This window comes from Lysobacter sp. A421, assembly GCF_054052145.1.
Genome location: NZ_JBSVRL010000001.1, coordinates 977,518 through 1,033,139, shown reverse-complemented (window position 1 = coordinate 1,033,139; position 55,622 = coordinate 977,518). Strand labels below are relative to the sequence as shown.

The window sequence follows — 55,622 nt, the reverse complement described above, 5'->3', positions numbered from 1 at the left end:
GCGTGATGGAGCGGCATATAAAGCTGGTGCGGCATGGTTTCTATCTGGCGCGCCGGTTGCCTGCCCTGCTGGCTCCCGTGGCGCGCCTTGTCGGTTGGATCGCCGATGTGGGCGATCGGTTCCGCGGGGTGTCGCCGGGGTCGACCCACGAGACCGAATGGGTAAAGGTCGTGGACGGACGCATGGACCAGATCTGGGCGACCTCCGGGCCCGGTACGGCGCTGACGGCCACGCGCGATGCCCGGATGCTGGGCTGGCGGTTTGACCAGTCGGCCGATCCCATCACGCGTTACCTTGTGGTCAGTGATGCCGTAAGCGGCGAGGCACGCGCCTGGTTCGCCTGTGACGTGGATCCCCAGTGGCCGCATATCCTGGATGTGCAGGACTTCTGGTCGGCGGAACCCGGCGGGACGCCGACGCGGGCATTGGTGGAGTCGCTGGTTCGCCAAGCGCGGCGTGACGGATATTCGGCGATCAGTATCCATATCTGTGGCCCGGACACTTCGATCAGTTCGTGGCGATCGGTGGGGTTTGTCGAGCGCGGGCGGCAACAGATCTTTGGTTGCTGGTTGAACCAGGGCTTGCGTGCAGGTGGGCCGCCCGATCTGCATTTCACCAATATCGACCTGGATGGTTAGGAGTATCGCCAGAGCATGGACATGTTGATTGCCAGCCGTCGTGTAGCACCTGCCCGGGCAAGCGTCGCCACTGCGTCGGCGGTGCGTGGTGAATTACTCGACGTGGACCGGTATCCGGGGCTCGCCGTCGATTGGATGCGTTTGGAGTCCCAGTGCGACGCTTCCCCCTTTACCTCCTGGGCGTGGGTATCGACGTGGCTCGCGATGCTGCCAGGCACCTGCCGCCCACTGGTGTTCCGGGCCTCCGACGAGACCGGGGTGTTTGCGCTGTGCTTGTTGGTGAAGGCGCCCGAGCGCGGCGTGGGTCGCTTGTTTGGCAGCCACTCGTTGTTGCTGCAGGAGACCGGCGATGCCCAGGTTGATCAGGTCACCATCGAGTACGCCGGCCTGCTGGTGCGCGCCGGCGCCGAAGCCCTCGGGTATGCGACGCTGTTCGAGTCCATCGAGCGCCTGGGTGGGAGCTGGCGTCGGTTGAGGATCAGTGCCACCGCCCAAGCCGACGCCATCCTGTCTGCGCTGCCGGCCGGCCTGGATGCGGCAAGTGTCGACGCACGCCCATCGTACTTCGTTGACCTGGCTGCGCTGCGGGCGTCGCAGCGCAGCTATCACGCCAGTCTCGGCGCCAGTACCCGCGGGTCGCTCAACCAGACCCGGCGGGGTTACCACGCACATGGCGAGTTGTGTGCACAGGTCGCGGGGGATGCGAATACCGCCCTGGCCTGGCTCGATGAACTCGCCGATCTGCACACCCGATACTGGAAGACCCGGGGCAAGCCGGGTTCGTTCTCAAGCGCGTTCTTCTGCCAGTTCCATCGCGCCCTGGTGGGCGCTGGCACGGGCACTGGTTTCACCCGGTTGACCCGCGTCAGCGCCGGACCGCTCATCGTTGGTTATGTCTACAACCTCGCTTGGCGTGATCGGATTTATTACTACAACAGCGGCCTGAACTACGGCGCGCTGCCCAAGCACGACCGTCCCGGGCTGGCTGCATTGCACGCAACGATCGAGCAGGCGCTGGCCGAGGGATGGGATCAGTTCGACTTCCTCGCCGGTGCCCAGGAGTACAAGCGCCGCCTGGCCAGCGACGCGCGCAGGCTTCACTGGGTTGACATCCGGCGCCATGGCGCGCGGATGTCCGGTGAGCGCCTGACCGCGAGGTTGATGAAGAAAAACACATTTGGCAGGTCGCTGGCGAATGCGCGGGCGACAGATGCCGGGCAGCCGGACGCATGAATGACGCATTGGGCAAGAGCCAACAAGTTGACCAGCAGGAGATGATCATGCCGGACGGGGACAGGCAGCCGCGCGTACGCCGCGTGCTCTACCACCATCGCACCCAGGGCAAGGCCGTGGAGGGCGTGCACATTCGCGGCATCACCGATGCCTTGCGCGCGCAGGGGGTTGAAGTCGACATCATCTCGCTGCCGGGCGCCGATCCGTACTCGTCACCCAAGGCCATGTCGCCGACACGCCAGGGCAAGCCCTGGATGGGCGCGGTGACCCACTTGCCGGAGCCGTTGTTCGAGCTGGTCGAGATTGCTTACAACCTGGTGGCCGGGTGGCGGATCCGTGCGTGGCTGCGCCGCAACCCCGATGTGGACTTCATCTACGAGCGCTACTCGTTGTTCATGTTCGAGTCGATACGGATCGCCCGCAAACGCGGGATCCCGATCATCCTGGAGGTCAACGATTCGGCGACGGCGGTGCGGGTCCGTCCACTGTTTTTCCAGAAACTCGCCACCGCCGTCGAACGCTGGGTGTTGCGCAATGCATCGGGATTGGTGTTCGTATCGGGCATTTTCCGTGACCGCGCCCAGGCGGCACACGGTGAGATTGCGCCGGCCATCGTGACCCCGAATGCGGCCAACATCGACAAGTTCACCTTCACCGCGACCCAGCGGGACGAGGCGCGCAAGCGACTGGGACTGGAGGGGCACACGGTCTGCGGTTACCTGGGGGCATTCGTGCCGTGGCATGCGATCGATGCCTTCGTGCACCGTATTGCCGGCCGCCTTGCCGAGGCGCCGAGCCTGAAGCTGCTGCTGGTGGGTGATGGTGCGACCTATCCCGCGCTCAAGGAATTTGTCGATTCGCACGCGCTTGGATCGCAGGTGGTACTGACTGGCCGGGTCCCGCATGACGAGGTGCCGGGTCTGCTCGCGGCGATGGACATGGCCATCCTGCCCAGCGCTGGTGACTACACCTCGCCGGTCAAGTTGTTCGAGTTCATGGCTTGCGGCGTGCCGCCGGTAGCCCCGGACTTCGCGCCTATCCGTGAGGTGCTGGTCGAAGACAAGACGGGTTGGATGTTCAATGCGGGTGATCTCGACGCGGCCGTTGAACGGGTGCTGGTGCAGAGCCGTGACGCCGCCGGGTTGACGCGTGTCGGTGCGAATGCGCGTGCCTACGTCGCGGCCAACCGGCAGTGGCATCACAATATCTCCCAACTGCTCGACTTCCATGCCGCCCTGGCCGGCAAGGCCGTGTCCGCGTGACCGGCGCTTCCAGGAAACCCGACCCCGCGGACGAATGGCCTCGGGACAGCGCCGGGGAGCTGGTGCTTGCCGGTGGCCAGCCGCTGTCACGGGTGGTGGCAGCGGTCGGCGGAACGCCGTGCTATCTGTATGACCGGACGCGTTTGAGCGAGCGAGCAAACGGGCTGCGGGCGTTGCTGCCCCCGCAGGTGCAGCTGCACTATGCGATGAAGGCCAACCCGATGCCGGCGCTGGTGTGCCATATGGCGGGTCTGGTCGATGGTATTGATGTGGCCTCCGCCGGCGAGCTGCGGGTGGCGCTGGATTCGGGCATGTCCGCGCAGCACATCAGTTTCGCCGGGCCAGGCAAGTCCGATCGCGAGTTGTTGCAGGCGCATGCGGCCGGCATCCTGGTCAATATCGAGTCATTCCGTGAGGTCGGGATACTGGCGCGTGCCAGTGAGGCCGATGGACGACCGGCACGCGTCGCGGTGCGGGTCAACCTGCCGTTCGAGCTCAAGGCCTCCGGCATGAAGATGAGCGGCGGTGCGCGCCAGTTCGGGGTTGATGCGGAGCTGGTGCCGGAGCTGCTGGCCGAGATTGCCACCGCCGGACTGGCGTTCGAAGGTTTTCACATGTTTGCCGGCTCGCAGAACCTGCGCCAGGCGGCCATCGTCGAGGCCCAACTGCGTAGCTATGAGCAGGCTCTGGAATGGCAGGACTTGCTACCGGCACCCGTGCGCAGCCTGAACCTGGGAGGCGGCTTCGGCATTCCCTATACCGCCGGCGAATCTCCACTGGATCTGGCGCCGGTGATCGATAACCTGGCAACACTGGGTGCGCGCGCGGAAGCCGACATGCCTGGCGCTCACCTGGTCATTGAGTTGGGCCGTTACCTGGTCGGCGAAGCCGGGCTGTACGTTACCCGCGTGGTTGACCGCAAGATCTCGCGTGGCCAGGTGTTCCTGGTGGTCGATGGTGGCATGCACCACCATCTTGCGGCGTCAGGCAACTTTGGCCAGGTGTTGCGAAGGAACTATCCCGTCTCGATCAACCCCGTTTCGATCAAGGGGCAGGCTGGCGAGCGTGAAATCGCCAGCGTGGTTGGCCCGCTATGTACGCCGCTGGACCTGCTTGCCGATCGCATGGACCTCGCCGTTGCGCAGGTGGGTGATCTGGTGGTGGTGTTCCAGTCCGGCGCATACGGACGCAGTGCCAGCCCACGTGCGTTCCTGGGGCATCCCGACGTAGTAGAGGCGCTGGTCTGAGGAGCGAGTGGCAGCGTGGGTGGCGCGCTACGACGATTGCGCTGACGGCCGGCACAACGGCGCCGCTGGCGCCGCCGCACGGCCGGTAGCCGCTGTGGGCTTTGTCGGCGCGGTCGCGGGTACCAGATGCTCCCGCCCGGGCGGCGGCGCCAGCGTCGCGATGCGCCGGGCCGGATTGCCGGCGACCACCGTGTACGGGTGGATGACACCCGAGACCACCGATTGCGCCGACACGATGCTGCCCTCGCCAATCTCTGTGCCTGGCATCACCAGCACGCCGGTGCCAATCCAGACGTTGTCGTGGACCCTGATCGGCTTGACGTCGTCGAAGCTGGGCCCATCGCCGGCCTTGCGTTGACCCGGGTCGGACGGATGGCCACCGGAGTCCCGGAAGGTGACGCCGCCGGCAACCTGCACGTGTGAGCCGAGCCGGATCTCGCGGCCGACCACGAACAGGACGTCGTGTGACAGGTCGGTGTGGTCACCGATCACCAGCCGCGGCAGCTCAACGAAACTGGCTGCGAAATGGATGCCCAGCTTCCCGCTGACGTGGACATGATCGCCCAACACCAGCTCCCCGCTGCCCTGCACCCAGGGCACGAATATTCCCGCGGTGACACCCTTGCCCACGCGCGTGCAATAGGCCTTCAACAATGGCTCTGCGACAAGTACGCGTCGCAGGAAAAACACGCCGCCGCGCAGCATCAGGAACAGCCACAGATACGGTCGCACCAGCACCCGTGGAGCGGGCAGGGTGATGCGATGTGCGCGTCGACGCAGCGTCCGAAGTGTTGCCGCTGCCGGGTGTGGAGACTTCCTGACCCAGTGGCGAAACGAGGCAAGCGATTTCATGTTGTTCCATCCTGCAGGCAGCTGTGGCGTGGCATCGAGGGAGCCCACCTACCGGTTGCGGTAGATGACCCTCAGGTACCAGACGTTCTGCTCCGCGTCGGCGGTCTCCACCGGGCTATTTCGCTCGTAGCGGTAATAGCTGAGGGCCGTGCTCCAGTGCCGCGACCACTGTTTGTCCAGGGTCAGTGAAAGATGGCGGGTGTCGTCGATACGGTCGATCTGACCATAGTCGACACGCTCGAAATTCACGTAGGACGACAGCGTCAGCGTGGGGCGGAAGCGATAGTCGACGCCGATCATGACGCCGCGGTTGTCTTCGTCATAGTTCAGCGCGTCGGGGTAGGTGATTCGCTCCGCGTAGGGCTCGATGAGGAACGTGGCACGGGTGCCATCGTAGGCATAACCCAACGCGATGCGTTGTTGCCGGTAGACCGCCGCGGTAATCGTGTCACCGTTGATCAGCACACGGTCCGGAATGGTTGTCCCACCGCCGATATCACCGATGGCGGCCGTGGCGGCGTCGGTAAACTGGTCGGCGGCAAACAAGGTGAAGCTGCTGCGCTCGCTCGGGTGCCAGGTGAGTTCACCGCGAGCCAGGGGGTTGGAGCGGTGGCCGGTGTGTTGATAGTCCAGGCGTGAGTAGCCCAGGTCCAGACCCAGCTCGACGCTCGGAAAGACACGCTCATAACGGACATACAGGTCGTTTCGCCTGTGGTCCAGGGCAGCAAGGTCGTCGTCGAAGTCGACATCCTGCGTCTGGGCGTTGAATGACAACGTACTGGCCGGACCAAGGTCCTTGGCAGCGCGCAGCGCCAGGCCCCAGCGCTGTGAGTTGAACTGGGGGGTGACTTCCGCGTCGGTATCGATGTAACGCGCTTCAAGCTGGCCCCGCATCGTCGGGCCGATGTTGAACATCAGGGTCGGACCCAGCGACAGGATGTTGACTTGCTGGCGGTTGTCGGGCGCGTCGGTGGCGAAGCGGTCGATCGGCTGCAGCTCAAGGCTGTCCTCAATGGTGAAGCTCAGGCGGTCCGGGATCATCAGCCAGTTCAAGCGGCCCGCCAGTATCCCTTCCACGCTGTCGGAATAAGCATGGTCCTGGAACATGCGGTAGTCGACACGACCGTCGAGGCTCGCCTGGATCGTCGACGTATCCTCCGTGGCCCGGAAGCCGATTCCGGTGCGCCAGATTTGCTGCTCGACCGGGTTCACTGCGTCCAGGCGCACGTTGTCGTCGTGCTCGATGCCAGCGTCGATGGCGTAGTCGACGCGTGCGGCATAAGCGTTGCCAGAGATTATCGCCACCAGGGCCGCGGCGATCACCCGGATCCGCATCCTGTGCTCCCCGGCCGAGCCGTCACGGCAGATCATTGAATACAATCCCGGCGAGCTTGGCCGGGTCGAAATTTGCGGCTGCCTCCTCGATGTTGCTGATGGTGACCTTGCCGTATCCCGCGACCAGTACCACCAGGTCGGCAAGCTCGGACAGGATCCGTGCATCCGGGGAGTTCAGGACCGAAGGGCCATCCAGGATGATGTAGCGATTGGGGCCGCTGCTACGCAACGAGTCGATCAGCGTGCGTGCGCGATGGGAGGTGAAATACTCGCCTGAAATCTCGTGTGTACCGCCGTTCGGGATCAGGTGCAAACGCGGGATCCCGGTCGGGTACTGGATCTGCGACAGCTCGGTGGCGCTGTCCTGGAGGTAGTCCATCAGCCCCCCGCTGGCGGCGCTCACGCCAAGAGCGGTGTGCTGGCTCGGATGCAGAGCGTCGCAATCAACAAGAAGAGCGGTCTTGGCCTCGTCGAACGCGAATGCCAGCGCCAGGTTGCGTGCCACGAAACTGCCGCCGCTGCAGCGGCCTACAGGCACCACCAGGGTGACGAAGCTCTGGTTGCCACCCAATGTCAGCAGGCGCGTTCGCAGATCGCGGAAGGCGTCCGCCTGGACCCGGATCGAATCCTGGCGATGGATCAGCCTGCGATCTTCCAGCGACCTGACGCTGAGGGGTTGTACCTCGGCGACTCGGGTGAGCGAGTGCAACTCGTCGTCGCCATCGCGGGCAGATACGAGCTCCTCGCGTCGTTTCACAGGCAGTTCCGGAGTATCGATGAAGTTCATTGCGATCTCATCCGTTGCTCATCTTGAAGGCATAGGTGGCGACATAGGCGAGCACCACGATCAGGATCATGGTCACGCTGCCAAATTGGCCGTAGAAATCATGGCGCCGCTCGCGAGGTGTCGGGTACGCCGGGATGGCGGTCAGCAGTGGGTAACGGCTGTACTTCTCGATCAGGTGCGCGGAGCGAATGCGCGGGTCGAAGCGTGCGAGCAGAAAGACCAGACCGATGGGCAGGGCGATGGCCAGCAGCAGGCCAGCGGCGGCGATATGCATGAGCCGCATGCCTGATGGCCGCAATGGCATGATCGCCGGATCCTGGACCTTCAGGGTCAAGCCGCGGTTGGCCTCGTCCAGGCCCATGGACACGCGGGCGTTCTCACGTCGACGCAACAGATCCTGGTAGATCTCGCGGTTGACTTCGTAATCACGGGTCAGCTCGGCCAAGGCACCCTCGGAGGCGGCAATGCGACGGCTGCGGTCCAGTTCTTCGGCGAGCATGGATTGGGCCGCGGTCAGGCGTGAGCTGGCCGCGGCACCTTCGCGACGTGCCTGTGCCAACTGGCTGCGCAGTTCCTGATAAAGCGGGTTGGCCTGGGCTTCCGCGGACTCGATGCCCGGTATCGGGGGATCCACGCGCATCTGCTCGTGCTCCAGGTTGCGCCGGATGTCGTCCATCTGGTGGGTGACGCGAACGACGTCGGGATGCTGCTCGGTGAAGCTCAGCATGAGTCGATCGCGCTCGGCTTGCAGTTCAATGAACTGGCTGCGCAGCAGGTTTGCACGGGTTTGTCCGGGGGTGACGGCGGACTCGCCCGACAGTTGCGAGACCAGCGACGCCTCCAGCGACTCCTGCTCCTGCAGGGCCATACGGGTCTGTTCCAGTTGGGTGCGCAGCGAGACAATTCGCGCGTTGACGTCAGTCGCGCTGCCAGGTTGCGCGTCGACGTTCCGCGACCGGTACTGCTGCAGGTTGTCTTCCGCGCCGGTGAGCTTGGCGTGGTAGTCCTGGACCTGGTTGTTGATGAATTCGTAAGCATCCCGGCTCTCGCGCGCTTTGGTGGCGAGTGCCTCGGTAATCAGCATCGAGCCGAACGCCTCGGTTACCTCGAACGCGCGCTGTGGGTCGGAATCCTGATAGGTGACCTCGACCAGGTCGGGACGCGGGCTTCCGATCAGGGTGCGCTTGCGGATCTCCTCCATCAGGCGCTCCTGCTCTACCGGACTGGGATTGGCCTGGTTCCAGTTGCCGACATCCAGGATCTGTTCCAGGATCTTGCGGCTGAAAAGGATCTGGCGTGCCATCCCGGCACGATCCGCAACGCCGGTCGACACCGCGCGTCCCTCCAGCAGCGGTTGGATGATGTCGCTGTCCTTGGCCAGGATGGTGACCGACGCCGAATAGTTCCTGGGGATCACGAAAAGCCCGACCACCAGGGTCAGCAGCGCGACCGCGGCGAAAATGGAAACCAGCAGTAGCAGACGCTTGCGCGCCTCCTTGAGCAGGATCGGAAGCAGTTCGCCGGGCGTGAGATCGCCTGGCTTGCGTACGGTTGGCGGGCGTCCGGGCCCGGAGAGTGCGCGGGTGGTCATCAGAACACCCGCTCCGGCACGGTGATGATGTCGCCGGGGGCCACCCGGTAGTTGGTCGTCAGGTCGCCACGGTTGAGGATGCGATCAAGGTTCACGTCATAGGCGATGCTGGTGTCGTCGCTGTTGCGCCGGTACAGCTCGGCACGGTCGGAGGCGGCGAATTCGGTGGTGCCACCGGCGGCAAGCACGGCGTCCAGCACGGTCATGCCTTGACGGTAGGGAATGGAGACCGGTTGGCGCACCGCGCCAGTCACGCGTACCCGTGAAAGGTATTCGTGGCTACGCAGGTCGGTCAGGATCACCGCCACTTGCGGTGTGCGCACGTAGGCGGCGAGTTTTTCCTCGATGTCCGCCGCCACGTCCGACGGGGTCCGCCCACCAGCGCGAACGTCGCCGACCAACGGCACCGAGATCTTGCCATCCGGGCGCACCGGCGCGGTAATGCCGAGCTCGGGATTGCGCCAGACCGTGACCTGGACGATGTCATCCACGCCGATCAGATAGTCATCCACGGCGGCCTGGGTGCGGTCGGGCGGTGGAGTGGGGTTGCCGCCTCCCGAGGCGCAGGCGGACAACACCGCGACCAGCAGCAGGACAAGGAAATGTCGAACGATCTGCATGTACGTTTCCAAAAGATCCGGTTATCAAGCAACAACGCCAATCAGGCGCCGGGCAGGTCACCGGTTTTCGCGCGGCAGTCGTGTTCAGGGGCCGCTGGACTGTGGCGGCGTCGCCGGTAGCCGCTATTTCCCGGGATTCGCGTTACTCCCGATACCTGCCACTAGCTCCAGGAAGTCCAGATGCGGATCCTCGTCTGCGGCGGCGCCGGGTATATCGGAAGCCACACCTGCGCCGTCCTCATCGGTCGCGGCCACGAGTTGGTGGTCGCCGACAGTTTCATCAACAGCTCGCCCCGGGTGCTGGGACGTTTGGGCACCATCGTCGGCAGTGCTCCGGCCTGCCACCGGGTCGACCTGCGCCAACGCGAGGCCGTCGCCGGGCTGTTTGCCACCCACCGTTTCGACGCAGTCGTCCACTTTGCCGCGCTCAAGGCCGTGGGGGAGTCCTGCGAGCGGCCGCTGGATTACTTCGACAACAACATCTGCGGCACGATCCACCTGTTGCAGGCGATGCGGGATGCCGGCGTCGGCCGCCTGGTGTTCAGCTCATCGGCGACGGTCTACGGCGACCCCGAGTCGGTGCCGGTCCGTGAGGACGCGCCGCTGCGGGTGACCAACCCGTATGGCCGCAGCAAGTTGGTGATGGAGCAGTTGATCGAGGACTTGTGCGAACGCGATTCGAGCTTCCGCGCGGTCAACCTGCGCTACTTCAATCCCGTCGGAGCCCATCCCTCGGGCCTGATGGGCGAGGATCCCGGCGGCGTGCCAAACAACCTGATGCCCTATATCTCGCAGGTCGCAGTCGGTCGACGCAAGCAACTGGCGGTATACGGTGGCGACTGGCCGACCATCGATGGCACCGGCGTACGCGACTACATCCATGTCATGGACCTGGCCCGTGCCCACGCCGATGCGCTGGAATTCATGGTCCGCGAGGACCGCAGCGCGACCATCAACCTCGGCACCGGCCACGGCATCAGTGTCCTGCAGCTGGTCAAGGCATTCGAGCGTGCATCGGGCAAGCGGGTTCCTTACCAGATCGTTGATCGGCGAATCGGAGACGTGGCCGAGGTGTATGCGGATCCGGGCCTGGCTCGGCAGTTGTTGGGTTGGCGCGCCGAACTCGGCGTCGACGCGATGTGCCAGGACGCCTGGCGCTGGCAATGGATGAACCCGGACGGCTATGCGGACAGTGATGCGGTAGCCCACACGGAACGGCTCGTGGTTGCACACCCCGCAATGGGGACGCCACGTCCGGTCGAGGTGGCATCGTTGCGCTGAGTTTCCGGGGTCGGATGTGGGTCGCCACGCCGGTTGCGGGCGGACACGTCGGTCAGTCGAGCAATGCGGACGCAACCGCGCCGGGCTGCTTCATCCACTGAAAATGGTCCGCGGCAACTCCGAGCGCCTGCTCGCCAAGTTTGTCGACCGTCGCGTCGGCCTGCGGCATCTTCGACAGCAGGAAACGCAGTGACGTGCACGGGGCCAGCCAGTCGTGCGTCAACACCACCGCGCGGATTCGTGGCGTGGAGATGGCCAGTGCCGTCTCCAGGTCAATGTCCAGGCCGCAAGCAGCATAACGTCCGCTGAGTGCGGACCGCGACCAGTCTGCGATTACGCCTCGGGCTTCCAGGCCGCCAAAACCGATGCGGCGACCGGGCAGGGCACCGCACCGGTCTGCCAGCCATGGCAGGAAGCGGTAGGCCAGCGGCAACCACCAACGCGTGGGCGGCGGGAATGCCCGCCAGTACGGTGCGCCGCTGGCAACCAGCCATAGTTGGCGCTTGACGTCCGGCGTCATCGCGATCCGGCAACTGGCGAGTTGACCACCGAGGCTGTGCCCGCCGATGATCGCCGGCAACCCGGTCGCCACGAGTTTCATCAACGCAGCCTCACTGGCGGGCAGGTCGCTATCGAGCAACTCCCGATAGCCCCAATCACACTTGTTTCCGGCGCGCCGGTTGCTGCTGCCGTGGCCACGCCACTCGTGCAGGAATACCGCGATGCCGCGCGTGGCCAGGGCTTCGGCCAACGGCAGGTAATGGCGCGTGGCCACGCCCAGTGCCGGCAGCCATAACAGGCTGGCGACCGGGTCGTCGGGGATGCGCGCCAGCAGGTTCCAGCGGTGGCCATCATCGGTCTGGACTGGCAGTTCCAGCGCCTGCATCAATGTCCACCGCCAGCATCGGCGCGATTGAATACGGTCGCGGTGAAGTGATCCAGCACCACGATATCGCTGTGCCCCGGCCGGTACCCGCCGCGCAGCGCGAGATGCACGTAGTCCGATGCATCGATGCACGCCTGGACCAGGGTCTTGCCCAGGGCGAGGTTGGCGGCGATCGCAGAGGCGAGCGTGCAGCCGGTGCCATGGGCTTCGAGCGTCAGGCGCGGGTGCCGGATCGGGGTGATGGTGTCGTTGGCGGCAAGCAGGTCGATGACATCGCCGCCGTCGTCCAGATGTCCGCCCTTGAGCAATACCGCGTTTGCTCCGGTGGACAACAACTCGTCGCAGGCCGCCCGCATGGCTTCCAGGGTGGTAATCGGGTGGCCGAGCAGCAGCTCCGCCTCGGGCAGGTTTGGAGTGATCAGGCTGGCGATCGGCATCAGCCGGTTATGCAGCGCGTCCAGGGCGGCGGGCTCCAACAGACGTGCGCCGGAGGTGGCGACCATCACCGGGTCCAGCACGATGTGCCGTGGGCGGTAGTGCTCCAGCGCATCGGTGACCGCGTGGATGACTTCTGCGTTGGCCAACATTCCCAGTTTGACCACGCCGATGCGGAAGTCATCAAAGCAGGCATCGATCTGGGCACGCAGGAAGCCGGTGTCGGGGACGTGTACCGCGGTCACTCCGCGGGTGTGTTGCGCCGTCAGCGCAGCGATCGCGCTCAGGCCGTGGACGCGGTGTGCGGCGAAGGTCTTCAGGTCCGCCTGGATGCCGGCGCCGCCGCCGGAGTCGGAGCCGGCGATCGTGAGTACGCAGGTCGGGCGAAGGTCTTGGTCGATGGTCATGGCGCCATTGTCGCGGATTCTGCCGCACGCGGCCGGGTGCGGGGATGGTGCGCCTGGTCGCTACAGCGCCGCGGGGGGATGGGTATGCCGGTAGATGGCATACGCCACGCCGGTGCAACCGGTCAGGATCACCGGCAAATACAGCGCGCCATAGTCGAATCGTGCGAACAACCATGCGCCCAGCAAGCCGCCGATGAAGAAAAAGCCGATGATCAGCACGCACAACGCCAGCCGCCGTCGACCCAGCGCGAGCCCGCGAATGGCATGGCCGAGCATGATTCCCAGGTCGGTAAACATCCCGCTCAGATGACTGGTCCGGATGAGCGCGCCGCTGTAGGTAGTCGTCATCGCGTTCTGCAGGCCGCAGGCCATGGCGGCCAGCAGGGGGCCAGCCAGGTGTTGCTGGCGGAACAGCGGGATCGCCGCAAGCAACATGACCGACTCGATCGTCAACACCACGCCGTAGCGCCGCCCCAACTGCAGGGTGCTGTCCTGGACGATCAGGCCACTCAACATCGCACCCACTACATAGGCGACGATCATGCCGGCCAGGTGGGTGGTGGCCAGGGTGTCGCCGGCGACCAGTGCCGCACCCAGCAACGAGGTGTTGCCGGTGAGGTGGGTGATGGCTTGCTGCTGGTAGCCCAGGAAGCCGATCACGTTGACGATGCCCGCCACGCAGGCCAGGGCCGCCGCGCCGACCCAGACCCACGTGGCAAATCGACTTGCCACCGGGCTACATCACCTCGGAGGCATAGTCGGCCAGCCGCGAACGCTCGCCCCGGCGCAAGGTGACGTGGGCGCTGTGCGGCCAGTGCTTGAAGCGATCCACCGCGTAGGTGAGGCCTGAGGTGGTTTCGGTCAGGTAAGGCGTGTCGATCTGTTCGACGTTGCCCAGGCAGATGATCTTGGTGCCCGGGCCGGCGCGGGTGATCAGGGTCTTCATCTGCTTGGGGGTCAGGTTCTGCGCCTCATCCAGGATCAGCCACCGGCTCAGGAAAGTGCGCCCCCGCATGAAATTCAACGAGCGGATCTTGATCCGGCTGGCAAGCAGGTCGTTGGTCGCCGCACGCCCCCAGCTGCCGCCTTCCTGGTTGTGCGTGAGCACTTCGAGGTTGTCGGTCAGCGCGCCCATCCAGGGCGTCATCTTCTCCTCCTCGGTACCGGGCAGGAAGCCGATGTCATCGCCGACGCTCACCGTTGCGCGGGTCATGATGATCTCCCGGTAGCGTTGCTGGTCCATTGTCTGGGCCAGCCCGGCGGCGAGTGCGAGCAGGGTCTTGCCGGTACCGGCGGTGCCCAGCAAGGTCACGAAGTCGATCTCCGGATCCATCAGCGCGTTGAGCGCGAAGTTCTGCTCGCGGTTGCGCGCGGTGATTCCCCATACCGCGTGCTGGCCGTGGCGGAAATCATCCACGATCCGCAGCACAACCTTGTTCTCGTCGACGCCGGTGACCTTGAGTTCGGCCTCGTCGTTGCCCGGCAGATGCAGGAACTGGTTGGGATACCAGTCATCACCGTCCACCCGGGATATCTCGTAATAGGTGCGGCCGCCGTCGGTCCAGGATCGCAGATCCTTGCCGTAGCGCTTCCAGAAATCCTCCGGCAGCTCGGTTGCGCCGGTGTAAAGCAGGCTGAAGTCATCCAGCGCGCGGTCGTTCTCGTAGTCCTCCGAGATGATGCCGGCAATGGCGGACTTGATCCGCAGGTTGATGTCCTTGGAAACGAACACCACCGACGCTTCCGGCTCGGCCTCGGTCAACGCCAGGATCGCGCCGAGGATCGCGTTGTCGGGTACTACCGCGCCGAAACGTTTGCCGGCATCGAAATTATCGGTCTGGAAGCGCAGGCATCCGATGTTGCCGGCGTCACGCAGCTTCAAGCCGTGCGGCTGTACCAGCGGGATCCCGGACGCAATCCTGTCGCTGCCTTCGGCTTCGATCAACTCGTTGAGGAAGCGGCTTACCTGGCGCGCGTTGCGGCTGGCGTCGGTGGTGCCCTTCTTGCCGTTGTCGAGCTCCTCGATGACCTGCATCGGAAGGTAGACGTCGTGTTCCTCGAACTTGAACAGCGCGGTCGGGTCATGCATCAGCACGTTCGTGTCGAGCACGTAGATCCGCTTGCCTTTTGTCATCGCGAGCTCCGGGTGGGAAGTAATGACGGCACACGCCCGCGAGGCGGGGTGGCGACGTAGCATGAAGCGGGACGGGTCACCGGGTGACGGCAGCCTTGAGCTCGTCGAGTACGGCCGCGGCGTGGCCCGGTACCTTGACCGGTTGCCATGACCGGGCGATGACGCCCTCCGGGTCGATCAGGTAGGTGCTGCGCACGATCCCCATCACCTTGCGCCCGTACATGTTCTTTTCCCGGATCACGCCGAACGCGTTGCACACGGCCTCGTCCTGGTCGCTGACCAGGTCGAACGTGAAACCCTGCTTGGCACGGAAGTTCTGGTGCGACTTCACCGTATCGCGCGACACTCCGAGCACGGTCGCGCCGAGCTTGGCGAATTCCGGCAGCAGTGCGGTGAAGTCGTTGCCCTCGGTGGTGCAGCCGGGGGTGCTGTCCTTGGGGTAGAAGTACAACACCAGCCACTGGCCCTGATACTCGGCAAGGCTCACGGTCTGGTCGTTGGACAGCTTCAACGGCAGGTCGGCGGGAACGTTGTCACCGGTATCAAGCATCGATGTGACTCCTCAGGATTTCATCGGGTCAGGACTTTATTGGGTCAGAACTTCATCGGATCGAGGATCGCATCAAGGTTCAGGTGATCGCAGAACTCCAGGAAGTCATCACGCAACGCGGCAATGTGCATGCTCGCCGGCACTCCGATGGTGATCTGCGCGGAGAACATCTCGGCGCCCGTTTGCATGGCCCGGTACCGGGTGCAATGCAGGCTCTCGATGGTGATGCCCTGGCGATCGAAGAAATCCGACAGTTGGAAGGTGATGCCCGGCTTGTCGGCCGCGACCACCTCGACGATATAAGGCAACAGGTTGGTCTGTACCTGCTTCTCGTCGGTGCGATACCAGACCAGTTTGATTTTCTCCTCACGCTCCAGCCGGACCAGCATCGCTTCCAGCTTGGCCACCGCATCCCAGGAGCCCAGCGCAAGCGCGGTCACCGATACGTCGCGACCCACGGTCGACAGGCGTGCATCGATCAAGTTGCAGCCGCTGTCGTTGATCCGCCGGGAGACCGGCAACAGGGGGGATTCCGGATGTGTCGACCAGGCATTGATCAACAGGTGGTTTTCGTTCGGTGACGGCCGGGGGTTGGGGTCGGTCAAGGCATCGCCTGCAAGGAAGGTGACTGGCTTCGGCGCGACGCGCGGACTGCATCGCCCGGAGGCTGAACGGCGGACCGCAAACGGGCCGTGGCTGGAAGCAGCATACTTGCCCGTGCTTTCGCGCCGCAAGTAACATCAATTTGCGACAGCCCTTTTTGATGGCACCTCGCCACTGGCCCATGACAGGACATCGAGACTTGCGACTTTCCGGCAGCATCACCGCGTTGGCGACACCTTTTGGCGCTGATGGCGAACTTGACCTGGATGCGTGGCGACGCCTTGTCCGGACGCAGTTGGAAGCCGGGACCCAGGCGGTCGTGGTGGCTGGCTCGACCGGGGAAGCGGCCGCGTTGTATGACGCGGAGTTCGACCTCCTGTTGCGCACCGCCGTGGAAGTGGTCGCCGGGCAAGTCCCGGTCATCGCGGGCACCGGGCAGTCCAACACCGCCAAGTCGATCGAGCAGACCCGGCGCGCCGGGGCATTGGGCGCCGACCTGGCATTGGTAGTGACTCCCCCGTACGTCCGTCCGACCCAGGCCGGCCTGGTCGCCCATTACCGTGCGATTGCCGACGACGGCGCCTTGCCGGTGATGCTCTACAACGTACCGGGACGCACCGGCAGCGATATGCTGCCCGAGACCGTGGCGGCGCTGGTCGGCCATTCGCGCATCATCGGCGTCAAGGAGGCACAGCCGGAGCCGGGACGCATGACGGACTTGCTGGCCCTGCAGTCGGCGGACTTCGTGGTGTTCAGCGGCGACGACCGGACCGCTTGCCGGGCGATGCTGGCCGGTGCCGACGGCGTTGTATCGGTCGCTTCCAATGTATTGCCGCGTGCCTTCCGGCGCCTGTGTGAGCTGGCGCGCCACGACAAGCAGGCGGCGGCGCAGGCCTGGGACGAGCGGATGGCGGCGGTGTACAAGTTCCTCGGCGTGGAGTCCAACCCGATCCCGATCAAGGCCCTGCTTGCCGCGCAAGGCGTGGGTTGCGGCCTGCGCCTGCCACTGCTGTCACTATCGCCATCCCATCATGAGACTGCAGCCAGGATTGCTGCGATCATCCGCGAACTTGAACTGGCCTGCGACCCCGTCGCGGACTGACCTGGAGATTGCCCATGCGTTCCACCATTTCGTTGTCCCAAGCCGCCGTCGCCGGCATTTTGCTGGTTGGCCTGGCCGCCGGTTCCGGCTGCAGCTGGTTTTCCAAGACCGATGAGCTGTATGCCCAGCAAACCCGTCCGTTGGAAGTGCCGCCCGACCTTGACTTGCCGCGTACCGGCGCGGCGGTGGACATGCCGGTTGGCTCGGCAACGGCGTCGGACACCGTCGCGGCAGCAGCCGCCAGTCCGGGCTCGACTGCGGCACCGGCACAGACGGGCTCGGTTGGAGCCGGGTTTGTGGTTCCGGGCAGTCGTGACGAGGTTTTCGCCCAGGTCGACGCGGCGCTGGCTGAAGTCGACGGGGTGACCGTTGCCAGCCGGGCCAAGTTGCTGGGGGCGTTTGACGTGAACTACCGCGACAGCAACTTCCTGGTCCGGGTGAGTGAAACCGAAGCCGGTGCGTATGTGTCCGCGGTTGATCCGCGTGGCATGCCGGCGGTCGACGAGGCGCCGGTAGCGCTGATCACCGCGTTGAAGGCGGCGTTGGGCGGCCAGTAACCGGGGCGCAAGCGGGGGCGGCGCTTGTTGGCCGCCTCAGCGCTCAAGCAGTGGCAGTTTGCCGGTCTTGTCGTCCCATTCGGCCGCGTCGGCCGGGGCGTCCTTGCGCTGGGAGATCACCGGCCATTGCTTGGCAAGCTCGGCATTGAGCTGCACGAACCCCTCCTGCCCACCGGGGACGTCGTCCTCGGGGTAGATGGCATTGACCGGGCACTCCGGCTCACACAGGGTGCAATCGATGCATTCGTCCGGGTCGATCACCAGGAAGTTCGGCCCCTCGTGGAAGCAGTCCACCGGGCACACCTCCACACAATCGGTGTACTTGCACTTGATGCAGCTCTCGGTAACGACGAAGGGCATTGGTCGGACTCCCCGTTTGGTCGGGCTCAAGGGCGGAAAAGAAGAAAGCCCGTACATCGCTGCACGGGCTTTCGGTATTGGTGCTCCCTACGAGATTCGAACTCGTGTTTTAGCCGTGAGAGGGCCACGTCCTAGGCCTCTAGACGAAGGGAGCAAGCCCGCACCGGACTCTCACCGTTGTGCGGCCTGCTAGTATATGGCGCGCCGTAGCCATCGGCAACGGCTATTCATGAAATATTTCCCGGATCCTCCCAACTGTCCTCCCAACTGCGGCGACGCCCGCCTGATGCCAGACAAAAATCAACTTCCCGTTCCCGCCCTGCGGGTCATCCCTCGCGATCAGCACAACGTATCGCGCAAGGACATCAGCCCCAATGCCCTGCGGGTGCTTTACCGCCTGCGCGACGGTGGTTTCGCTGCCTACCTGGTCGGCGGCGCCGTGCGCGACCTGTTGGCCGGCCGCGCGCCCAAGGACTTCGACATCGCCACCGCGGCGACACCCGAACAGGTCAAACAGCTGTTCCGCAACTGCCGCCTGATCGGTCGCCGGTTCCGGCTGGCGCATGTGGTGTTTGGTCGCGAGATCATCGAGGTCGCCACCTTCCGCGCCAACACCGACGATGGCAGTGGCGACCGCGAGCAACACGAAGGTGGCCGCCTGCTGCGTGACAACGTTTACGGCACCATCGAGGACGACGCGGTCCGCCGCGACTTCACCGCCAACGCGCTGTATTACGGCATCGAGGATTTTTCGGTGCGCGATTACACCGGCGGCTTCGAGGATGTGCAGAACCGCCTGATGCGGCTGATTGGCGACCCGGAAACACGCTACCGGGAAGACCCGGTGCGGATGCTGCGCGCCGTCCGGCTGGCCGCCAAGCTGGGCTTCCAGATCGAGCCCGCCACTGCTGCGCCGATCCGGCCGCTGGCACCGCTGTTGGCCGACTCGGCACCGGCGCGCTTGTTCGAGGAGTGCTTGAAGCTGTTCTTGTCCGGCCATGCGGTCGAGAGCTTCCTGGGCCTGGAAAAACACGGCCTGCTGCCGATGCTGTTGCCCGAAAGCGCTGCCGCACTGACGGCCAACCGCAGTGGAGCGCTGCGCAAGATGGTACTCGACGGCCTGCGCGGAACCGACCAGCGTGTCGCGGATGGCGAGCCGGTGTCGCCGGCGTTCCTGTTTGCCTTGCTTCTTTGGCCGGCGTATTGCCGGACACTGATGGCATTGCAAGCGCAAGGGGTGCAGGCGATCGAGGCCCAGCGTCGCGCCGCCGACCGGGTCACCGTGCACGAGCTGGCGATGGTCGCCTTGCCGCGCCGGTTCTCGATCCCGATGCAGGAAATCTGGCTGCTGCAGTCGCGCTTCTCACTTCGGCAGGGCAAGCGGGTGTCGCGGATGCTCTCCCACCCGCGTTTTCGCGCCGCGTTCGACTTCCTCACGCTTCGGCTCGGGGTGTCGGACGAGCACGCCGAGGATGTCGATTTCTGGCTCCAGGCCCAAAAGGAGTACGGGCCGTTGTTGGCAACCCAGCACGACGGGGACGACGAACCATACGCAGGTGACTCGGCCGACGCCGGCAAACCTTCCAAGCCACGGCCACGACGGCGCAGTCGGCGCACGGCGGCTGCCGACGAATGAACCCCGGCGTCGCGGTGTTCGTTGGCCTTGGCAGCAACCTGGGCGACAGCGCCGCCATCATCGGGTCCGCCCTGGGCGCGCTGGACGCCTTGCCCGGCACCCGTGTATTGAAGGTCTCGCGCCTGTATCGCACCCCGGCGTGGGGACTGACCGCGCAGCCGGATTTCCTCAACGCAGTGGCGTTGCTGGAAACCACATCGGCCGCGCAATCACTGCTGGCGGCGATGCTGGGCATCGAACGCGACGCCGGCCGGACACGCCGCGATGATGGCCGCGACCGCTGGGGCCCGCGCACACTGGATCTCGACCTGTTGTTATATGGCGACCAGGTGATCGATCAACCCGGCCTGCAGGTTCCGCACCCGCACCTGCATGAGCGTGCGTTTGCGCTGCTGCCGCTGGTGGAGATCGCGCCCGATGCCCGGATTCCCGGCCGGGGTCTGGCGCGTGAGCTGCTCGCCGCGATGGCCACCGACGACATCGAAGCGCTACCGTATGCACTCCCGCCGCGAACTGACGCGGCTCGTTAAGCGAAGAGCGCAATCATGTATACCTCCGCCGCCGTTCCGGCTGACCGCAAGCCCTGGACCGTGCCGTTGCTGCGCGCGGCCAAGAACGATGACCGCAAACTGGTGATGCTGACCTGTTACGACGCCGGGTTTGCCCGCGTGCTGGACGCCGCAGGTATCGACCTGGTGCTCATTGGCGACTCGCTGGGGATGGTCGTACAGGGGCAAGACAGCACCCTGCCGGTGACGGTCGATGACATTGCGTACCACACCGCCTGCGTCCGACGTGGTTTGGCGACCGCCTTGCTGGTGGCCGACATGCCGTTCCAGTCCGACGCCACGCCGCTGCGTGCGCTGGATGCGGCGACCCGGTTCCTGCAGGCCGGTGCGGCCATGGTCAAGATCGAAGGCGCGGGGCCCAAGCTTGACGTGATCCGCTACCTGGTGGAGCGCGAGATACCGGTGTGTTCCCACCTCGGCCTGACCCCGCAGTCGGTGCTGCGGCTGGGCGGGTATCGGGTGCAGGGCAGGGATGACGCGGCGGCGGAGCAGTTGCTCGAGGATGCACGCGCCGTTGCTGCGGCCGGCGCGGAGTTGCTGGTGCTCGAGTGCGTGCCAACTCCGGTGGCGGCCCGCATCACCGCCGAGTTGGAAATCCCGACCATCGGCATCGGCGCCGGCCCGCAATGCGATGGCCAGGTGCTGGTGCTGCACGACATGCTCGGCCTGGCGGGTGGCTCGCGTCGGCCCAAGTTCGTCAAGGATTTTCTCGCCGAGGGTGGATCCGTCCTCGGCGCGATGCAGGCGTATGCGGCCGCGGTACGCGAAGGTCGGTTCCCCGACGCCGCGCATTCCTACGCCTGACGGGTTGGCCGACGCGATGATCGAGACCGTCACGGAACTGTCCGCGCTGCGCGAGCGCGTCGGTGAGTGGAAGCGCGCGGGCCTGCGGGTCGGCTTCGTGCCGACCATGGGCAACCTGCACCCCGGCCACCACTCGCTGGTGAAACTCGCCGGCCAGAGTGCCGACCGGGTGATCGCCAGTGTGTTCGTCAACCCGACCCAGTTCGGTCCCGACGAGGACTTCGATCGCTACCCGCGTACCGCCGATGCCGATGCGGCCGGGCTGGACGCCGCTGGCGCCGACCTGATGTGGCTGCCATCGGTCCCGACCATGTACCCGTATGGCGTCGAGGCCACCGTGCAGGTACGGGTACCCGGCGTGACCGAAGTGCTGGAGGGTGCGCGTCGCCCGGGCCATTTCGACGGTGTATCGACCGTGGTGTCGCGTCTGTTCAATCAGGTCCAGCCGGACGTGGCGGTATTCGGAAGCAAGGACTACCAGCAGTTGGCGGTGATCCGTTACCTGGTCCGTGACCTGGCATTTCCGGTCGAGCTGCTGGCGGCTCCCACCCTGCGTGAGACCGACGGGCTGGCGATGAGTTCGCGCAATCAGTACTTGTCGGCCAGTGAGCGTCCGGTCGCGGCGCAGATCCAGTCGTGCCTGCAGGCCATGCGGCACGCCAGCCAAGCCGGGCAGGCTCGGGAAACGGTGGAGTCCGATGCCGTGCATCGCCTTGCCCAAGCGGGCTTCGAGGTGGATTACGCGGTCCTCAGGCGCCCCGACCTGACCGTGCCGACGCCCACGCAGTCGGCGCAGGCACCCGGTACCGATGACCCGGATGCCCGGGTCGCGCTGGTTGCCGCGCGACTGGGCAGCACCCGGCTGATCGACAACCTCGAGTTCAGGCGCTGATCGCAACCGCTGTTTGGCATGCAGTGTTTGGCGCGCACTCATGTTGCGCCGCGCCATCGACTGGTAAACTTCAATGCCCTGAAACACCTGCGCGCCGCGTTGGAGTCATCGCAATGCAACTGAACCTGCTCAAGGCCAAGATCCACCGTGCCACCGTCACCCATGCCGAACTGCATTACGAAGGTTCGTGCGCGATTGACGGCCGGTTGCTGGATATTTCCGGCATCCGTGAGTACGAACAGATCCACATCTTCAACATCAACAGTGGGCATCGCTTCATCACTTATGCGATCCGTGGCGAGGAAGGCAGCGGGGTGATTTCGATCAACGGGGCGGCCGCGCATCGCGCGAAGCCCGGCGAGCTGGTGATCATCTGTGCCTATGCCGAGTTCGACGAGGCCGAAGCGGCGAAGTACAAGCCGACCCTGGTCTATGTCGACAGTGACAACCGGCTGACCCACACCAACAACTCGATTCCGCCCCAGGCGGTTGCTTGACGGGCTTGTTGCGGAGGTAGCACGCCCGTCGCCGAGTCGGTCAGTCGGGCGCCATGGTCTGCGCTCGGGCGGCATGACGCTGCAATGCCCACTGGACGTGTTCGCGGATCAGTGGATCTTCGCTGTCGCGCCGTGATTCCAGCGCGGCCAGCACCTGCGGTGTCGACGGTGCGTTGCCCAGCGCGACAGCGATATTGCGCAACCAGCGCTGGTGACCGCTGCGGCGGATTGCCGAGCCTTCGGTGCGTTGCAGGAACTCTTCCGGTGTCCACGCAAACAGCTCTGCCAGGCTGGCCTGGTCCAGATGGTTGCGGGCGCGGAAATCGGGCTCGTCGGTGCGCTTGGCGAACTTGTTCCACGGACACACCAGTTGGCAGTCGTCGCAACCGAAAATGCGGTTGCCGATCGGTTCGCGGAACTCCAGCGGGATCGACCCTTCATGCTCGATGGTCAGGTAGGAGATGCAGCGCCGCGCGTCGAGCCGGTAGGGCGCGGTGATCGCAGCGGTCGGGCAGACATCGATGCAGCGCGTGCAGGTGCCGCAATGGGCGGTGGCCGGCTCGCCGATTGGCAGCGGCAGGTCGAGGTAGATCTCGCCCAGGAAAAACCACGAGCCGCCATTCTTGTCGATCAGGCAGGTGTGCTTGCCGATCCAGCCCAGTCCGGCGTTTCGCGCCAGTGCCCGCTCCAGCACCGGGGCGGAGTCGACGAATACCCGGTGGCCGAAGGGGCCGACCAGCTCGGCGATCTGCGTTGCCAGCCGCTGCAGGCGTTGGCGCATGAGTTTGTGGTAATCGCGGCCCAGTGCGTAGCGGGCAACGTAGGCGCGCTCGCCATCGTCCAGGGTTTGCCAGGCCTCTTCGTCATCGCGACGTCCGTAGTCGAGGCCGACCGATACCACCCGCAAGGTGCCGGGAATCAGCTCGGCCGGGCGTGATCGTGCATCACCATGGCGCGCCATCCATTCCATCGATCCATACAGGCCCTGTGCGAGCCAGTCACGCAGGTGGGCCTCGTCTTCGCCCAGTTCGATGCCACTGATGCCGCAGTGTTGGAACCCGAACTCGCGGGCAAGCTCGCCGATACGCTGGGCGACTGCGGAGTAGTCGGGCGCCGGCGCAGCGTCACTGGGCGTGGCCGGGGGCAGGGCGGTGGGCGGTCGGGTATGGGTCACGGCTTGCCAAGTATAGAATCGCTGCATGCTTGCTGCCGCCGCCCTGTTTTCCGTCGCCGCCGTGCGCGAGGTCGAGGCCCGCGCGCTGGCCGGGTTGGGCGACAGTGCCGAGTTGATGCAGCGCGCCGGTCAAGGTGCATGGCGAGTGGTGCTGCAGCGTTGGCCGGCGACCCAGTCGCTGTTGGTGGTATGCGGCCCAGGCAACAACGGTGGCGACGGGTACGTGCTCGCACACCATGCCAGGCAAGCGGGCACGCAGGTCCAGGTGGTGCGGTTGCCAGGTCATTCGCCGAGGACCGATCCGGCGCGCCTCGCCAGCGCGGCCTATCTGGCCAGTGGCGGCACCGTGGTCGAGTTTGAAGACGCGCTGCCGGCGGCCGAGCTGGTGGTGGATGCGTTGTTCGGAATCGGCCTGGCACGGCCGCCCGAGCCGCTGGCGGCGGCGTTGATCAGGGCGATCAACCGGCATCCGTCGACGGTGCTTTCACTGGACGTGCCCAGCGGTGTGGATTCAGCGACCGGCGCGGTGGAGGGCGAAGCGGTTGATGCCGCATGCACGCTGGAGTTCATCGCTTCCAAGGCGGGCCTGCGCACTGGTGCGGCACGTGATCACGTCGGCAAACTGCAACGCTTCTGCCTCGGGCTGGACGACGGATTGTTCGAGGGGATCACCCCGATGGCCGAGCGCCTGCAGGCCATCGATCTGCAACGATGGCTGCCTCCGCGCCGCCGCGACAGCCACAAGGGCCGCAATGGCCGGGTGCTGTGCATCGGCGGCGAGCACGGTCATGGCGGGGCGATCATGCTCGCCGCCGAGGCGGCGCTGCGCAGTGGCGCCGGCCTGGTCGACGTGGTGACCCGCAGCGCGCATGTGGCTGCTTTACTGGCGAGGTTGCCGGAGGCCATGGTCCACGGTCATGCCGATGATGCCGACGCGCTGGACAGCCATTTTATCGCCAGTGCCGACGTGGTCATGGCGGGTCCCGGCCTGGGGCAGGGCGACTGGGCGCGTGCGTTGCTGCAGCAGGTTCTGCAATCACCCAAGCCGTTGGTGCTGGACGCCGATGCGCTGAACCTGATCGCCGAGCAGTCGCTTGCGACCCCAGCCAATACGGTGCTTACCCCGCATCCGGGTGAAGCGGCGCGCTTGCTGGATTGCGATACCGCCGATATCCAGCGGGATCGATTTGCCGCCGCCACCGCGCTGGCGACGCAGTTCGACGCCGTGGTGGTACTGAAGGGAGCCGGCAGCATCGTTGCCGCACCAAGCCGGACGCCGCGCCTGATTGATGCCGGCAATCCCGGGATGGCAGTTGGCGGCATGGGCGATGTGTTGAGCGGGGTTATCGCCGCGTTGCGCGCGCAAGGCCTGGAGGCCTTCGATGCCGCCAGTTGTGGCGCGCTGCTGCATGCCGCTGCCGGAGATGCCGCAGCCGCCCGGGACGGTGAGCGCGGACTGTTGCCGAGCGACCTGATGCCCTGGTTGCGCGAGCTTGCCAACCCCGAGCTGACAGGATGAGCCTGCTCTGGTTGCCCAACCCGGCCAGTACCGATCAGCTTGGCCGGTCGCTTGCGGCGTCCCTGCCGCCGCAAGCGGTGGTGCACCTGCGCGGAGAGCTGGGTGCCGGAAAATCCAGTCTTGCCCGTTCCCTGCTGCGGGGGCTTGGCGTGCAGGGGGCAATCCGCAGCCCCACCTACACTCTGGTTGAGCGGTATCCGTTGCCTGGCGGCGGTGAGGCCTGGCACCTGGACCTGTATCGGATTGGCGATCCCGGCGAACTGGAATACCTGGGCCTGGATGGCGAAGACCCGGTGCTATGGCTGGTGGAGTGGCCGGAACGGGGCAGCGGTCACCTGCCGTCGCCGGACCTGTTGATCGAGTTGGCGGTGCAGAAAGATGGCCGGAGCGTGCAGTTGCTGCCGCAAACGCCGGTGGGGCAGGCTTGGCTGGATCGGATGGAAAAAAGCCCATGAACCCAGATCAACTCCTGAACGTTTCCACAAGAGTATGCGGCAGGTGTCGGATTCTTAAGGGAAAAAGTACTTGCAATCGTGGGGAAGCAGTGATTGACTAGCGCCCATGCGAGTCGATGGCGCCACCTTCAAGAATTTCCTGCTGGGTTTGACGCTGGTATCGGCGTCGGCTTGGGGCATCGCGGGCGCCAGCCAGGTTCAGGGCGTGCAGTTGAGCAATGGTGCGACCGGCACCCGTGCCGAGATCGCGTTGGACAAGGCAGGTGAGTTCAACATCATCAGCCTGGCCGGCCCGGACCGGCTGGTGATCGACCTGCCAGCCTCGTCGCTGTCGGCAAACCTGCAGGTTCCGGCCGGCACCGGCGTGGTCACGGCCGTCCGTACCGGTCAGCCGGTTCCCGGCACCGTCCGGATTGTCTTTGATCTTGGCCAATCGATTACCGCGATCACGCCACGGATTGAATCGGGTCCTTCAGGCCCGCGTCTGGTAGTGCAATGGCCGGGTGACGGTGCAGCAGCGCTTGCGTCTACTCCTGCGCCGATCAACAAGCCCGGCGTCGAACCGCAGGCAGTGGTCGACAATGTTGTCGTTGCCCAGGCTGTCGCCGCTCCCGTTTCCGACGCGCCAGCGGTAGACCAGACGGCAGCATCCGCCGAGGCGACCAGTCGCTTGATATCGCAAATTGCGGCGCGCGTCGCTGCTGCCGAACCGACGACCGCAGCCGCAGCCGCGATTCCGACCACGGTTGCCACCGGTATTCCTACCCGGGTGGCCACTGGAAAACCTGCGGTCCCAGCGGCTCCCGCCCGAGCGGCGAGCGATCCGGTCAAGACCCTGGAGCAGATCATGCAGGGTCGCGGCATGCGCCCGCTGGTGATCGCGATCGATCCCGGGCACGGTGGCCAGGATCCCGGCGCGATCGGCAAGAATGGCACGCGTGAGAAGGATGTCGTGCTGGCGATCAGCAAGGAGCTGGCGCGCCAGATCGACGCCACGCCCGGCTTGAAGTCCTACCTGACCCGGGATAACGACGTGTTCATTCCGTTGAACAAGCGTGCCCGACTGGCACGCGCGGCCAAGGCCGACTTGTTCATCTCGATCCACGCCGATGCCGCGGAGAACCGCGGCGCTGACGGCTCTTCGGTCTACGTGCTGTCGCTGCGCGGTGCCTCTTCGCAGCGCGCACGCTGGTTGGCCGACAAGGAAAACTCCTCCGACCTGGTAGGCGGGGTGCGCCTTGCCCAGACCAACAATACTTTGGCTTCGGTACTGCTCGATTTAACCCAGAGTGGCCATATGAAGGCCTCCGCGGACGCCGCCGAGGAGATCCTCGATGGCCTAAAGCGGGTAGGCAACATCCACAAGCCGCACATCGAGCGCGCCAACTTCGCCGTGCTGCGGACCTCCGACATGCCGGCGATGCTGGTGGAGACCGCCTTCATCTCCAACCCGGCCGAAGAGATCCGTTTGCAGCAACCCGCGTTCCAGCGCAAATTGGCGGGCGCGGTGCTCGACGGCGTCAATACATTCTTCACCCGGCAGCCACCGCCGGGCACGATGTATGCCGCTCGGGCGGCTGTCACGACGGCTTCGGCAGGAGCCGCTGGCGGCAGTCCGTAGCGGGAGCCTGCAGTCCCCAGCCGGGAGCCCGGTTGGCGACGCCTCTCGGTTATGATCGAAGGTCTGCCAGCCCACTCACGGACCCACCGCCACAGTGCCGATCCAGCCGCTTCCAGACACACTGATCAACCAGATTGCGGCGGGCGAGGTCGTCGAGCGTCCTGCCTCGGTGGTGAAAGAGCTGGTCGAGAACGCTCTTGACGCCGGTGCCCAGCGGATCGACATCGACCTTGAGGAAGGCGGTGCCCGGCTGATCCGGGTCAGGGACGACGGTGCCGGCATTTCCGCCGCGGAGCTGCCGCTGGCCATCTCGCGTCATGCCACCAGCAAGATCGCGTCCCTTGATGACCTGGAGCGCGTGTTGACGTTGGGCTTCCGCGGCGAGGCGTTGCCATCGATCGCATCGGTCAGCCGGTTCACCCTGGTCTCCCGGACTACCGGGGCCGAACACGGCTCGATGCTGGAAGTCGACGGTGGCCGGGTTGGTGAAGTCGGCCCGAAGCCGCACCCGCAAGGCAGCACAGTCGAGGTCCGCGACCTGTTCTTCAACGTACCGGCACGGCGCAAGTTCCTGCGTGCCGAACGGACCGAGCTGTCCCATATCGAGGAGTGGCTGCGGCAACTGGCGTTGGCTCGCCCCGATGTCGAGCTGCGTGTATCACATAATGGCAAGCCGTCCCGGCGCTGGAAAGGCGACGTGGACATGCTCGACAAGGCAGGGCTGTCGGACGCACGTTTGCACGAGACCCTGGGCGAGGAATTTGCCAACAACGTCCTGCCACTGGACCATCAGGGGGCCGGTTTGCGCCTGCATGGCTGGATTGCGCAGCCGTCCTACAACCGGGCCAGTACCGACCAGCAATACCTGTACTGCAACGGTCGCGCGATCCGTGACCGCAGCATTGCCCATGCGGTCAAGCAGGGTTACGCCGATGTGCTGTTCCATGGGCGCCAACCTGCCTACGTATTGTTCCTGGAGCTCGACCCGGTCAGGGTCGATGTCAACGTGCACCCGGCCAAGCATGAGGTGCGTTTTCGCGATTCGCGACTGATCCACGATTTCGTCTACCGGACCGTGCAGACCGCCCTCGCCGGGACGCGTGCCGGTCTGGCAGGCTCGGCCATGACAGGAGCATCGGCGGGGGGCGATGGCACGGCGGCCGGTGCCCACCAAGGCCTGGGGTTTGCGCCGCGCTGGCATCCGCCGCAGGCACCGCTGGGGCTGCAGGTGGCCGAAGCTCGTGCCGGTTTCGCGACGCTTTATGGAAGCAGCGAATCAAGCGCTGCGTCGGCGTCGCCCGGTGCCCAGCTACCGGGGTCGGCATTCCCCGCCGGTGGCTCCCTGCCTGCCAGCAGTGAGGCGACGCTGCCACCACTGGGCCATGCGATCGCCCAGTTGCACGGGATCTACATCCTCGCCCAATCACGTGACGGGTTGATCGTGGTCGACATGCACGCCGCCCATGAGCGCATCGGGTACGAGCGGCTCAAGCGTGCGCACGATGGCGAAGGCCTGCGCAGCCAGCCGCTGCTGGTGCCTGCGACGCTGGCGGTATCGGGGCCCGAAGCCGATGTCGCCGAGAGCGAAGCGGCGACGCTGGACGCGCTCGGGTTTGAAGTGACCCGCGCCGGTCCGCAGTCGCTGACCTTGCGATCGGTGCCGGCGTTGCTTGCGCACGGGGATGTCGAGGCATTGTTGCGCGATGTCATCGGCGACCTGCGCGAGCACGGTGGTGCTTCGCCGCTGGGCGGGATACGGGTCGCCGCGGCGCGCGACGAATTGTTGTCGACCATGGCCTGCCACGGTGCCGTGCGCGCCAACCGGCGTCTCACCCTGCCGGAGATGGATGCGTTGCTGCGCGAGATGGAAGTCACCGAACGATCCGGCCAGTGCAATCATGGCCGGCCCACCTGGGCGGCGTTCAACCTGTCCCAGATCGATCACTGGTTCCTGCGCGGACGCTGAAATGCCAAAACTCCACCACATGTTCGTGCTGTTGTGCCTGACCACCCTGGGCGTGGCCCTGGGTGGTTGCGAGCGCAGTAATCTGTCTCCCACCAATGACGAGGTTTCGATGTCCGCCGAAGAGTTTGCCTTCAAGCAAAGCCAGCAAGCCTGGCGTCAGCAGCGTCGTGCCGGGTTGGTAGCGGCCGATGGCTGGACCAGTCTGGTGGGCCTGCACTGGATCGAACCGGGCGCGCACTACCTGGGCAGCGATGCGGACAACGGCATGCGCCTGGCAATGGGCCCGGAGCACATCGGCATGATCGAGTTGCGTGACGACCGCGTCCGCCTGGTGCCCGAGGCGGGGGTGGCATTGACGGTTGACGGTGAACCGTTGACCGGTGAGGCCTGGCTGCGCGCGGACGATGATCCTGCCGGCCCGACCACGCTGGGGTTCGACGGTGGCGATGGCCGCGCGGTGGTGATCAAGCGCAATGATCGTCTTGCGTTGCGCGTCCGCCATGCCCAGGCGCCCACAAGGACCGGGTTTGCCGGATTGGAGTATTGGCCGGCAGACCCCGAATGGGTGTTGCCGGCACGATTCGTTCCGCACCCGGCAGGACAGACGATGGAGATTGCCAACATCATCGGTGCATTCGACGAGGTGGCCAATCCGGGGCTGGTCGAGTTCGAGCGTGACGGGGTGAGCTACCAGTTGGAAGCCATCGACGAGGGCGGTGACACATTGTTCCTGGTCTTCGCCGACCGCACCAACGGGCACGGCAGCTACGGCGCCGGTCGCTTTGTATATGTCCCCAAGCCCGACGCTGACGGCCGACTGGTCGTGGACTTCAACCAGGCCTACAACCCGCCCTGCGCCTTCACCGCATTTGCCACCTGCCCGTTGCCGCCGTTGGAAAACCGGTTGGACCTGGCGGTGACCGCCGGGGAGAAATCCTATGTCGCCGGGGACGCTCCCTGAAACCCCGCCGCGCCACAAGCCGAGTAGCGACATGCAACCATTGAAGACCGTGCTGGCCGGGCTGCTGGCGGTGTGCGCCACGGTGTCGGTGGGAGCCGTCGGCACCGTCCAGGTGCTGCCGGACACCTTGCCGCCGCCGTACAGCCCGCCCGTGCCGCTGCTGTGGAAAGTCTCCGATGCCGACAACGCGATCTACCTGCTGGGATCGTTCCACCTGCTGAAGCAGGATGACTACCCGCTGTCGGGCGATATTGATGCCGCGTATGAGCTGGCGGACCGGGTTGTATTCGAGGTTGCGCCTGCCGAGCTTGATGACCCGACGACGGGGCAAAAATTCCTTGAGGCCGCCGGCTATGAGGACGGACGCGTGCTCGCCGACGTGCTGCCGCCGCGACTGCGCGAGAAGCTGCACCGATTGTTGGCCCGGCAGGGCAGCGGGCTCGAACAGGTAAACCAGTACGACCCCTGGTTCGTCAATTTGTCGCTGATGCTGGGCTTGTCGCAATCGTTGGGCTTCAGCGCCGAGTTGGGACTGGATCGTCATCTGATGGAGCGCGCGGCCACCGCCGGCAAGCCGACCTCCGGGCTCGAATCGATTGATGACCAGTTGCAGGCACTGGACGCCGCGCCGATGCAAGAGCAGCTGATCGGGCTGAAGGACTTTCTCGACCGCCCGCAGGAGATGCCCGCGATGCTGGCCGATCTGCACCAGGCCTGGCGCGACGGCGACATTGAAGCGCTGGATGCCCTGACCCGGCAGGAAATGCTGGAAAAGACCCCGCAGACGTACCGGGCCATCAACCAGGAGCGGAACCTGTCGTGGCTGCCCCAGCTACGACAGATGCTCGATGAGAATCATCATGATGATGTCATGGTGGTGGTCGGTGCCTTGCACCTGCTCGGGGACGACGGCGTCGTGGAGCTGCTGCGCGATCACGGCTACCAGGTCGAGCGTATCTGCTCGGCTTGTGAAGCCGCGCTCAGCGACCCGGTTCCGCCGCCAGAGGGGCCACAAACTCCATCGTGATGCAATCCACCGGGCAGGCAGGCACGCACAATTCGCAACCGGTGCATAACGGCTCGATCACCGTGTGCATGTACTTGGCGCCGCCCACGATCGCATCGACCGGGCAGGCCTGGATGCATTTGGTGCAGCCGATGCAGTCGTCCTCGATGACCAGCGCGACCTGGGCCGGTGTGTGCTCGCCGCGATGGCGGTCGAAGGCCTTGGGCTCGACGCCGAGCGCCCGGGCCAGCGCCAGTGCGCCGGCATCGCCGCCGGGAGGGCAGCGGTCGATATCCGCATCGCCTGCCGCCATCGCCTCGGCGTACGGCCGGCAGCCCGGATAACCGCATTGGGCGCACTGGGTTTGCGGCAACAGGCGGTCGAGTCGCTCGGTCAGGTCGGCCATGGCGTTGCCTGGAACCTTATCAACGCACCGGCATGCCAGCCTGCGCGCTGCTGTCGGCATCCAGCAAGGCCAGCGCGTCGGCGTCGAAACCGGCGGAGAGGATCATGCCCTCGCTCATCCCGAACCGCATCTTGCGCGGCGCGAGGTTGGCGATGAACACCACGTTGCGGCCGACCAGTTTGCCTGGCTCCGGGTACGACGCGCGGATGCCGGAAAAGATCTGCCGGGTGCCCAGATCGCCGCCGTCGAGCTCAAAGCGCAGCAGCTTGTTAGAGCCTTCGACCAATTCGCAGGCCAGCACCTTGCCGATGCGCAGGTCGAGCTTGGCGAAGTCGTCGATGCCGATAGTCGCGACCTGCGCGGCGGCCTGCGATGCATCGGGCGTTGCCGGCTTCGCGGCAGCGGCCGGAGCGGGCTGGGCGATGGATGTCGGCGTGACGTTCGCCGGGGTTTGCGGGGCATCGGTCGCTTTCATGGAATCCTTGCTGGCTTCGGTCATGGCATCGATCAGCTTCGGGTCAATCCGGGTAAACAACGGTGAATAGGCGTGGATGCGGTGGCCGACAAGGGGCGCGTCCAGCGTGCGCCAATCCGTTACCGGCGCATCCAGGAACGCTTCGGCTTGCGTCGTGACCCGGGGCAGCACCGGCTTGAGCGCCGTGTTGAGCATGCGGAACAGGTTCAGGCCCTGGCTGCACACCGCCTGCAACTGCGCGTCCTGACCTTCCTGCTTGGCGATCACCCACGGCTTGTGCTCGTCGATATAGCGGTTGGCCTCATCGGCCAGGGCCATCGTCATCCGCAGCGCGATGGCGGCTTCGTTGCGGTGGTAGGCGGCTGCGATCGGCGCCAGTTGCTCGACGAAACGCGCGTACATCGCCGGGTCGGGCAGGGCATCGGCGAGCTGACCGTCGAAGCGCTTGCTGATGAAGCCCGCGCAGCGGCTGGCGAGGTTGACGAACTTGCCGACCAGGTCGGCGTTTACCCGCTGGGTAAAGTCGGCCAGGTTGAGATCCAGGTCGTCCACGCCGCCGGAGGTCTTGGTTGCGAAGTAGTAGCGCAGCGCTTCCGGCTCCAGGCCGACATCGAGGTAGGTACGCGCCATCACGAAGGTGCCGCGGGACTTGGACATCTTGGCGCCATCCACGGTCAGATAGCCGTTGACGTGCAGCCGCGTGGGCGCACGGAAGCCCGCGCCGTGCAGTACCGCCGGCCAGAACAGGCCGTGGAAGTTGACGATGTCCTTGCCGATGAAGTGGTGCAGTTCCGACTGGCTGTCACGGGCGAGATAACTGAAGAAATCCAGCCCCACGCGCTCGCATAGCGCCTGGAAGCTGGCCAGGTAGCCGATCGGCGCGTCGATCCAGACATACAGGTACTTGCCCGGATGGCCGGGGATCTGGAAGCCGAAGTAGGGCGCATCGCGGGAGATGTCCCAGGCGCGCAGGCCGCCCTCGGCATCCAGCCATTCCTGCAGCTTGGCCTTGACGCCCGGATTGGCGACATCGCCGGACAGCCAGTCGCGCAGGAAGGCATCGAAATCGCCCACCTCGAAGAAGAAGTGTTCCGACTCGCGCAGCTCCGGCTCTGCGCCGCTGACCACAGAGCGCGGCTCCTTCAGCTCGGTCGGCGAGTAGGTCGCCCCGCAGTGCTCGCAGTTATCGCCGTACTGGTCGGGCGTATTGCAGTTGGGGCAGATGCCCTTGACGAAACGGTCGGGCAGGAACATGCCCTTGACCGGGTCGTACAGTTGGGCAACCGAGCGCCGCTTGATGTGGCCGTTGTTGTCGAGCTTGGTGTAGATCGCCTCGGTCAAGGCGCGGTTGCGCGGCGAGTTGGTGGAGTCGTAATGATCGAATGCCACACCAAAGTCCGCGAAGTCGCGCTCATGGCTGGCCTGGATGCCGGCGATGTAGGCCTCCGGCGTCATCCCGGCTTTCTCCGCCGCCAACATGATCGGCGTGCCGTGGGTGTCGTCGGCGCAGACGAAATGGGCGGTGTTTCCGGACAGGCGCTGCGCGCGGGTGAAGATGTCGCCCTGGATGTAGCCGACCAGATGACCCAGGTGAAGGGGGCCATTGGCATAGGGCAGGGCGCAGGTGACGAGGAGCTCGCGGGACATGGGCAGGGATGGCGGTGACGGAACCCTTATTGTCGCATGCGCCAGCGGCCGCCCCGACCGTCGACAACGGCCAGTTCGCGCCGATCAACCCGGTGGCGGTCCCAACGACGACGGCCCGCAAGAGCGGGCCGTCGATGGGTACAAAGCATGCGCGTAAACGCTTGCGATCGGCGTTACTTGCGGACCCAGGTCTGAGTGCGGCCAAGCAGCGAGAAGCCCATGAAGCCGCGGACCTCCAACTTGGCGCCGTCATCGACCGGCTGCAACTTCAACGAGTAGACCTTGCCCTTGGCCGGATCCAGGATCTTGCCGCCTTTCCAGATATCGCCGTCCCGCTTGGCATCCCACAGGATCACCATTCCCTCGATGGGCTGGTTCTTGCGTTCGCCGTCGCACTGGCTGCAAACCGGGTTGTCGCCCTGTGCGGACTGCATCACTTCGAGCACCCGGCCGGAGAGCGTGCCGTTGTCGGCCTGGTAGATTTCCACCGTCGATTTGGCCTTGCCGGTGTCATCGTCGATGGTCGTCCAGGTGCCAATCGGGGTTTGCTGGGCGAGTGCAGACATCGGCAGTACCAGCAGTAACGCGAGCAACTTCATACGCATATGGTTTCCTCCGGAAGCAAGGGACAATGTCGATCTTTATACCGCATCGGGCCGGAAACCCGCGATAAGCAGTCGCTGCGGTTCATCAAGTGTCGCGATTGATCCATGTCAGTGACTCTTGCGGTGGCGCTGCCACAATAGGCAACCAGAACATGACTCCATAACGAGGCCCGCCGTGACCGATTCACTCCAGACCCGTATCGGCGCGTTGCCGTTGCCGGGAACCGACACCACGATTGCCGCCACTGGCGCGCGCGTACGGGTGGCGCAAGCCGATGGCAGCGTCGCGGTGGCGATCGACCTCGGGGTGCCGATCGCCTGGCTGCGCGATGAGCTGGAGGCGGCGGTCAAGGCGCTGCTGGCCGAGCAAGGCGTGTCCTTGACCCGGCTGGAACTGACCCAGCGCATCAGCAGCCACGCCGTGCAGCCGAAGTTGTCGCCGTTGCAGAAGGTTCGCAACGTGATCGCGGTGGGTTCGGGCAAGGGCGGCGTGGGCAAGTCGACCACGGCGGTGAACCTGGCGCTGGCATTGGCGGCCGATGGCGCGAAGGTCGGGGTGCTGGATGCCGACGTCTACGGCCCCAGTGTGCCGATGATGCTGGGCATCAGTGGTCGCCCGGACAGCCCGGACGGCAAGTCGATCGAGCCGATGCGGGCCCATGGCGTGGAGGCAATGTCGATCGGTTTTCTGGTCGAGCAGGACACGCCGATGATCTGGCGTGGGCCGATGGCGACTTCGGCGTTGTCCCAGTTGCTCAACGAAACGCGCTGGAGCGATCTGGATTACCTGATCGTCGACTTGCCGCCGGGTACGGGCGATATCCAGTTGACCCTGGCGCAGAAGATCCCGGTGGCCGGTGCGGTCATCGTTACTACTCCGCAGGATGTGGCGACGCTGGATGCCAAGAAGGCACTGAAGATGTTCGAGAAGGTGGAGGTGCCGGTGCTGGGCCTGATCGAGAACATGGCCGTCCACGTGTGCAGCAATTGCGGTCATGCAGAACACGTGTTCGGTGAGGGCGGCGGTCAACGCATGGCCAGCCAGTACGACGTGCCGTTGTTGGGCAGCCTGCCGCTGGAGCGCTCGATACGCGAGCAGGGCGATGCCGGCGTGCCCGTCGTGCTCGCCCAGCCGGACTCGGCGGCAGCGAAGGCCTATCGCGATGCGGCCCGGCAGATTGCAGTGCGACTGGCAATGCGGCCGCGGGTTACGCCTTCGATCTCGGCTTCGTTGCTTTAACCGGGGCCGGCGGCTTCCGGGATACACAAAAAAAAGGGGCGGCGTAGGCGCCGCCCCTTTTTCCGTTGCTGCGATGGCTCAGAACTTGTACTGCACCTGCAGGAAGCCGGTACGCCCGTACCAGTCGTACTGGGTGGCAAACGCCGGCACGTTGCCGTAGCGCGACGCAACACCATCCGATACCTGCGGTGGATCCTTGTCGAGCAGGTTGCGGATACCGACGAGCACACTCCAGTTCGGTTGCTCGTAGCGCACCGACAGGGTGTGATAGAACGTGCGTTCCGCCCAGATGTCACGCCATGAATTCTCCCGACCCTGGTAGGTGTAGTTCGGCGTCAGGTCGCGGTCCTTGGTTCCATGGATGTACTCGGTGCGCCAGTTGTAGGTCCAGTCTCCACGCTTCAGCTGGGCATCAAGGTTACCAACGAGTTTTGGCCGTCCGATGAAGCCCGCGAAGTTGGACGACGTGAAGCCGCTTTCCTCGTCACTGTCGAACAGCTGCGTCACGTCTTCCATGGTGTACGTCAATTGGGTCTCGACGGAAAGCTGGCCGAACGAGTAGTCATTGTCGTAGTTCATGATCAGGTCGTAACCACGGACCTGTTGGTGGTTGATGTTGATGTACTGGTCGTAGACGGTCTCGATCCGCAGCGGATCGGTGGCTGCGCCTGCCGGATTACGATCGAACAGGTCACAGAAGTTGTTTGGATAGACTGGGGAACCGTAACAGCCACCCAAGATCGACGAGGCGTTCAACTGGGAAATCTGATCGAACACTTCGTAATTGAAGTAGTCGAACGCTACACTGAAGTTGCTACCCGTGGGGGTGAGGACGATGCCGGCGGTGAACGCTGTCGAAGTCTCGGGCGTAAGGACACCGGCACCACCGCCACTCACCACCGTTGCGGACGAGCCGCCGCTCGAAAGATCACTCGGAATCCCGGCTGCAGCACAATTGGCACGAATGCGCTCGTTGTTGCTCTCGCCCCACAGAATGCACGGATCAATGGCGAACTGGTCCACGAAGGCGGTCTGGTCGCCCAGGTACAGCTCGTAGAGACCCGGGGCCCGGAAGGAGGTGCCCTTGGTGGCGCGCAACCGCACCGTGGAGTTCAACTGCCAGTTCAGGCCCATCTTCCATACGTTGTCGCTGCCTTCGACCGAGTCGTACTCGAAGACGCGGGCCGAGGTATTGAATGACAACGATTCAAAGCCTGGTTTGCCGCTGATCAGCGGAATCTCGACTTCGGCGAAAGCTTCGCGCACGTTGTCGTCGCCCTTGGTCACCTGCGCGGATGAAGCGCCCCACAAGTCACCACCTTGCGACAGGGCGCTAGGCTGGTCGTCGATACTGTAGTTCCGGTATTCGATGCCGAACGCACCTGCAACGGCACCCGCCGGCAGGTTGAACATTTCGCCGGTAGCAACCGCGTTGAAAGTCGTCTGGTCGTAAATGGTCTTCCCGGTATGCCATTCGCCGACCTGCTCCACCAGCTTGCTCATCCCCTGTCCGCTGAGGTACTCGGAGGAGAAGTAATCCAAGACGGGTGGGTTGTCATCGTACCGATAATCGCCGGAGCGGGAGGCTACGATTCCGAGGTTGCTGTACTCACCTTCGGAGCGGCTATAGGTCGCGTTGACCTCCCAGGCCCAAGTGTCTGTCGCCTTGAACAACCCGTCGAACTTGGTACGCCCGTAGAAGTAATCAACATCCACACTGGTAGCGGTCTCGAAAGGCATGATCGGCTGAACAAGCCTCGTGCCATCCGGTGAAACCACGGCTGGGAAGAACTGGCGATAAGCGAAGTGGTCGGTCGTGCGGTTGTTGTACAACCACTGGGTCTGCCAGTTGAAGCTGTCGAAGCCGAAGTCGGTCGCAGCGTATACGCTTTTGCGCTCCTGTCGATCAACGAGGTGCGCGTTTCCGAGGAAGTCGTAGTTGAGAACATCCTCGTAGTACGCCTCGCCGTCCGTGTCGTAGCGTCCGCTGTGACGCGGTCGATACCCTGGATAGGGACCGCTGGTCACACCGTCCGGCGATGGGATGTAGCGATCGGCCCCGTCGATAATTGTGTTCGCGTAGAGGCCGTTGCAGCCTGCTAAAGCGGTGTCGCCGATGATTGAGCGATCCTCACGGTCAATGCGTTCCCCGCCCGGGCCGGAGTAGGCCAGATCTTCGGAACAACGGAAATAGTCGCGGTCGCCGACCTTCAAGGCCTCTTGCAGGTAGTACTCACCAGCCAGCACGACGCTGCCGTTGTCGAAGTCCCAGCCGGTCGCGCCGGAAAGGGTGAAGACCTCGCCGCCGCCATCGAACGGCGCGCGGGTACTGAAGGTCAGCTCCGGACGGTCGACGCTCTTGCGGGTGATCATGTTGACCACGCCTGCCACCGCGTCGGAACCGTAGATGGACGACGCGCCGTCCTTGACCACCTCAATGCGCTGCAGGATCGAGGAGGGAATCACGTTGAGGTCGAAGGCACCGACCTGGCCACGGGTACCGGCAGGACCGGGCCGCTGGCCATCCAGCAGGACCAGGGTGCGGTTGGCGCCCAGGCCACGCAGCGAGATAGTCTGCACGCCGGTACCACCTTCCACGACGAAGCCGCCGAACTGGTTGTTGATCTGGGTCGAGCCTGCCGCGACGCTGGACTTCTGCAGGAACTCACCCGGATTGACCAGGCCCAGTGCAACGTTGGTGTCAGCCGTGATGACCTGGACTGGGGAGGTCGACTCATACTCGAACCGGCGCAGCAACGAACCCGTGACTGTGATGCGATCCAGGTCAACGGCGTCCGTGCTCGCTGGTTCCTGCGTTTCGACTTGTTGTTCCTGTTCCTGCTCCTGATCGCTGGAAGTCGAGTCGCTCGTGTCCTGTGCAAAGACGGCAGTGGTGTATAGGCACGCCAAAACGGCCGCGACGAGTGGTCCACGCTTGAGGCGCTGCTTGTGGGTTGCGTGACGTGACATATCTTTCCCCTTCATTGGTTCACTTATTTGGTGTGGAGCTGCCCATCGGGCACCGTCAACTCTGTCAAATGCGTCCTTGTGATTTACCTAACTCCAATTTCTCAAAGTCCGCCTTGGCCGCATTCTGCGGCGAGGTAGTTCTCGATCAAACCCAGCGTCTGGGTCTTGTGGGATGGGTACCATGGCATGCTGTGAGGCATATCTGGTATCAGCTCAAATCGAGCTGGAACGCGTTCTCGTACGGCGTTGTAAAACCCCTTTGCGTGGAACGCAGGCGTTCGCACATCGCGATCTCCGACGAACAACATCACCGGCAAATTCGCATCAGCGGTATTGCGCATGGGGTCCATTCCCTTGACGGTGTTTGCCTGGAGGATGCGCTGGAGACGGTTCTCACTCCATGTCGTGCCCAAGCGCCCAAGATCGGTCACGGGTGCACCGGCTATGGCGCATTGGTAAGGACCATCCTTGCGAACCACTGCGGCAGCGGCGGCGAATCCGCCATAGGAGTAGCCGAAGATGGCAATCCGATCGGGAGCCGCAAAGCCTTGTTCGACTAGCCAAGCGGCACCGTCGTCATTGTCGTCCTGCATGGCCAGCCCCCATTGGGCGTCGCCAGCTATCCACAAATTGCGCCCCAGACCAGAGGAACCGCGGTATTGAGGGCGCAGCACGGCATAGCCGCGTGACGTCAGGAACGGGACCCAACCCGAGCCATCCCAACCGCCGTAGTCGCGGGCCCAGGGGCCACCGTGGGGATGCACGATTGCCGGGAGCGGCTTGTCGCCTGTTTTCCAGCCGACTGGTAGGTCGAGCACGGCCGGAATCATCTGCCCGTCGCGAGCCTTATAGGTGACCCATTTCTGCTCACCAATCTTCTCGGGATCGATCCACGGACGCTCTCCACCGATCGACACCACCTCCTTCTTGTCCACCAGTACGTGGTGGGATGGCGGGTGACGGTGGCTGCTCGCGGTGAACAGCAACCGAGAGAGGTCGTCGTTGTAGTTCCTGATGACGATGGTCTGTCCCGGGAATGCCTGCTTCAGGCCTTCCTGGATGCTCTTCATGGCCGGGTCCACGTAGACCTGCTCACGCTCCGCGCCATCGACCACGAAGCCCAATACCCGATTGAAATTGCTGGGCTGTGAACCAAGGATCAGGTTCGCAATCGAGAACGTCGGGTGGGCAGCAAGCGCCTCATCATCGAATTTACGAGTCTCCGGGTCGTACACCCGTGCCTCGACGCGATCGGAGAACAGGTCCGTGAGTACGTAGAACTTACCGCTGGCCTCGTCGATGCCGATGATCTCCACCGTGTGGCGGTCGGTCAGCTTCTGCGTCAGCGACTCATGCTCCTCGAACTCACCGGTCGCGGAGTTCAGGATCTGGATTTTCTGCAGGTACTCATCCGATCCGGCCGGGTCGATCTTCACGCGCGTCAGCAGTTCGCCGGTACGCGGATGGAACAGGCCTGGAGTGCTCGAGCCAGTGCCGCGAAACAGGAGCTCGGTCGCGTCGGTACGTAGGTTGTAGCGATAGTAATTGGCCGACAGCGTCATCTCGTTGAGCTGGGAAATGATGACGTTCTCGGGATCCAGCGGAAGCGGATGCACCAGCGAGGAGGTACCCGCGATCTCGAGACAACGCTGCATCCGCTCGCTGACGCCAAGCTTGCGGGTGTTGTCGGCAAATGCCTCGTTAAAGTCTTTCTGCGCGGAACCGGTGAGGTAGGCCTTGGTAACAAAGGTCTTGGTGGCCCCCGAGATACTGCCTTCGCCACAGCCCCCGAGTTGCCCGGTCCATTCCTGACGTCCCAGGACAAGCAACTTGTCCGCCTTGAGTGCGCTGGCGGCAATAAACTTCATGCGGTCGCCGGACGGGGTAATGATCGGACCCGATGACAGATCCTGCAGGTCCCAGGTTGCGAGCGCGGTGTCCTTGTAGTCGCTTCCGGGCGTGGCAACGATTGCAACCAGGTTCTTGCCATCGGAACTCATCGACGGCGACTGGATCGCCGGCACCCGTGCCAAGGCGTCGATCGCGATGGGTTCGCGAGCCTGCACGCCAGTGGCGAGCAGTGCGACGCAGCAGGTGTACAGCATCTGACGGATGCTTGGTTTGTTCATAAGTACGTTTCCTTACGTCACGTTTGCAATTCCGGAAATCGGCGCACGAGCCCCGCATCTCCCCCTTGAACGAGAACTTAACAAAGGGATCATCTTGTGACAAGCGTCACCTCGCATTCAGCATTAATCCATCTTTTTGAGGGAGTACTGAATCGGCAAATTATGTGGTTGGCCTAGACTTCGCGTTCCCGAATGAAACATCAGGTACTGCATGAGCATCAAATCCGACCGCTGGATCCGGCAGATGGCCGAGCAGCAGGCAATGATCGAGCCATACGAATCCGGCCAGGTGAAGCAGGTCAACGGCGAGCGCATCGTCAGCTACGGCACGTCGAGTTACGGCTACGACGTGCGCTGCTCGCGCCAGTTCAAGGTTTTCACCAACATCAATTCCACCATCGTCGACCCGAAGAACTTCGACCCACGCAGTTTCGTGGACATCGAAGCGGACGAATGCATCATCCCGCCCAACTCGTTCGCGCTGGCCAGCACGGTCGAGTATTTCCGCATCCCGCGTGACACCCTGGTGGTGTGCCTGGGCAAGAGCACCTATGCGCGTTGCGGGATCATCGTCAACGTGACCCCGCTGGAGCCGGAGTGGGAAGGCCACGTGACCCTGGAATTTTCCAACACCACCCCGTTGCCGGCTCGCATTTATGCCAACGAGGGCGTCGCGCAGATGCTGTTTTTCCAGGCCGACCCCGACGACGTCTGCGAGACCTCGTACAAGGACCGTGGCGGCAAGTACCAGGGCCAGCGCGGAGTCACCCTACCGCGCACCTGAGGGCTCGGCCGCGGTCAGTCCGGCAGGACGGCCTGCAATTGCCGGATTCGGGCAACCAGCTTTTCTGGCGAGTAGGGCTTTGCGCTGACCGTTCCCCACACCGGCCGTGGCCACGCGATGTCGCTTTCAAAGCGTGCGACCACATGCACGTGCAATTGCGAGACCTGGTTGCCGAGGGCGGCGACGTTGAGCTTGTGGGGCCGGAAGGCCTGCTGCAGCGCCCGGCTGGCGAGGTCGATTTCGCGGGTCAGTTGGGCTTGCTGGTCGGGGTCCAGGTCGATCCACTCCACCATGTGTTCGATCCGTGGCACCAGGATCAGCCAGGGGTGGTTGGCATCGTCCATCAGGCGCAACTCGCTCAGCTCCAGCATCGCGACGGGATGGGTGTCATCGGCCAGCCGTGGGTCGAGCTGCCAGCCGTGGTCTTGTCGGTGGCTCATCGCAGGTTCTCCGCGAAAAATTCCGTGGTGCGTTGCCAGGCCAGGGTTGCGCTGGCAGGCTCGTGGTCATCGCGCATCTCGCAGTTGAAGCCGTGTCCGGCCGGGTAGACGTGGACCGTTGCGCCGGGATGCTTGTCACGGTGCAACTGCACGTCAGCGGCGGAGATGTTGCGGTCGCGCTGGCCGAAGTGGAACTGCATGGGCGCGCGTAGCGGCTCATCGAGGAACGGCACGTTGCGGGCCCCGTAGTAGCTGACCGCAGGCAGCCCGAGGCGGGTATTGGCGAGCAGGGCGACGGTGCCACCCCAGCAAAATCCCACCGCGCCGGTACGCAAACCCTCGCTCTGCAATTGGTTGGCGGCGGCGGCGACCATTTCGACTGCCGTCTCCATACCCACGGCATTGACCAGCTTTCGGCCACGGGCGATGCCCGCCGCGTCGTAATCCAGTTCCACCGATTTCTCGACCGGATCGAACAGCGCGGGGGCCACGGCGATGAACCCGGCCTGCGCTATTTGCTCGGCAACATGACGGATATGGCGGTTGACACCAAAGATCTCCTGAATCACCACCACCGCGCCGCGTGACGGTCCGGCAGGCTCGCAGCGCCAGGCACGTACGGGACCGTGGGTGGTTTCCAGATCAATCCAGCGGTTCATGTCGGCTCCGTTCAGCTTGGCTGGGTGGTCTTCCGGGTTGATTCTAACGCCAAGGTTATAATTCGCATCGGAAAACCCTCCCTACCTGGTCGCAACATGCCCCTGCAAGACACGCTGTCCAAAACCCCGAAAGTCGGCTTCATCAGCCTTGGTTGCCCCAAGGCGCTGGTCGATTCCGAGCGCATCCTCACCCAGTTGCGGGTGGAGGGTTACGATCTGGTGCCCAGTTATGACGATGCCGACGTGGTGGTGGTCAACACCTGCGGCTTCATCGATTCGGCCGTGGCCGAGTCGCTGGACGCGATTGGCGAGGCGATGGCCGAGAACGGCAAGGTGATCGTGACCGGCTGCCTGGGCAAGCGCGCCGAGGTGATCCGCGAGGCGCACCCGGGCGTGTTGTCGATCAGCGGCCCGCAGGATTACGACAGCGTGCTGACCGCGGTGCATGCCGTCGTGCCGCCACGTCACGACCCGTTCATCAGCCTGGTGCCGGACACCGGCATCAAGCTGACGCCGAAGCATTACGCCTACCTGAAGATTTCCGAGGGCTGCAACCACCGTTGCAGCTTCTGCATCATTCCCTCGATGCGCGGCAACCTGGTGTCGCGGCCGATCGACCAGGTGCTGCGCGAGGCCGAGAAGCTCGCGATGGGCGGGGTCAAGGAACTGCTGGTGATCTCGCAGGACACCTCGGCCTATGGCGTGGACGTGCGCTATGCCGAGCACGAGTGGCGCGGCAAGCGCTACCAGACCCGGATGAAAGCGCTGTGCGAAGGGCTGGGTGAGCTGGGGCTGTGGACGCGACTGCACTACGTGTACCCGTATCCGCACGTGGACGAGATCATTCCGCTGATGGCAGAGGGCAAGATCCTGCCGTACCTGGATATCCCGTTCCAGCACGCCAGTCCGCGGGTGCTGAAGCTGATGAAGCGTCCGGGAGCAATCGACAAGACCCTGGCGCGCATCCAGAACTGGCGCGAGGTTTGCCCCGAACTGACCATCCGCTCGACCTTCATCGTTGGCTTCCCCGGCGAGACCGAGGCGGAGTTCGAGGAGTTGCTGGACTTCCTCGACGAGGCGCAGCTTGATCGCGTTGGTGCGTTTGCCTATTCGCCGGTCACCGGGGCCAAGGCGAACGAACTGCCGGACCCGGTCGACGAGGACGTGAAGCAGGAGCGACTGGCGCGTTTCATGCAGCGCCAGGCCGGGATCTCCGCGCAGAAGCTGGAAGCCAAGGTCGGCAGCGTGCAGCGGTGCATCGTTGATGCGGTCGATGGCGAACTGGCCATTGCCCGCTCGATGGCCGATGCGCCGGAAATCGACGGCGTGGTGCAGATCCAGAACGGCTACTTCGCAGGCCTGAAGCCGGGCGATTTTGCCGATGTGGAGATCATGGGCAGCGACGAGCACGACTTGTTCGGCGAGGTTTCCTTCGAGGATTGAGCTACCGGTGGCCTGACACCGGCGCACACCGCGTATCTGCTTATGTAGGGTCGACAATGCACGCACCGGGCCACGGCCGGGCGCGTGCGGACCGCATGCCGTGGAGGCAGCATGAAGTGGTTGCTGGTGCCCTGTGTGGCCTGCTGTGCCGGTCTGCTGTGGCCGGCGCTGGCGTACGGCGCGGCGGCCATCGGCGATGAGGACCTTCGGGTTTACCTGGGCGCGTTGGAGCTGGGGGCGCGGCTGGACGTGGACCTCACTGGCGATGGGCGGGCGGAGCTGGTCTATGTCGCCACCGACAGCAACGAGCGGGTGCTGGGCGTCATCGATGGTCGCGGGGATCCCGCACGCCTGGGTGCGCACTTGCTGGGTGAGGCCCCGCTGGCGGCCACGCCACAATCCCCGGTGTCGCTCAGTGTCGATAACGGGCAGCTGCTGGTGGAGCAGTTCGCCGGTGAGGGCACCGTCAGCGTGAGCAGCTACCGCTATCGCTATGACGCTGCCGTGCAAAAGCTGCAGCTGGTCGAGCTGGCCGTCGAGCAGTACGACGATGCAGCCGGCCAGGGAACCCTGCGTATCAGCTGGGACCTGGACGCCGGCGAGCAGGTGGTGGTGCACAGCGAGCCGGCGACGCTCGACAATGGCCAACAGGTCTATGTCTACGGCCCCGAATTGCGCTCTATCCGTCTGGCTGCGCCGATATATCTGTCCGGTACGCCGGACCCGCTGGCGCTATTCGAGTTTGAGGGCCGGCGGGAAATGCTCGTGTCGAGCGACCGTAAGCATTGATGCGTGAAACACGCACGATGGTGCACGACGGGTAGCCTCCAGGCCGTGGGGGGGAGCCGCTGCGGTCAGTCCGGGTACTGCACCCGTACGATCACCAGATGCTGCGGCCCCGCCGGCAGTTGCACCTGGATTTCGTCGTCCGGGCACTTCTTCAGCATTGCCCGGGCGAGCGGTGAATCGATGCTGATCCATCCGCGCTTCGCATCGGTTTCGTCGGGACCGACGACGCGGTAACGGAAGCTCTCGCCGCTGTCGGCGTCTTCGACATCGACCGTGGCGCCAAAGTACACCGCGTCCGGGTTGGATGGCGTGGATTCCACCACCCGCAGTGCCGGCAGTCGCTTGCTGAGGTAGCGGACGCGCCGGTCGATCTCGCCGAGCTGCTTCTTGCGGTAGGTGTACTCCGCATTCTCCGAGCGATCACCCTCGGCAGCGGCGGCCGCGAGCGCCCTGACCACCTCCGGGCGCTGGAATCGCCACAGCTGCTCCAGCTCGGCCTTGAGCCGATCATGGCCCTGGCGGGTGATCAGGGCAGTACTGCTTGCTGCGGGAGGACGCCAACGGCCCATCAGGACTCCATGCGGTCGGTGAAGAAGGTTGCAGGGCGGACGACCATCCCGGCGCGGTGGCTTGCGCTTTGACGGTTGAATCGCGGAATCTTGCGTCCTGCCCGGCCATTGTCGTCTTTCATGCTGATCCTGCCACTCCATCGCCCGCTCACCCGCGCCACGTTCCCGTTCGTGACAGTGGTGTTGATCGCGATCAATGTGCTGGTGTTCCTTGGCTGGCAAGTCGGCGACAACGCCACGATGCTGCGCGCGCAGCAACATTACCTGGATGCGGATCTCGGACGTTACGAAGTCCCGGCCTACGAGCGCCATTTACTCGCGACCAGCCAGGCGGATGCGCTGGCGGAATTCGAGCGGGTGTCGACATTGGCGCGACCGGCCTACGTGGCCAGGATCACGCTGCCCGACGTCGCATTTGTCGCCATGCTGCAGTCGGGCGAGGGCTTCGACCAGGTTGCCGACTTCCAGGCGTGGCAGCCGCTGCGGGTGGAGTACGACGCGTTGCTGGGCGAGGTATTCACCCTGCGCCACCTGCTGCGCAGTTCCGAGGTCGACCCGTGGCGGATGTTGAGTTCGGCGTTCCTGCACGGCGGGCTGATGCATCTGGTTGGAAACATGCTGTTCCTGCTTGCACTGGGATTGTTGGTCGAAGGTGCGATTGGCTCGGGTCGTTTCCTGGGTGTGTACCTGCTTGGCGCGCTCGCCTCCAGTGCAGTGTCGCTGTTGTGGCGCTGGGGCGAAGCCAGTGGCGGACTGGGTGCATCGGGCGCGGTGGCGGCATTGATGGGCGCGTTCTGCGTGGTCTGGGGCCGCCAGCCGGTGCGCTTCTTCTACTGGTTCGGGGTGGTATTCGACTACGTGCGCGCGCCGGCAATCTGGTTGCTGCCGCTGTGGCTGGGCTGGGAGGTCTACAACCTGCTGGTCAATGAAGATCTTGGGGTCGGGTTCGACGCCCACGCGGGCGGGATCATCAGCGGCGCATTGATGGGGGTGGTGCTGGTGGGCCTGGGTCAGGTGCGCAACGGGTTCATCGGCAAGGATGATGCGGCCGCACTACCTGATGATCGCTGGGAGCGCGCGCAAGCCGATCTTGGCCGTATGCGATTGCTGCAGGCCGAAACGCTGCTGCTGGAGTTGACGCGGGAACAACCCGAACGGTTCGAGGTGCGGCTGGCGCTTTATCGAGTCGCGTGCAATGGCAAGCAAGCCGGGGCGGTGGCGCAACGGGCGACCGGGCTGCTCCAGCTCCCTGTTGTCGATGCCGATGAAGTCGCGGCGCAGCGCACCGTGCTGCTGGAATTGGACAGTGCCGGGATTGTCCTGGAGCAGGGTTTGCGCATGACGCTCGTGCGGCGCTGGCTGGAGGCCGGTGAACTCGACGCCGCCGAGGCGGGGCTGGCGCCCGTCGGCGTGGCCGAGGAGGCACCGGAGCACGCGCGGTTGTGGTTCCAGCTGGCACTGGCCCGGCGCGATGAGCATCAGGCCGAGGCCTATGTCCGGGCGTTGCAGGTGCTGGTGAAGCGTTACCCGCAACAGCCGCAGGCAACCAAGGCGCAGTTCCTGCTGGCCGGCTTGGCGGCGGGCAGTGGAGATGGGGCGTTCACGACATGACTGCGGAGCTGCCTTGACTGTTTGCAGGCACCTGCAAGGCGGTCAGCGCGGCCTCGATCCTGGTCAGCAACTCGTCGTCCCCGCTGTCCTGGCAGCGCTCGCGCGCCTGCTGCAGCAATGCGCGTGCCTCTTCGTCGCGGTCCATCCTGTCAACCATCAGCAGCGCCGAGTCCAGGCCCCAGCGCGGTGCAGCCTGGTGCCGTGGATGGGCACGTAGCAGCGACTGCAGACAATCGAGCGCAAGCTGATTCTGGCCGGCGAGGCGGGCACGCTCAATCAGGTGCTCGGCATGTTCGACCTGCGTCGGCACGAAATCGGGATTGGCGTCGAGCGACTCGCGCAACAAGCCCAGTGCGCGCCGATCCTGTTTCTCCAGCAACAGCACATTGAGGTACTCGCGCGCATGCTCCGATACTGCGGCAGCATCGCCGTTGCCGAGCAGCAGGCGACGGTACAGATCGTGGGTTTCAATACTGACCGCACGGCTGCGAATCTCGCCACGCAACAGTTCCAGCGCGGTGTCGAGTTGGCCGTCCTGCACGTAGCCTTCGGCCTCGGCCAGAAGGTCGGCGTCAGGGGTGTGGCGACCCGGCAGCGCCTGTGGGCCAACTGGCTGGTAGCCCAGTACTTCGTGGTACTGGTAGACCAGATAACCCATCAGGTGGAAGGCGGCGAACAGACCCCAGAACGCGACCGCAGTCGTCGCCAGGTCGACCAGCACCGGCGGCATTACTTTGGCGAGCCAGACGGTCGCGGTGAATTTGCTGGCCTGGATCACGAACAGCAAGCCGACCACCGCCAGGTATGGCCAGCCGATCCGCTGGACCAGGCGCAAGGGAGTCGCCGGGTTGAGTGCATGAGGCAGGCTGCCGTCGATGGCCAATGACATCACGCAACCGGGTTGCAGGAACGCGATGAAGGCGATCGTTGCCAGGCCGATGCCCGGGCCGCCAACCTCCATCGCGATCACGATTACCAGCAGGAAGACGAGGTGCATGAGCAGCAGTCGCAGGACGACGCCGTTGTCGACCCCGAGCATCCCCTCGGGCGCTTCCATGCGTCCGTCGGCAGTGGCCTGCAGGATCTCGAACGCGTACTTGTAGGCTCCAACCCAGACCAGGATCAGGACCACCCAGCCGATCACTGGGATCAATCCGAGCAAGCTGGCAAAGGTCAATGCCAGCAGGCTGTATAACGCGGCTCCGCGCACCGGGTACGAGCTGATTTCGCGCAGGCGATGCCAGAAGGGTACCGCGGGCGCGGGAGGGACGGGAGCAGGTTGCACGGGTTTTACTCCTTGGCAGGCGCTGGCATCAGCTGGTGTGGAAACACCCAGTCGCCGTCAGTTTGCGGCCTGGCGGTCGAGGCTGTAATCCAGTCCGCTTTCCGCCAGGTTGCCCGACGCATCAAGCAAGGTGATCTCCTGCTGCGAGGTGATCGCAAACAGCCGGTCCGGCTCGGACTTGCTGTTGGGATCCAGGCGGATCTGCTCGGCCAGGACCGTCCAGGTGCCATCCGTACTGACCGGTGCGCCGTCCTCGTCCTGGTAGGTCTCGCTCAACTCGTAGCTGCCGTCGGCGTTGAGCACCAGAGTGGTTTCGATGCCCGGGCAGCTGGCGCACGGCAGGGTGGCACTGAACGTGCCGGCAAAACCGCGCATGTCGAAGTTGGCGTTGTCGGAGGGCTGGTTGTCGGAGGGCATGTTGTCGGAGGGCATGTTGTCGCCGGTGGAAACGACATCGACTGCGGCCGGCGTGGTTTCGGTGACGGCGGGCGTGTCCGCGGCCGGCTCGGCCGACGGGGGTTTGCAGGCGGCGACAGTGAGCACGGTCAGGCAGGCGAGGGCAAGCAGCGACTTGGTCATGTAGTGACTCCTTTCGGTGGGAACTTGGTGCGGGTGAACGTACTTGCGCGTAAGTGAATCAAACGCCGACGTCAGCGGCGGCCGCCGAAGATGCCGCCGAGCAGGCCACGCAGGATCTTGCGGCCGATCTGGTTGCCGACCGTGCGCGCGGTCTGCTTGGCCATGGTCTCGACCATGCCCTGGCGACGCTTGGTGCCGAACACGGCGTTGCGGATGGCCGTGCCGAAACCGCCTTCATCATCCTCGACCGCCTTGGCCGGCGGCGCCTCGGCTTGCTCGGTCGCCGCTTCCGCCTTGTCGGCCAGTATTTCCATCGCCGATTCGCGATCGACGCGCTGGTCGTACTTCGCGCCGACCGGGCTGCCGGCACGGACCTGGGTGCGTTCCAGTTCGCTGATCGCCCCCATGCGGCAGCGGGGGGGCGCGATCAACGTGCGTTCCACCGGCATTGGGATGCCCTTGTCCTGCAGCGTCGATACCAGTGCCTCGCCGGTGCCCAACTGGCCAATCGCCTCGGCGACGTCCAGCGCCGGGTTGCTGACGAAGGTCTGCGCCGCGGTCCGCACCGCCTTCTGGTCGCGCGGGGTGAAGGCGCGCAGGGCATGCTGCACCCGATTGCCGAGCTGGCCGAGGATGTCGTCCGGCACGTCGTCGGGGAACTGCGAGCAGAAGTACACGCCCACTCCCTTGGAACGGATGATCCGTACCACTTGCTCGACCCGCTGCTGCAGCGCCTTGGGCGCATCCTCGAACAACAGGTGTGCCTCGTCGAACACGAACACCAGCTTGGGCTTGTCCATGTCGCCGACTTCGGGCAACTGCTCGAACAGCTCCGACAACAGCCACAGCAGGAAGCTGGAGTACAGCCGGGGTTTCAGGATCAGGGTCTCGGCACACAGGATGTTGATCACCCCGCGACCGTCGGTGGTGGTGCGCATCAGGTCGCTCAGCTCCAGCGCCGGTTCGCCGAAGAACATCTCACCGCCGTCGGACTCCAGTCGCAGCAGCGCGCGCATGATCGCGCCAATCGACGCGGTGTTGACCAGCCCGTACTCGGTCGAGATGGCCTTGCGCTGCTCGGACACCAGGTTGAGCAGCGCACGCAGGTCGGGCAGGTCGAGCAGCAACAGCCCGCGGTCGTCGGCCAGCTTGAAGGTGATGTCGAGCACGCCTGACTGGGTGTCGTTCAGTTCGAGCATGCGCGACAACAGGGTTGGGCCGATCTCGCTCACGGTTGCCCGGACCGGATGGCCGGACTTGCCGAACAGGTCCCAGAGCACCGTCGGGTTGCCTTCGTTGACGTAACCGTCGATACCGATCTGGTCGAGCCGGGCCTGCAGCTTGTCGCTGGTCGTGCCGGGCATGGAAAGCCCGGCCACGTCACCCTTGACGTCGGCCATGAACACCGGCACCCCGATCCGCGAAAATCCCTCGGCCAGTGTCATCAGCGTCACGGTCTTGCCGGTGCCGGTCGCGCCGGCGACCAGGCCATGGCGGTTGGCGAGCCGTGGCTGCAGGAATACCTGGCCACGGCTTTCGGGCAATGAATCGGGCGTGGTGACGGCTTTGCCGACCAGGATCGGCGCGGGGATGGGTGGCATATCGACTTCCTTGGTGGATTGCGGGTGATTCTATGGCTTGCGGCGGGTCACCGGAATTGCTGTGTCCCTGCAATTGCGGCATCCCATCGGCCCGACTACTCTGAAGCACGAATCCCTCTTGTTGCCATCCATGTCCGTGAATGCCTGTTTTCCGCGCGCTGCGGCGCTGCTTGTCGTCTCCTTGTTGGTGTTGGTCCCGTTGGATGCAGGCGCGATTTCCAGTCGGGACCAGGCGGCCGTTGATGACATCCATCAGCGCATGCAAGTGGCGGAGTCCGGCTACCGTGACGCGCTGGTCAAGATCGGCAACGCCGACCCGGCGGGTCCTGCACAGGCCAATACGGCGCTGGAAGACATGGAGGACGTGGTTGTGGCCTGCGCGGCGCAGCGGGGATGCTCGGTGCCGTCGCTGCTGACGTCCTACGAGCGCCTGCTCAAGCTCAACGCCGACCTGGAAGCCGATGAGGACTTGCTGGCCGAGGAGTCTCTGGCGCAGCGGGAGATCGGGTACCACATCGATCCGTCGATTCTGCCCACCGCCCCGGGCACGGTGTCGGGCGACGTGCCGGAAGCCGCCCGCGCCGCCAGCCTGCTGGGGGCCGACAATGGCCACCACTTCGACCAGATGGTCCAGTACAACCCGGCAGTGCAGGAGGGGATCCGACGCTGGTTGACCGACATGCGCGGCGCGTTCCTGACCAGTTTTGAGAATTACCAGTACATGCGCCACCTGATGTGGCCGCAGTACCAGCGTGCCGGGCTGCCGGAGGCGTTGTTGTTCGGCATCCTGGCCAAGGAGTCCAACGGCCGCGTGCATTCCACCTCGCGCGCTGGCGCGGCCGGGCCGATGCAGTTCATGTACGCCACCGGCCAGCGTTTTGGCCTGGGCGACGACGGCACCGGCTTCGATACCCGCTACGACCCGTATGCGGCCTCCGAGGCCAGCGTCGCCTATCTCAACGAGCGGATGGGTGAGCTCAATCGTGATATCGAACTGGCGCTGGCGGCGTATAACGGCGGCGAAGGGCGGGCGCGGCGAATCCACCAGGCCAACCCCGGCAAAAGCTTCTGGCACGAGGATGTCTACCATCAGTTTCCGCCGGAGACACGGGACTACGTGCCGATGGTGATTGCGGCCGCCTGGCTGTTCCTGCATCCAAGGGAGTACGGGTTGACCTTGCCGAAGCTTGACCCGGAGCCGGCACGACTGCGGCTGGAACAGTCCGCGTCGATCTACCAGTTGACCATTTGCCTGGGCAATCGGCGCGCGCGCGAGGGCTACATGCGGGTATTGCGCAACCTCAATCCCCGTTATCGCGCCGATGACTGGCTGCCCGCCGGCACCGTCCTGGAGGCCACCAACCGGATCGTTGGTTTGTACAAGCGCCAGTGCGTGGATGGCCGGCTTGCGGACATGGCGCGCGAACTGGTGGCCAGTGACCCGGCAATGGCCATCGTGAGCGGGCAGGTTGCGCCTGCGGCCCAGGTGGGACCGTTGGTGCCTGCTGCGGTTTCGTCAGCGCTCCCGGTAGCGGCGGACGCGCCACGGCACTACCAGGTCCAGCGCGGCGAGACAGTGGCCTCGATCGCGAAGAAGTTCCAGTGTGACGTGGGTGAACTGGTGCGGGCCAACGACATCAAGGGTCCGCAACATCGGCTTCGTCCCGGGCAATCGCTCGCCCTTGCCGGTTGTCGCGGCTGACAGAAACTCAGCCGCGCAGGGTCGCCAGCCGCTGGCCAAGTCGTACCGGCGACTCCGCCAACAGCCCCGGCGCCAGTTCGGCGACACCGGGCGGCAGCAACACGATCACCGTTGAGCCGTAGTTGAACCGGGCCATTTCCTCGAAGCGCGCCACGGTGATGTTCTCGCCGCGGTAGTCCTTGTGCTTGATGGCGCGGCCGTAAGCCGGGATCTCTTCGCCGCTCCACACGGTCTCCACCCCCGACACCAGCATCGCGCCGACCATCACCATGGCCATCGGGCCGAACTCGGTGTCGAAATGGCAGGCCAGCCGCTCATTGCGGGCAAACAGGCGCGGCACGTGTTGCACTGCGGCCGGACCGACGCTGAACAACCGTCCCGGTACGTGCACGGTCTCGCGCAACTGCCCGCTCCATGGCATGTGCACGCGGTGGTAGTCCTTCGGCGACAGGTACACGGTCGCAAACAGGCCGCCGTCGTATGCCCGCGCCGCCTGCTCGTCACCCAGCAGCTCCGCGGCAGTGAAGGACTGGCCCTTGGCCTGGAAGATCCTGCCGGCATCCTCACCCGCGCTGCCGATTGGCCCGCATTGGCTGATGCGCCCGTCCGCCGGCATCAGCAACGCGCGCGGATCGGGATCGGCCACGCGGACCCCCGGCTTCAGGGCGCGGGTAAAGAATGCATTGAAGGTCGGGTAGGCACTCGGATCCGACTGCAGCGCCTCATCGAGATTGACCCCGAACCTGCGCGTTACCGTGTCGATCAGCCACTGCTTGGTGCGTGGATGGTCGGAGTAGGCGATCCGTCGTGCCAGCCCGGAAAGCAGGCGATGCGGCAGCAGGTGGGTGACGCGGGTGGCCAGGCTCATCGCTCAGGGTGCCGCGGCGCTGGTGAGCGCGGCCATGTCGGCGGCGATCGCATTGGGTTCGAAGGGTGGTTGCAGTACACCGGCCATGCGTCCCTGGGGATCCAGCACCGCCATCGTGGCGCTGTGGTCGACCGAGTACTGGTTGGCGGGCGCGCCATCTTCCGGTGGCACCTTGGCGAACACCAGGCTCAACGAGCGGGCGAAGTTCTCCAGCGCCGGGATGTCGGCAGTGGCGGCAAGCGTGTCGCGGTGGAACGCATTGGCGTACTCGCCAATCCGGTCCGGGGTATCGCGCTCGGGATCGACCGAGATAAACAGCACCCGCGGGCGGATCGCGTCGGGGATCGACTCCCATTGCTGCTGGGCCTGCGCCATCTGGGTCAGGGTCAGCGGGCAGACGTCCGGGCAGTGGGTGAAACCCAGGAATACCAGGGTCCAGTGGCCCTTCAGTTCGCCGGGCACCAGCTGGGTGCCGTCGGACTGGCGCAGGCTGAAGTCGGGCAGGGTGCGTGGCGGATCGAACAGGCTCACCGCCCGGGTCTCCGGCCAGGACGGAGAACCCGACTGGCTGAAATAGCTTTGCGAGGCCCACAAGCCCAGCCCCATGGCGACTGCGATGACGAGGATGATGATGGTGTTGCGGTTGAACATGGTTGACCGTCTTGAGGCGAAGGCAACGCCCATGATAGCGGGCCGTAGCGGCTATAATTGCCCCCCATCCGTCGAACCCCTCGCCATGACCGTCGAACGCGCCGATTTCGGCTCCGCCTGCTTCGAGCAAGTCTCGATCATCGACCTGATCCGTTTTGGCGGTAGCCGCTTCGGCCACGCCGGCCTCGCGTTCGGCCACAGCTACGACAACGCCCTGGATGAGGCGACCCAACTGGTACTGCACGCGCTGCGGATGCCGCACGACCTGAGCCCGGTGTATGGCGCCTCGCGGGTGACCAGCGACGAGAAGCGCGAGGTGCTGGCGCTGTTCGAGCGTCGCATCAACGAGCGTATCCCGGCGGCCTACCTGACCGGTGAGGCGTGGTTTGCCGGGCTGAGTTTCAAGAGCGATCCGCGCGCGCTGGTACCGCGTTCGCCAATTGCCGAACTGATCGAGGCCAGCTACGAGCCCTGGTTGGGTGGGCGCGAGATCCATCGGGTCCTGGATCTGTGCACCGGCTCGGGCTGCATCGCCATTGCAACGGCCCACTACCATCCGCAGTGGCACGTCGACGGGGTCGACATCGACGACGACGCGCTGGCACTGGCGACCGAGAACAAGGCGCGCCTGCTGGCCGACAATGTCACCTTGCGCAAGTCGGACCTGTTCCGTGACCTGGACGGCGAGGTCTATGACCTGATCGTGACCAACCCTCCCTACGTGACCAACGACGAGACCGACGCGCTGCCGGCCGAGTACGTCCACGAACCCGAGCTGGGCCTGCGGGCCGGCGACGATGGCCTGGACCTGGTGCTGGAGATCCTGTGCGATGCGCCCAGACATCTTTCCGAAGCTGGCGTACTGGTGTGCGAGGTGGGGGAAGCGGAGCATGCCCTGGTGGCGCTGCTGCCGGAGTTGCCGCTGGCGTGGGTCGAGTTCAAGGTGGGCCAGATGGGCATCTTCGTGGCCGAGCGCGCGGATCTGCTCGCCCACCATGCGAGGATCAAGGCCTTGGCCCATGTCCGGCGTCGGGTCAGCGCGGAGTAGCCATTGGCCAGCAACACCTTCGGGAAATTATTCGCGGTCACCACCTTCGGCGAGAGCCACGGGCCGGCCATCGGCTGCGTGATCGATGGGTGCCCGCCCGGCATCGCGATTGCCGCGGACGACTTCCGTCACGATCTCGCCCGTCGCGCCACCGGCAAGAGCCGCCATACCTCCGCCCGGCAGGAAACCGACGAGATCGAGATCCTCTCGGGCGTGCATGAAGGGGTCACCACCGGGACCCCGATCGCGCTGTTGATCCGCAACACCGATGCGCGCAGCAAGGATTACGCGAAGATCGCCGAGCAGTTCCGTCCCGGTCACGCCGACTACACCTACTGGCAGAAATACGGCATCCGCGACCCGCGCGGTGGCGGTCGCTCGTCCGCGCGTGAGACCACCATGCGGGTCGCCGCCGGGGTGATCGCCAAGAAGTGGCTGGCTGATCGATACGGCGTGCGGGTGCAGGGACTGCTGTCGCAGATCGGTGATATCACGCCCGACGCCATTGACTTGTCGGTAGTCGAAGACAACCCGTTCTTCTGGCCGGATGCCGCGCAGGTGCCGGCGCTTGAGGCGTACATGGACGCGCTGCGCAAGTCCGGTGATTCGGTCGGTGCGCGGATAGACGTCATCGCCGACGGGTTGCCACCGGGGTGGGGCGAGCCGATCTACGGCAAGCTCGACGGCGAGTTGGCCGGCGCGTTGATGAGCATCAATGCGGTCAAGGGCGTGGAGATTGGCGACGGGTTCGCCTGCATCGGGCAGAAGGGCACCGAGCATCGCGACGCCATCCGCCAGTCGGGGTTCGAATCCAACCACGCCGGCGGAATCCTTGGCGGCATCAGCACCGGCCAGCGCCTGCGGTGTTCGGTCGCGTTCAAGCCCACGTCCAGCCTGCGCCTGCCGGTGGACAGCGTGGACGTGCATGGCGACCCGGTGGAGGTGGTCACTACCGGCCGCCACGACCCCTGCGTCGGCATCCGTGCCACGCCGATCTGCGAGGCGATGGTCGCGCTGGTGCTGATCGACCAGGCGCTGCGTCACCGTGCGCAATGCGGCGATGTCGGTGACGTTTCACCGCGTATCCCGGGCGCCGCGTCCGAATGATGTTACTTCCTACTTCCCAGGTAATTCGATGAGC

At 64.8% G+C, this 55,622-nt stretch carries 54 protein-coding genes and 1 tRNA gene (2 of these 55 only partly in view); 27 read left to right on the top strand and 28 right to left on the bottom strand.

The window, feature by feature from the left end; translation table 11 throughout:
* The 4 genes in view from ACW7G6_RS04670 to ACW7G6_RS04655 are tightly spaced (at most 15 nt apart) and all read left to right on the top strand, a layout consistent with a single transcriptional unit that may run on beyond the window.
* Positions 1-638, top strand: partial view of a hypothetical protein gene (locus ACW7G6_RS04670; protein ID WP_456997638.1) — the 3' portion only. The gene continues 448 nt to the left of window position 1, outside the view; 638 of the gene's 1,086 nt are visible here — the last part of the coding sequence; its start codon lies beyond the left edge, outside the window; the stop codon is at positions 636-638.
* Positions 639-653: 15 nt separating this feature from the next.
* Positions 654-1,871 carry a GNAT family N-acetyltransferase gene (locus tag ACW7G6_RS04665; protein WP_456997637.1) on the top strand — a complete coding sequence of 406 codons (1,218 nt, stop codon included), beginning with the start codon at positions 654-656 and terminating at the stop codon, positions 1,869-1,871.
* Positions 1,868-3,133, top strand: coding sequence for a glycosyltransferase family 4 protein (locus ACW7G6_RS04660; RefSeq protein ID WP_456979676.1), 1,266 nt, complete (start codon positions 1,868-1,870; stop codon positions 3,131-3,133). The genes ACW7G6_RS04665 and ACW7G6_RS04660 overlap by 4 nt, the downstream gene beginning before the upstream one ends.
* On the top strand, positions 3,130-4,380 hold the full coding sequence (locus ACW7G6_RS04655; protein ID WP_456979675.1) for a pyridoxal-dependent decarboxylase, exosortase A system-associated: 1,251 nt from the start codon (positions 3,130-3,132) through the stop codon (positions 4,378-4,380). The genes ACW7G6_RS04660 and ACW7G6_RS04655 overlap by 4 nt, the downstream gene beginning before the upstream one ends.
* Positions 4,381-4,407: 27 nt before the next feature.
* On the opposite strand, the gene ACW7G6_RS04650 is transcribed toward ACW7G6_RS04655, so the two are convergent.
* From ACW7G6_RS04650 to ACW7G6_RS04630, 5 genes are read right to left on the bottom strand one after another with little or no spacing between them, the layout of a single operon-like run.
* Positions 4,408-5,232, bottom strand: a complete 825-nt coding sequence (locus ACW7G6_RS04650; RefSeq protein ID WP_456979674.1) for an acyltransferase — start codon at positions 5,230-5,232, stop codon at positions 4,408-4,410.
* Positions 5,233-5,280: 48 nt separating this feature from the next.
* Positions 5,281-6,603, bottom strand: coding sequence for a hypothetical protein (locus ACW7G6_RS04645; RefSeq protein ID WP_456979673.1), 1,323 nt, complete (start codon positions 6,601-6,603; stop codon positions 5,281-5,283).
* Positions 6,590-7,354 carry a polysaccharide biosynthesis protein gene (locus ACW7G6_RS04640; protein WP_456979672.1) on the bottom strand — a complete coding sequence of 255 codons (765 nt, stop codon included), beginning with the start codon at positions 7,352-7,354 and terminating at the stop codon, positions 6,590-6,592. Before ACW7G6_RS04640 ends, ACW7G6_RS04645 begins: the two co-directional genes overlap by 14 nt.
* 7 nt (positions 7,355-7,361) lie before the next feature.
* Entirely contained in the window at positions 7,362-8,945 is a 1,584-nt protein-coding gene (locus ACW7G6_RS04635; RefSeq protein WP_456979671.1) for an XrtA system polysaccharide chain length determinant, read from the bottom strand.
* Entirely contained in the window at positions 8,945-9,565 is a 621-nt protein-coding gene (locus ACW7G6_RS04630) for an XrtA/PEP-CTERM system exopolysaccharide export protein (protein ID WP_456979670.1), read from the bottom strand. The genes ACW7G6_RS04635 and ACW7G6_RS04630 overlap by 1 nt, the downstream gene beginning before the upstream one ends.
* A gap of 180 nt (positions 9,566-9,745) precedes the next feature.
* On the opposite strand from ACW7G6_RS04630, the gene galE reads away from it, so the two are divergent.
* The gene (gene galE, locus ACW7G6_RS04625; protein ID WP_456979669.1) at positions 9,746-10,846 is read left to right on the top strand and encodes a UDP-glucose 4-epimerase GalE; all 1,101 of its coding nucleotides are present in this window, start codon (positions 9,746-9,748) and stop codon (positions 10,844-10,846) included.
* Positions 10,847-10,898: 52 nt separating this feature from the next.
* Here galE and ACW7G6_RS04620 read toward each other — a convergent pair whose 3' ends face one another.
* From ACW7G6_RS04620 to ACW7G6_RS04595, 6 genes are all read right to left on the bottom strand, one after another.
* Positions 10,899-11,732: an alpha/beta hydrolase family protein gene (locus ACW7G6_RS04620; RefSeq protein WP_456979668.1), complete on the bottom strand. Its 834-nt coding sequence runs from the start codon at positions 11,730-11,732 to the stop codon at positions 10,899-10,901.
* A complete protein-coding gene (thiD, locus tag ACW7G6_RS04615; protein ID WP_456979667.1) occupies positions 11,732-12,574 on the bottom strand; it encodes a bifunctional hydroxymethylpyrimidine kinase/phosphomethylpyrimidine kinase in 843 nt (280 codons plus the stop codon). The genes ACW7G6_RS04620 and thiD overlap by 1 nt, the downstream gene beginning before the upstream one ends.
* 60 nt (positions 12,575-12,634) lie before the next feature.
* The gene (locus ACW7G6_RS04610; protein ID WP_456979666.1) at positions 12,635-13,306 is read right to left on the bottom strand and encodes a YoaK family protein; all 672 of its coding nucleotides are present in this window, start codon (positions 13,304-13,306) and stop codon (positions 12,635-12,637) included.
* 4 nt (positions 13,307-13,310) lie between these two features.
* Complete coding sequence (locus ACW7G6_RS04605) at positions 13,311-14,708, bottom strand: PhoH family protein (protein ID WP_456979665.1); 1,398 nt, start codon at positions 14,706-14,708, stop codon at positions 13,311-13,313.
* 76 nt (positions 14,709-14,784) lie between these two features.
* On the bottom strand, positions 14,785-15,258 hold the full coding sequence (locus tag ACW7G6_RS04600) for a peroxiredoxin (RefSeq protein WP_456979664.1): 474 nt from the start codon (positions 15,256-15,258) through the stop codon (positions 14,785-14,787).
* A 44-nt stretch (positions 15,259-15,302) separates the two neighbouring features.
* On the bottom strand, positions 15,303-15,863 hold the full coding sequence (locus ACW7G6_RS04595; RefSeq protein WP_456961771.1) for a glycine cleavage system protein R: 561 nt from the start codon (positions 15,861-15,863) through the stop codon (positions 15,303-15,305).
* 197 nt (positions 15,864-16,060) lie between these two features.
* Between ACW7G6_RS04595 and dapA the strand changes: the two genes are divergently transcribed.
* Together dapA and ACW7G6_RS04585 are read left to right on the top strand one after the other, a co-directional pair.
* On the top strand, positions 16,061-16,963 hold the full coding sequence (gene dapA / locus ACW7G6_RS04590) for a 4-hydroxy-tetrahydrodipicolinate synthase (protein WP_456979663.1): 903 nt from the start codon (positions 16,061-16,063) through the stop codon (positions 16,961-16,963).
* Positions 16,964-16,977: 14 nt separating this feature from the next.
* On the top strand, positions 16,978-17,520 hold the full coding sequence (locus ACW7G6_RS04585) for a hypothetical protein (protein WP_456979662.1): 543 nt from the start codon (positions 16,978-16,980) through the stop codon (positions 17,518-17,520).
* Between the two features lie 36 nt (positions 17,521-17,556).
* Here ACW7G6_RS04585 and fdxA read toward each other — a convergent pair whose 3' ends face one another.
* Together fdxA and ACW7G6_RS04575 are read right to left on the bottom strand one after the other, a co-directional pair.
* The gene (gene fdxA, locus ACW7G6_RS04580; protein ID WP_456979661.1) at positions 17,557-17,880 is read right to left on the bottom strand and encodes a ferredoxin FdxA; all 324 of its coding nucleotides are present in this window, start codon (positions 17,878-17,880) and stop codon (positions 17,557-17,559) included.
* Between the two features lie 78 nt (positions 17,881-17,958).
* Positions 17,959-18,034, bottom strand: a tRNA-Glu gene (locus ACW7G6_RS04575).
* Positions 18,035-18,166: 132 nt separating this feature from the next.
* Here ACW7G6_RS04575 and pcnB point away from each other — a divergent pair.
* The 5 genes from pcnB (at position 18,167) to panD (ending at position 22,278) form a co-directional block, all read left to right on the top strand.
* Positions 18,167-19,516, top strand: a complete 1,350-nt coding sequence (pcnB, locus tag ACW7G6_RS04570; RefSeq protein WP_456979660.1) for a polynucleotide adenylyltransferase PcnB — start codon at positions 18,167-18,169, stop codon at positions 19,514-19,516.
* Positions 19,513-20,046, top strand: a complete 534-nt coding sequence (folK, locus tag ACW7G6_RS04565) for a 2-amino-4-hydroxy-6-hydroxymethyldihydropteridine diphosphokinase (protein WP_456997636.1) — start codon at positions 19,513-19,515, stop codon at positions 20,044-20,046. The genes pcnB and folK overlap by 4 nt, the downstream gene beginning before the upstream one ends.
* Before the next feature lie 15 nt (positions 20,047-20,061).
* A complete protein-coding gene (gene panB / locus ACW7G6_RS04560; RefSeq protein WP_456979658.1) occupies positions 20,062-20,889 on the top strand; it encodes a 3-methyl-2-oxobutanoate hydroxymethyltransferase in 828 nt (275 codons plus the stop codon).
* A 16-nt stretch (positions 20,890-20,905) separates the two neighbouring features.
* Positions 20,906-21,781, top strand: a complete 876-nt coding sequence (panC, locus tag ACW7G6_RS04555) for a pantoate--beta-alanine ligase (RefSeq protein ID WP_456997635.1) — start codon at positions 20,906-20,908, stop codon at positions 21,779-21,781.
* 113 nt (positions 21,782-21,894) lie between these two features.
* A complete protein-coding gene (panD, locus tag ACW7G6_RS04550; protein WP_456997634.1) occupies positions 21,895-22,278 on the top strand; it encodes an aspartate 1-decarboxylase in 384 nt (127 codons plus the stop codon).
* Positions 22,279-22,318: 40 nt separating this feature from the next.
* On the opposite strand, the gene queG is transcribed toward panD, so the two are convergent.
* Positions 22,319-23,479 (bottom strand): tRNA epoxyqueuosine(34) reductase QueG, encoded by a 1,161-nt coding sequence (gene queG / locus ACW7G6_RS04545; RefSeq protein WP_456997633.1) that lies wholly within the window; start codon positions 23,477-23,479, stop codon positions 22,319-22,321.
* Here queG and ACW7G6_RS04540 point away from each other — a divergent pair.
* The 6 genes from ACW7G6_RS04540 (at position 23,478) to ACW7G6_RS04515 (ending at position 31,001) form a co-directional block, all read left to right on the top strand.
* Entirely contained in the window at positions 23,478-24,971 is a 1,494-nt protein-coding gene (locus tag ACW7G6_RS04540) for an NAD(P)H-hydrate dehydratase (RefSeq protein ID WP_456997632.1), read from the top strand. The genes queG and ACW7G6_RS04540 overlap by 2 nt on opposite strands.
* Complete coding sequence (tsaE, locus tag ACW7G6_RS04535) at positions 24,968-25,426, top strand: tRNA (adenosine(37)-N6)-threonylcarbamoyltransferase complex ATPase subunit type 1 TsaE (protein WP_456997631.1); 459 nt, start codon at positions 24,968-24,970, stop codon at positions 25,424-25,426. Before ACW7G6_RS04540 ends, tsaE begins: the two co-directional genes overlap by 4 nt.
* A 106-nt stretch (positions 25,427-25,532) precedes the next feature.
* Positions 25,533-27,047, top strand: coding sequence for an N-acetylmuramoyl-L-alanine amidase (locus ACW7G6_RS04530; protein ID WP_456997630.1), 1,515 nt, complete (start codon positions 25,533-25,535; stop codon positions 27,045-27,047).
* 94 nt (positions 27,048-27,141) lie between these two features.
* Positions 27,142-29,013: a DNA mismatch repair endonuclease MutL gene (gene mutL / locus ACW7G6_RS04525; protein WP_456997629.1), complete on the top strand. Its 1,872-nt coding sequence runs from the start codon at positions 27,142-27,144 to the stop codon at positions 29,011-29,013.
* Position 29,014: 1 nt separating this feature from the next.
* Positions 29,015-29,974, top strand: a complete 960-nt coding sequence (locus ACW7G6_RS04520; RefSeq protein WP_456997628.1) for a DUF1684 domain-containing protein — start codon at positions 29,015-29,017, stop codon at positions 29,972-29,974.
* 31 nt (positions 29,975-30,005) lie between these two features.
* Positions 30,006-31,001 carry a TraB/GumN family protein gene (locus tag ACW7G6_RS04515; protein ID WP_456997627.1) on the top strand — a complete coding sequence of 332 codons (996 nt, stop codon included), beginning with the start codon at positions 30,006-30,008 and terminating at the stop codon, positions 30,999-31,001.
* On the opposite strand, the gene rnfB is transcribed toward ACW7G6_RS04515, so the two are convergent.
* The 3 genes from rnfB to ACW7G6_RS04500 all read right to left on the bottom strand — a co-directional run bounded on the left by rnfB (position 30,955) and on the right by ACW7G6_RS04500 (position 34,113).
* Entirely contained in the window at positions 30,955-31,386 is a 432-nt protein-coding gene (gene rnfB, locus ACW7G6_RS04510) for an Rnf electron transport complex subunit RnfB (RefSeq protein ID WP_456997626.1), read from the bottom strand. The genes ACW7G6_RS04515 and rnfB overlap by 47 nt on opposite strands.
* Before the next feature lie 19 nt (positions 31,387-31,405).
* Positions 31,406-33,508: a methionine--tRNA ligase gene (metG, locus tag ACW7G6_RS04505; protein ID WP_456997625.1), complete on the bottom strand. Its 2,103-nt coding sequence runs from the start codon at positions 33,506-33,508 to the stop codon at positions 31,406-31,408.
* Positions 33,509-33,681: 173 nt separating this feature from the next.
* Positions 33,682-34,113, bottom strand: coding sequence for a DUF2147 domain-containing protein (locus tag ACW7G6_RS04500; RefSeq protein ID WP_456997624.1), 432 nt, complete (start codon positions 34,111-34,113; stop codon positions 33,682-33,684).
* A gap of 175 nt (positions 34,114-34,288) precedes the next feature.
* Between ACW7G6_RS04500 and apbC the strand changes: the two genes are divergently transcribed.
* Positions 34,289-35,353, top strand: a complete 1,065-nt coding sequence (gene apbC, locus ACW7G6_RS04495) for an iron-sulfur cluster carrier protein ApbC (protein ID WP_456997623.1) — start codon at positions 34,289-34,291, stop codon at positions 35,351-35,353.
* Between the two features lie 78 nt (positions 35,354-35,431).
* On the opposite strand, the gene ACW7G6_RS04490 is transcribed toward apbC, so the two are convergent.
* Positions 35,432-38,323, bottom strand: a complete 2,892-nt coding sequence (locus ACW7G6_RS04490) for a TonB-dependent receptor plug domain-containing protein (RefSeq protein WP_456997622.1) — start codon at positions 38,321-38,323, stop codon at positions 35,432-35,434.
* A gap of 101 nt (positions 38,324-38,424) precedes the next feature.
* Entirely contained in the window at positions 38,425-40,452 is a 2,028-nt protein-coding gene (locus ACW7G6_RS04485) for an alpha/beta hydrolase family protein (RefSeq protein WP_456997621.1), read from the bottom strand.
* A 211-nt stretch (positions 40,453-40,663) separates the two neighbouring features.
* Here ACW7G6_RS04485 and dcd point away from each other — a divergent pair, with 211 nt between their 5' ends.
* Positions 40,664-41,236: a dCTP deaminase gene (gene dcd, locus ACW7G6_RS04480; RefSeq protein ID WP_456979644.1), complete on the top strand. Its 573-nt coding sequence runs from the start codon at positions 40,664-40,666 to the stop codon at positions 41,234-41,236.
* Between the two features lie 14 nt (positions 41,237-41,250).
* Here the strand turns inward: dcd and ACW7G6_RS04475 are convergent, their stop codons facing one another.
* Complete coding sequence (locus ACW7G6_RS04475) at positions 41,251-41,676, bottom strand: HIT family protein (RefSeq protein ID WP_456997620.1); 426 nt, start codon at positions 41,674-41,676, stop codon at positions 41,251-41,253.
* Positions 41,673-42,335, bottom strand: a complete 663-nt coding sequence (locus ACW7G6_RS04470; protein ID WP_456997619.1) for a dienelactone hydrolase family protein — start codon at positions 42,333-42,335, stop codon at positions 41,673-41,675. Before ACW7G6_RS04470 ends, ACW7G6_RS04475 begins: the two co-directional genes overlap by 4 nt.
* 96 nt (positions 42,336-42,431) lie before the next feature.
* Here ACW7G6_RS04470 and rimO point away from each other — a divergent pair, with 96 nt between their 5' ends.
* On the top strand, positions 42,432-43,778 hold the full coding sequence (rimO, locus tag ACW7G6_RS04465) for a 30S ribosomal protein S12 methylthiotransferase RimO (RefSeq protein ID WP_456997618.1): 1,347 nt from the start codon (positions 42,432-42,434) through the stop codon (positions 43,776-43,778).
* A gap of 111 nt (positions 43,779-43,889) precedes the next feature.
* Positions 43,890-44,567, top strand: coding sequence for a hypothetical protein (locus ACW7G6_RS04460; protein WP_456997617.1), 678 nt, complete (start codon positions 43,890-43,892; stop codon positions 44,565-44,567).
* 65 nt (positions 44,568-44,632) lie between these two features.
* On the opposite strand, the gene greB is transcribed toward ACW7G6_RS04460, so the two are convergent.
* Both greB and ACW7G6_RS04450 read right to left on the bottom strand, forming a co-directional pair.
* Positions 44,633-45,136 (bottom strand): transcription elongation factor GreB, encoded by a 504-nt coding sequence (gene greB / locus ACW7G6_RS04455; RefSeq protein ID WP_456979639.1) that lies wholly within the window; start codon positions 45,134-45,136, stop codon positions 44,633-44,635.
* Positions 45,136-45,258, bottom strand: coding sequence for a hypothetical protein (locus tag ACW7G6_RS04450; protein ID WP_456979638.1), 123 nt, complete (start codon positions 45,256-45,258; stop codon positions 45,136-45,138). The genes greB and ACW7G6_RS04450 overlap by 1 nt, the downstream gene beginning before the upstream one ends.
* On the opposite strand from ACW7G6_RS04450, the gene ACW7G6_RS04445 reads away from it, so the two are divergent.
* On the top strand, positions 45,257-46,747 hold the full coding sequence (locus tag ACW7G6_RS04445) for a rhomboid family intramembrane serine protease (protein WP_456979637.1): 1,491 nt from the start codon (positions 45,257-45,259) through the stop codon (positions 46,745-46,747). The genes ACW7G6_RS04450 and ACW7G6_RS04445 overlap by 2 nt on opposite strands.
* Here ACW7G6_RS04445 and ACW7G6_RS04440 read toward each other — a convergent pair.
* The 3 genes from ACW7G6_RS04440 to ACW7G6_RS04430 all read right to left on the bottom strand — a co-directional run bounded on the left by ACW7G6_RS04440 (position 46,737) and on the right by ACW7G6_RS04430 (position 50,212).
* A complete protein-coding gene (locus tag ACW7G6_RS04440) occupies positions 46,737-48,032 on the bottom strand; it encodes a tetratricopeptide repeat protein (protein WP_456979636.1) in 1,296 nt (431 codons plus the stop codon). The two genes, ACW7G6_RS04445 and ACW7G6_RS04440, sit on opposite strands and share 11 nt — an antisense overlap.
* Before the next feature lie 57 nt (positions 48,033-48,089).
* Positions 48,090-48,611, bottom strand: coding sequence for a copper resistance protein NlpE (locus ACW7G6_RS04435; protein WP_456997616.1), 522 nt, complete (start codon positions 48,609-48,611; stop codon positions 48,090-48,092).
* Between the two features lie 71 nt (positions 48,612-48,682).
* Entirely contained in the window at positions 48,683-50,212 is a 1,530-nt protein-coding gene (locus tag ACW7G6_RS04430) for a helicase HerA-like domain-containing protein (protein WP_456997615.1), read from the bottom strand.
* Positions 50,213-50,342: 130 nt separating this feature from the next.
* Between ACW7G6_RS04430 and ACW7G6_RS04425 the strand changes: the two genes are divergently transcribed.
* Positions 50,343-51,914, top strand: coding sequence for a transglycosylase SLT domain-containing protein (locus ACW7G6_RS04425; protein ID WP_456997614.1), 1,572 nt, complete (start codon positions 50,343-50,345; stop codon positions 51,912-51,914).
* A gap of 7 nt (positions 51,915-51,921) precedes the next feature.
* Here the strand turns inward: ACW7G6_RS04425 and asd are convergent, their stop codons facing one another.
* Entirely contained in the window at positions 51,922-52,782 is an 861-nt protein-coding gene (asd, locus tag ACW7G6_RS04420; RefSeq protein ID WP_456997613.1) for an archaetidylserine decarboxylase, read from the bottom strand.
* 3 nt (positions 52,783-52,785) lie between these two features.
* Positions 52,786-53,433 (bottom strand): SCO family protein, encoded by a 648-nt coding sequence (locus tag ACW7G6_RS04415; protein WP_456997612.1) that lies wholly within the window; start codon positions 53,431-53,433, stop codon positions 52,786-52,788.
* A gap of 85 nt (positions 53,434-53,518) precedes the next feature.
* Here ACW7G6_RS04415 and prmB point away from each other — a divergent pair, with 85 nt between their 5' ends.
* The 3 genes in view from prmB to ACW7G6_RS04400 are tightly spaced (at most 28 nt apart) and all read left to right on the top strand, a layout consistent with a single transcriptional unit that may run on beyond the window.
* The gene (gene prmB, locus ACW7G6_RS04410; protein ID WP_456997611.1) at positions 53,519-54,481 is read left to right on the top strand and encodes a 50S ribosomal protein L3 N(5)-glutamine methyltransferase; all 963 of its coding nucleotides are present in this window, start codon (positions 53,519-53,521) and stop codon (positions 54,479-54,481) included.
* Positions 54,482-54,484: 3 nt separating this feature from the next.
* Positions 54,485-55,588 carry a chorismate synthase gene (gene aroC / locus ACW7G6_RS04405; protein WP_456979629.1) on the top strand — a complete coding sequence of 368 codons (1,104 nt, stop codon included), beginning with the start codon at positions 54,485-54,487 and terminating at the stop codon, positions 55,586-55,588.
* A 28-nt stretch (positions 55,589-55,616) separates the two neighbouring features.
* Positions 55,617-55,622: the start of an aspartate-semialdehyde dehydrogenase gene (locus tag ACW7G6_RS04400; protein WP_456979628.1), read on the top strand. The gene runs 1,038 nt beyond the window's last position; only the first 6 of its 1,044 coding nucleotides appear in the window; it begins with the start codon at positions 55,617-55,619; its stop codon lies off the right edge, out of view.

Excerpts from the sequence above, each read along its gene's own strand:
- ACW7G6_RS04665 (WP_456997637.1), top strand. The coding sequence starts at position 654 with ATGGACATGTTGATTGCCAGCCGTCGTGTAGCACCTGCCCGGGCAAGC.
- ACW7G6_RS04660 (WP_456979676.1), top strand. The coding sequence starts at position 1,868 with ATGAATGACGCATTGGGCAAGAGCCAACAAGTTGACCAGCAGGAGATG.
- ACW7G6_RS04650 (WP_456979674.1), bottom strand. The coding sequence starts at position 5,232 with ATGAAATCGCTTGCCTCGTTTCGCCACTGGGTCAGGAAGTCTCCACAC.
- ACW7G6_RS04645 (WP_456979673.1), bottom strand. The coding sequence starts at position 6,603 with ATGATCTGCCGTGACGGCTCGGCCGGGGAGCACAGGATGCGGATCCGG.
- ACW7G6_RS04640 (WP_456979672.1), bottom strand. The coding sequence starts at position 7,354 with ATGAACTTCATCGATACTCCGGAACTGCCTGTGAAACGACGCGAGGAG.
- ACW7G6_RS04635 (WP_456979671.1), bottom strand. The coding sequence starts at position 8,945 with ATGACCACCCGCGCACTCTCCGGGCCCGGACGCCCGCCAACCGTACGC.
- ACW7G6_RS04630 (WP_456979670.1), bottom strand. The coding sequence starts at position 9,565 with ATGCAGATCGTTCGACATTTCCTTGTCCTGCTGCTGGTCGCGGTGTTG.
- galE (WP_456979669.1), top strand. The coding sequence starts at position 9,746 with ATGCGGATCCTCGTCTGCGGCGGCGCCGGGTATATCGGAAGCCACACC.
- ACW7G6_RS04620 (WP_456979668.1), bottom strand. The coding sequence starts at position 11,732 with ATGCAGGCGCTGGAACTGCCAGTCCAGACCGATGATGGCCACCGCTGG.
- thiD (WP_456979667.1), bottom strand. The coding sequence starts at position 12,574 with ATGACCATCGACCAAGACCTTCGCCCGACCTGCGTACTCACGATCGCC.
- ACW7G6_RS04605 (WP_456979665.1), bottom strand. The coding sequence starts at position 14,708 with ATGACAAAAGGCAAGCGGATCTACGTGCTCGACACGAACGTGCTGATG.
- ACW7G6_RS04600 (WP_456979664.1), bottom strand. The coding sequence starts at position 15,258 with ATGCTTGATACCGGTGACAACGTTCCCGCCGACCTGCCGTTGAAGCTG.
- ACW7G6_RS04585 (WP_456979662.1), top strand. The coding sequence starts at position 16,978 with ATGCGTTCCACCATTTCGTTGTCCCAAGCCGCCGTCGCCGGCATTTTG.
- fdxA (WP_456979661.1), bottom strand. The coding sequence starts at position 17,880 with ATGCCCTTCGTCGTTACCGAGAGCTGCATCAAGTGCAAGTACACCGAT.
- pcnB (WP_456979660.1), top strand. The coding sequence starts at position 18,167 with ATGCCAGACAAAAATCAACTTCCCGTTCCCGCCCTGCGGGTCATCCCT.
- folK (WP_456997636.1), top strand. The coding sequence starts at position 19,513 with ATGAACCCCGGCGTCGCGGTGTTCGTTGGCCTTGGCAGCAACCTGGGC.
- panB (WP_456979658.1), top strand. The coding sequence starts at position 20,062 with ATGTATACCTCCGCCGCCGTTCCGGCTGACCGCAAGCCCTGGACCGTG.
- panC (WP_456997635.1), top strand. The coding sequence starts at position 20,906 with ATGATCGAGACCGTCACGGAACTGTCCGCGCTGCGCGAGCGCGTCGGT.
- panD (WP_456997634.1), top strand. The coding sequence starts at position 21,895 with ATGCAACTGAACCTGCTCAAGGCCAAGATCCACCGTGCCACCGTCACC.
- ACW7G6_RS04540 (WP_456997632.1), top strand. The coding sequence starts at position 23,478 with ATGCTTGCTGCCGCCGCCCTGTTTTCCGTCGCCGCCGTGCGCGAGGTC.
- queG (WP_456997633.1), bottom strand. The coding sequence starts at position 23,479 with ATGCAGCGATTCTATACTTGGCAAGCCGTGACCCATACCCGACCGCCC.
- tsaE (WP_456997631.1), top strand. The coding sequence starts at position 24,968 with ATGAGCCTGCTCTGGTTGCCCAACCCGGCCAGTACCGATCAGCTTGGC.
- ACW7G6_RS04530 (WP_456997630.1), top strand. The coding sequence starts at position 25,533 with ATGCGAGTCGATGGCGCCACCTTCAAGAATTTCCTGCTGGGTTTGACG.
- ACW7G6_RS04520 (WP_456997628.1), top strand. The coding sequence starts at position 29,015 with ATGCCAAAACTCCACCACATGTTCGTGCTGTTGTGCCTGACCACCCTG.
- ACW7G6_RS04515 (WP_456997627.1), top strand. The coding sequence starts at position 30,006 with ATGCAACCATTGAAGACCGTGCTGGCCGGGCTGCTGGCGGTGTGCGCC.
- rnfB (WP_456997626.1), bottom strand. The coding sequence starts at position 31,386 with ATGGCCGACCTGACCGAGCGACTCGACCGCCTGTTGCCGCAAACCCAG.
- metG (WP_456997625.1), bottom strand. The coding sequence starts at position 33,508 with ATGTCCCGCGAGCTCCTCGTCACCTGCGCCCTGCCCTATGCCAATGGC.
- ACW7G6_RS04500 (WP_456997624.1), bottom strand. The coding sequence starts at position 34,113 with ATGCGTATGAAGTTGCTCGCGTTACTGCTGGTACTGCCGATGTCTGCA.
- ACW7G6_RS04490 (WP_456997622.1), bottom strand. The coding sequence starts at position 38,323 with ATGTCACGTCACGCAACCCACAAGCAGCGCCTCAAGCGTGGACCACTC.
- ACW7G6_RS04485 (WP_456997621.1), bottom strand. The coding sequence starts at position 40,452 with ATGAACAAACCAAGCATCCGTCAGATGCTGTACACCTGCTGCGTCGCA.
- dcd (WP_456979644.1), top strand. The coding sequence starts at position 40,664 with ATGAGCATCAAATCCGACCGCTGGATCCGGCAGATGGCCGAGCAGCAG.
- ACW7G6_RS04475 (WP_456997620.1), bottom strand. The coding sequence starts at position 41,676 with ATGAGCCACCGACAAGACCACGGCTGGCAGCTCGACCCACGGCTGGCC.
- ACW7G6_RS04470 (WP_456997619.1), bottom strand. The coding sequence starts at position 42,335 with ATGAACCGCTGGATTGATCTGGAAACCACCCACGGTCCCGTACGTGCC.
- rimO (WP_456997618.1), top strand. The coding sequence starts at position 42,432 with ATGCCCCTGCAAGACACGCTGTCCAAAACCCCGAAAGTCGGCTTCATC.
- ACW7G6_RS04460 (WP_456997617.1), top strand. The coding sequence starts at position 43,890 with ATGAAGTGGTTGCTGGTGCCCTGTGTGGCCTGCTGTGCCGGTCTGCTG.
- greB (WP_456979639.1), bottom strand. The coding sequence starts at position 45,136 with ATGGGCCGTTGGCGTCCTCCCGCAGCAAGCAGTACTGCCCTGATCACC.
- ACW7G6_RS04445 (WP_456979637.1), top strand. The coding sequence starts at position 45,257 with ATGCTGATCCTGCCACTCCATCGCCCGCTCACCCGCGCCACGTTCCCG.
- ACW7G6_RS04450 (WP_456979638.1), bottom strand. The coding sequence starts at position 45,258 with ATGAAAGACGACAATGGCCGGGCAGGACGCAAGATTCCGCGATTCAAC.
- ACW7G6_RS04435 (WP_456997616.1), bottom strand. The coding sequence starts at position 48,611 with ATGACCAAGTCGCTGCTTGCCCTCGCCTGCCTGACCGTGCTCACTGTC.
- ACW7G6_RS04430 (WP_456997615.1), bottom strand. The coding sequence starts at position 50,212 with ATGCCACCCATCCCCGCGCCGATCCTGGTCGGCAAAGCCGTCACCACG.
- ACW7G6_RS04425 (WP_456997614.1), top strand. The coding sequence starts at position 50,343 with ATGTCCGTGAATGCCTGTTTTCCGCGCGCTGCGGCGCTGCTTGTCGTC.
- asd (WP_456997613.1), bottom strand. The coding sequence starts at position 52,782 with ATGAGCCTGGCCACCCGCGTCACCCACCTGCTGCCGCATCGCCTGCTT.
- ACW7G6_RS04415 (WP_456997612.1), bottom strand. The coding sequence starts at position 53,433 with ATGTTCAACCGCAACACCATCATCATCCTCGTCATCGCAGTCGCCATG.
- prmB (WP_456997611.1), top strand. The coding sequence starts at position 53,519 with ATGACCGTCGAACGCGCCGATTTCGGCTCCGCCTGCTTCGAGCAAGTC.